This window comes from Pseudomonas sp. LBUM1664, from assembly GCF_059695895.1.
This window is the reverse complement of sequence record NZ_CP166791.1, coordinates 1,143,428-1,199,750: the sequence shown is the minus strand read 5'-3', so window position 1 is coordinate 1,199,750 and position 56,323 is coordinate 1,143,428. Positions and strand designations below refer to the sequence as shown.

General features: G+C 58.2%; 59 protein-coding genes and 1 tRNA gene (2 of these 60 cut by a window edge). 21 read left to right on the top strand and 39 right to left on the bottom strand.

The genetic code is table 11. The features are described 5' to 3' along the window. Positions 1-579 carry the 3' portion of a M24 family metallopeptidase gene (locus tag ACA047_RS05665; protein ID WP_497357430.1) on the top strand. It extends 285 nt beyond the left edge of the window, so the window shows 579 of its 864 coding nt (coding positions 286-864); its start codon lies beyond the left edge, outside the window; its stop codon occupies positions 577-579. A gap of 239 nt (positions 580-818) precedes the next feature. On the opposite strand, the gene guaA is transcribed toward ACA047_RS05665, so the two are convergent. From guaA to ACA047_RS05645, 4 genes are all read right to left on the bottom strand, one after another. After that, entirely contained in the window at positions 819-2,396 is a 1,578-nt protein-coding gene (gene guaA / locus ACA047_RS05660; RefSeq protein ID WP_420764167.1) for a glutamine-hydrolyzing GMP synthase, read from the bottom strand. A gap of 79 nt (positions 2,397-2,475) precedes the next feature. Then, positions 2,476-3,945, bottom strand: coding sequence for an IMP dehydrogenase (gene guaB / locus ACA047_RS05655; protein WP_497357428.1), 1,470 nt, complete (start codon positions 3,943-3,945; stop codon positions 2,476-2,478). 162 nt (positions 3,946-4,107) lie between these two features. Further along, the gene (locus ACA047_RS05650) at positions 4,108-4,656 is read right to left on the bottom strand and encodes a sugar ABC transporter ATPase (RefSeq protein ID WP_497357426.1); all 549 of its coding nucleotides are present in this window, start codon (positions 4,654-4,656) and stop codon (positions 4,108-4,110) included. A 92-nt stretch (positions 4,657-4,748) separates the two neighbouring features. Then, positions 4,749-5,516 (bottom strand): sulfite exporter TauE/SafE family protein, encoded by a 768-nt coding sequence (locus ACA047_RS05645; RefSeq protein WP_497357424.1) that lies wholly within the window; start codon positions 5,514-5,516, stop codon positions 4,749-4,751. 160 nt (positions 5,517-5,676) lie between these two features. Here ACA047_RS05645 and xseA point away from each other — a divergent pair, with 160 nt between their 5' ends. The 3 genes from xseA to leuA all read left to right on the top strand — a co-directional run bounded on the left by xseA (position 5,677) and on the right by leuA (position 9,921). After that, a complete protein-coding gene (gene xseA, locus ACA047_RS05640; RefSeq protein ID WP_497360236.1) occupies positions 5,677-7,056 on the top strand; it encodes an exodeoxyribonuclease VII large subunit in 1,380 nt (459 codons plus the stop codon). Between the two features lie 3 nt (positions 7,057-7,059). Next, the gene (locus ACA047_RS05635; RefSeq protein ID WP_497357422.1) at positions 7,060-7,881 is read left to right on the top strand and encodes a peptidoglycan DD-metalloendopeptidase family protein; all 822 of its coding nucleotides are present in this window, start codon (positions 7,060-7,062) and stop codon (positions 7,879-7,881) included. A 360-nt stretch (positions 7,882-8,241) separates the two neighbouring features. Then, positions 8,242-9,921 carry a 2-isopropylmalate synthase gene (leuA, locus tag ACA047_RS05630; protein WP_497357420.1) on the top strand — a complete coding sequence of 560 codons (1,680 nt, stop codon included), beginning with the start codon at positions 8,242-8,244 and terminating at the stop codon, positions 9,919-9,921. 166 nt (positions 9,922-10,087) lie between these two features. Here leuA and ACA047_RS05625 read toward each other — a convergent pair whose 3' ends face one another. From ACA047_RS05625 to trmJ, 22 genes are all read right to left on the bottom strand, one after another. Then, a complete protein-coding gene (locus ACA047_RS05625) occupies positions 10,088-10,519 on the bottom strand; it encodes a hypothetical protein (protein WP_497357418.1) in 432 nt (143 codons plus the stop codon). A 68-nt stretch (positions 10,520-10,587) separates the two neighbouring features. Next, positions 10,588-11,379 carry an amidohydrolase gene (locus ACA047_RS05620; RefSeq protein WP_497357416.1) on the bottom strand — a complete coding sequence of 264 codons (792 nt, stop codon included), beginning with the start codon at positions 11,377-11,379 and terminating at the stop codon, positions 10,588-10,590. Further along, positions 11,367-12,515 carry a pyridoxal phosphate-dependent aminotransferase gene (locus ACA047_RS05615; protein ID WP_497357414.1) on the bottom strand — a complete coding sequence of 383 codons (1,149 nt, stop codon included), beginning with the start codon at positions 12,513-12,515 and terminating at the stop codon, positions 11,367-11,369. Before ACA047_RS05615 ends, ACA047_RS05620 begins: the two co-directional genes overlap by 13 nt. 172 nt (positions 12,516-12,687) lie before the next feature. Continuing rightward, on the bottom strand, positions 12,688-14,160 hold the full coding sequence (gene der, locus ACA047_RS05610; RefSeq protein WP_497357412.1) for a ribosome biogenesis GTPase Der: 1,473 nt from the start codon (positions 14,158-14,160) through the stop codon (positions 12,688-12,690). 133 nt (positions 14,161-14,293) lie between these two features. Next, complete coding sequence (gene bamB, locus ACA047_RS05605; protein WP_497357410.1) at positions 14,294-15,445, bottom strand: outer membrane protein assembly factor BamB; 1,152 nt, start codon at positions 15,443-15,445, stop codon at positions 14,294-14,296. Then, complete coding sequence (locus ACA047_RS05600) at positions 15,438-16,079, bottom strand: YfgM family protein (RefSeq protein ID WP_497357408.1); 642 nt, start codon at positions 16,077-16,079, stop codon at positions 15,438-15,440. Before ACA047_RS05600 ends, bamB begins: the two co-directional genes overlap by 8 nt. A 40-nt stretch (positions 16,080-16,119) precedes the next feature. Beyond that, positions 16,120-17,409: a histidine--tRNA ligase gene (gene hisS / locus ACA047_RS05595; RefSeq protein ID WP_497357406.1), complete on the bottom strand. Its 1,290-nt coding sequence runs from the start codon at positions 17,407-17,409 to the stop codon at positions 16,120-16,122. 25 nt (positions 17,410-17,434) lie between these two features. Continuing rightward, positions 17,435-18,544, bottom strand: a complete 1,110-nt coding sequence (gene ispG, locus ACA047_RS05590; protein ID WP_003185136.1) for a flavodoxin-dependent (E)-4-hydroxy-3-methylbut-2-enyl-diphosphate synthase — start codon at positions 18,542-18,544, stop codon at positions 17,435-17,437. A 3-nt stretch (positions 18,545-18,547) separates the two neighbouring features. Further along, positions 18,548-19,543, bottom strand: a complete 996-nt coding sequence (locus ACA047_RS05585) for a RodZ domain-containing protein (protein WP_497357404.1) — start codon at positions 19,541-19,543, stop codon at positions 18,548-18,550. After that, complete coding sequence (gene pilW / locus ACA047_RS05580) at positions 19,543-20,301, bottom strand: type IV pilus biogenesis/stability protein PilW (RefSeq protein WP_497357402.1); 759 nt, start codon at positions 20,299-20,301, stop codon at positions 19,543-19,545. The genes ACA047_RS05585 and pilW overlap by 1 nt, the downstream gene beginning before the upstream one ends. Before the next feature lie 12 nt (positions 20,302-20,313). Further along, on the bottom strand, positions 20,314-21,462 hold the full coding sequence (rlmN, locus tag ACA047_RS05575; RefSeq protein ID WP_497357400.1) for a dual-specificity RNA methyltransferase RlmN: 1,149 nt from the start codon (positions 21,460-21,462) through the stop codon (positions 20,314-20,316). Positions 21,463-21,490: 28 nt separating this feature from the next. Further along, positions 21,491-21,916 carry a nucleoside-diphosphate kinase gene (ndk, locus tag ACA047_RS05570; protein WP_497357398.1) on the bottom strand — a complete coding sequence of 142 codons (426 nt, stop codon included), beginning with the start codon at positions 21,914-21,916 and terminating at the stop codon, positions 21,491-21,493. A gap of 92 nt (positions 21,917-22,008) precedes the next feature. Further along, on the bottom strand, positions 22,009-22,209 hold the full coding sequence (gene iscX / locus ACA047_RS05565) for a Fe-S cluster assembly protein IscX (protein WP_008147746.1): 201 nt from the start codon (positions 22,207-22,209) through the stop codon (positions 22,009-22,011). Between the two features lie 14 nt (positions 22,210-22,223). Continuing rightward, complete coding sequence (fdx, locus tag ACA047_RS05560; protein WP_497357396.1) at positions 22,224-22,565, bottom strand: ISC system 2Fe-2S type ferredoxin; 342 nt, start codon at positions 22,563-22,565, stop codon at positions 22,224-22,226. Positions 22,566-22,568: 3 nt separating this feature from the next. Further along, entirely contained in the window at positions 22,569-24,431 is a 1,863-nt protein-coding gene (gene hscA / locus ACA047_RS05555; protein ID WP_497357394.1) for a Fe-S protein assembly chaperone HscA, read from the bottom strand. A 50-nt stretch (positions 24,432-24,481) separates the two neighbouring features. Next, on the bottom strand, positions 24,482-25,003 hold the full coding sequence (gene hscB, locus ACA047_RS05550) for a co-chaperone HscB (protein ID WP_497357392.1): 522 nt from the start codon (positions 25,001-25,003) through the stop codon (positions 24,482-24,484). An 8-nt stretch (positions 25,004-25,011) separates the two neighbouring features. After that, positions 25,012-25,335 carry an iron-sulfur cluster assembly protein IscA gene (iscA, locus tag ACA047_RS05545; protein ID WP_497357390.1) on the bottom strand — a complete coding sequence of 108 codons (324 nt, stop codon included), beginning with the start codon at positions 25,333-25,335 and terminating at the stop codon, positions 25,012-25,014. A 24-nt stretch (positions 25,336-25,359) separates the two neighbouring features. After that, positions 25,360-25,746, bottom strand: coding sequence for a Fe-S cluster assembly scaffold IscU (gene iscU, locus ACA047_RS05540; protein ID WP_497357388.1), 387 nt, complete (start codon positions 25,744-25,746; stop codon positions 25,360-25,362). A 43-nt stretch (positions 25,747-25,789) separates the two neighbouring features. Next, on the bottom strand, positions 25,790-27,004 hold the full coding sequence (locus ACA047_RS05535) for an IscS subfamily cysteine desulfurase (protein WP_497357386.1): 1,215 nt from the start codon (positions 27,002-27,004) through the stop codon (positions 25,790-25,792). A 50-nt stretch (positions 27,005-27,054) separates the two neighbouring features. Beyond that, positions 27,055-27,546, bottom strand: a complete 492-nt coding sequence (iscR, locus tag ACA047_RS05530) for a Fe-S cluster assembly transcriptional regulator IscR (protein WP_497357384.1) — start codon at positions 27,544-27,546, stop codon at positions 27,055-27,057. Between the two features lie 263 nt (positions 27,547-27,809). After that, a complete protein-coding gene (gene cysE / locus ACA047_RS05525; RefSeq protein WP_003185162.1) occupies positions 27,810-28,586 on the bottom strand; it encodes a serine O-acetyltransferase in 777 nt (258 codons plus the stop codon). A gap of 1 nt (position 28,587) precedes the next feature. Next, positions 28,588-29,358 (bottom strand): tRNA (cytosine(32)/uridine(32)-2'-O)-methyltransferase TrmJ, encoded by a 771-nt coding sequence (trmJ, locus tag ACA047_RS05520; protein ID WP_497357381.1) that lies wholly within the window; start codon positions 29,356-29,358, stop codon positions 28,588-28,590. A 144-nt stretch (positions 29,359-29,502) separates the two neighbouring features. On the opposite strand from trmJ, the gene suhB reads away from it, so the two are divergent. Continuing rightward, entirely contained in the window at positions 29,503-30,321 is an 819-nt protein-coding gene (gene suhB / locus ACA047_RS05515; RefSeq protein ID WP_003185165.1) for a type III secretion system regulator SuhB, read from the top strand. A gap of 236 nt (positions 30,322-30,557) precedes the next feature. Here suhB and ACA047_RS05510 read toward each other — a convergent pair whose 3' ends face one another. The 6 genes from ACA047_RS05510 to queA form a co-directional block, all read right to left on the bottom strand. Then, entirely contained in the window at positions 30,558-31,106 is a 549-nt protein-coding gene (locus ACA047_RS05510) for a glycine zipper 2TM domain-containing protein (RefSeq protein ID WP_497357379.1), read from the bottom strand. Between the two features lie 117 nt (positions 31,107-31,223). Beyond that, positions 31,224-32,138, bottom strand: coding sequence for a protein translocase subunit SecF (gene secF / locus ACA047_RS05505; RefSeq protein WP_497357377.1), 915 nt, complete (start codon positions 32,136-32,138; stop codon positions 31,224-31,226). A 9-nt stretch (positions 32,139-32,147) separates the two neighbouring features. Beyond that, positions 32,148-34,016, bottom strand: coding sequence for a protein translocase subunit SecD (secD, locus tag ACA047_RS05500; protein WP_497357375.1), 1,869 nt, complete (start codon positions 34,014-34,016; stop codon positions 32,148-32,150). 64 nt (positions 34,017-34,080) lie between these two features. Then, positions 34,081-34,416: a preprotein translocase subunit YajC gene (yajC, locus tag ACA047_RS05495; protein WP_053214538.1), complete on the bottom strand. Its 336-nt coding sequence runs from the start codon at positions 34,414-34,416 to the stop codon at positions 34,081-34,083. Between the two features lie 43 nt (positions 34,417-34,459). Beyond that, the gene (gene tgt, locus ACA047_RS05490; protein ID WP_497360234.1) at positions 34,460-35,575 is read right to left on the bottom strand and encodes a tRNA guanosine(34) transglycosylase Tgt; all 1,116 of its coding nucleotides are present in this window, start codon (positions 35,573-35,575) and stop codon (positions 34,460-34,462) included. A 14-nt stretch (positions 35,576-35,589) separates the two neighbouring features. After that, positions 35,590-36,639 (bottom strand): tRNA preQ1(34) S-adenosylmethionine ribosyltransferase-isomerase QueA, encoded by a 1,050-nt coding sequence (gene queA / locus ACA047_RS05485; protein WP_497357373.1) that lies wholly within the window; start codon positions 36,637-36,639, stop codon positions 35,590-35,592. Positions 36,640-36,747: 108 nt separating this feature from the next. On the opposite strand from queA, the gene ACA047_RS05480 reads away from it, so the two are divergent. Further along, positions 36,748-36,832, top strand: a tRNA-Leu gene (locus tag ACA047_RS05480). Between the two features lie 195 nt (positions 36,833-37,027). Next, complete coding sequence (locus ACA047_RS05475) at positions 37,028-37,357, top strand: hypothetical protein (RefSeq protein WP_497357371.1); 330 nt, start codon at positions 37,028-37,030, stop codon at positions 37,355-37,357. A 205-nt stretch (positions 37,358-37,562) separates the two neighbouring features. On the opposite strand, the gene ACA047_RS05470 is transcribed toward ACA047_RS05475, so the two are convergent. The 3 genes from ACA047_RS05470 to ACA047_RS05460 all read right to left on the bottom strand — a co-directional run bounded on the left by ACA047_RS05470 (position 37,563) and on the right by ACA047_RS05460 (position 39,247). Then, complete coding sequence (locus tag ACA047_RS05470; RefSeq protein WP_497357369.1) at positions 37,563-38,174, bottom strand: histidine phosphatase family protein; 612 nt, start codon at positions 38,172-38,174, stop codon at positions 37,563-37,565. Between the two features lie 101 nt (positions 38,175-38,275). Further along, on the bottom strand, positions 38,276-38,557 hold the full coding sequence (locus ACA047_RS05465) for a GNAT family N-acetyltransferase (protein ID WP_497360232.1): 282 nt from the start codon (positions 38,555-38,557) through the stop codon (positions 38,276-38,278). A gap of 330 nt (positions 38,558-38,887) precedes the next feature. Beyond that, entirely contained in the window at positions 38,888-39,247 is a 360-nt protein-coding gene (locus ACA047_RS05460; protein ID WP_497357367.1) for a DUF6124 family protein, read from the bottom strand. A gap of 389 nt (positions 39,248-39,636) precedes the next feature. Between ACA047_RS05460 and ACA047_RS05455 the strand changes: the two genes are divergently transcribed. The 7 genes from ACA047_RS05455 (at position 39,637) to ACA047_RS05425 (ending at position 48,313) form a co-directional block, all read left to right on the top strand. Next, positions 39,637-40,041 (top strand): DUF488 domain-containing protein, encoded by a 405-nt coding sequence (locus ACA047_RS05455; RefSeq protein WP_497357365.1) that lies wholly within the window; start codon positions 39,637-39,639, stop codon positions 40,039-40,041. An 856-nt stretch (positions 40,042-40,897) separates the two neighbouring features. After that, the gene (locus tag ACA047_RS05450; RefSeq protein ID WP_497357363.1) at positions 40,898-42,517 is read left to right on the top strand and encodes a methyl-accepting chemotaxis protein; all 1,620 of its coding nucleotides are present in this window, start codon (positions 40,898-40,900) and stop codon (positions 42,515-42,517) included. Positions 42,518-42,562: 45 nt separating this feature from the next. Beyond that, entirely contained in the window at positions 42,563-43,624 is a 1,062-nt protein-coding gene (locus ACA047_RS05445; protein WP_497357361.1) for a porin, read from the top strand. A gap of 13 nt (positions 43,625-43,637) precedes the next feature. After that, positions 43,638-44,042 (top strand): phosphate ABC transporter substrate-binding protein, encoded by a 405-nt coding sequence (locus ACA047_RS05440; RefSeq protein WP_497357359.1) that lies wholly within the window; start codon positions 43,638-43,640, stop codon positions 44,040-44,042. Positions 44,043-44,378: 336 nt separating this feature from the next. Beyond that, positions 44,379-45,998, top strand: a complete 1,620-nt coding sequence (locus ACA047_RS05435; RefSeq protein ID WP_497357357.1) for a methyl-accepting chemotaxis protein — start codon at positions 44,379-44,381, stop codon at positions 45,996-45,998. Positions 45,999-46,155: 157 nt separating this feature from the next. Continuing rightward, a complete protein-coding gene (locus ACA047_RS05430; protein WP_497357355.1) occupies positions 46,156-46,560 on the top strand; it encodes a phosphate ABC transporter substrate-binding protein in 405 nt (134 codons plus the stop codon). 244 nt (positions 46,561-46,804) lie between these two features. After that, positions 46,805-48,313: a hypothetical protein gene (locus tag ACA047_RS05425; protein ID WP_497357353.1), complete on the top strand. Its 1,509-nt coding sequence runs from the start codon at positions 46,805-46,807 to the stop codon at positions 48,311-48,313. 183 nt (positions 48,314-48,496) lie between these two features. On the opposite strand, the gene ACA047_RS05420 is transcribed toward ACA047_RS05425, so the two are convergent. After that, positions 48,497-48,631 carry a hypothetical protein gene (locus ACA047_RS05420; protein ID WP_497357351.1) on the bottom strand — a complete coding sequence of 45 codons (135 nt, stop codon included), beginning with the start codon at positions 48,629-48,631 and terminating at the stop codon, positions 48,497-48,499. A gap of 122 nt (positions 48,632-48,753) precedes the next feature. Further along, positions 48,754-50,763, bottom strand: coding sequence for a hypothetical protein (locus tag ACA047_RS05415; RefSeq protein ID WP_497357349.1), 2,010 nt, complete (start codon positions 50,761-50,763; stop codon positions 48,754-48,756). Positions 50,764-51,282: 519 nt separating this feature from the next. Here ACA047_RS05415 and ACA047_RS05410 point away from each other — a divergent pair. The 3 genes from ACA047_RS05410 to ACA047_RS05400 all read left to right on the top strand — a co-directional run bounded on the left by ACA047_RS05410 (position 51,283) and on the right by ACA047_RS05400 (position 53,981). Beyond that, positions 51,283-52,278: a hypothetical protein gene (locus tag ACA047_RS05410; RefSeq protein ID WP_497357347.1), complete on the top strand. Its 996-nt coding sequence runs from the start codon at positions 51,283-51,285 to the stop codon at positions 52,276-52,278. 414 nt (positions 52,279-52,692) lie between these two features. Next, on the top strand, positions 52,693-53,745 hold the full coding sequence (locus tag ACA047_RS05405; RefSeq protein ID WP_497360230.1) for a colicin E3/pyocin S6 family cytotoxin: 1,053 nt from the start codon (positions 52,693-52,695) through the stop codon (positions 53,743-53,745). After that, complete coding sequence (locus ACA047_RS05400) at positions 53,742-53,981, top strand: DUF7683 domain-containing protein (RefSeq protein ID WP_497357345.1); 240 nt, start codon at positions 53,742-53,744, stop codon at positions 53,979-53,981. Before ACA047_RS05405 ends, ACA047_RS05400 begins: the two co-directional genes overlap by 4 nt. Before the next feature lie 146 nt (positions 53,982-54,127). Here ACA047_RS05400 and ACA047_RS05395 read toward each other — a convergent pair whose 3' ends face one another. Then, a complete protein-coding gene (locus ACA047_RS05395) occupies positions 54,128-54,373 on the bottom strand; it encodes a hypothetical protein (RefSeq protein WP_497357343.1) in 246 nt (81 codons plus the stop codon). Positions 54,374-54,453: 80 nt separating this feature from the next. On the opposite strand from ACA047_RS05395, the gene ACA047_RS05390 reads away from it, so the two are divergent. From ACA047_RS05390 to ACA047_RS05375, 4 genes are read left to right on the top strand one after another with little or no spacing between them, the layout of a single operon-like run. Then, positions 54,454-54,831, top strand: coding sequence for a hypothetical protein (locus ACA047_RS05390; protein WP_497357341.1), 378 nt, complete (start codon positions 54,454-54,456; stop codon positions 54,829-54,831). Beyond that, positions 54,828-55,190 carry a hypothetical protein gene (locus tag ACA047_RS05385; protein ID WP_497357339.1) on the top strand — a complete coding sequence of 121 codons (363 nt, stop codon included), beginning with the start codon at positions 54,828-54,830 and terminating at the stop codon, positions 55,188-55,190. The genes ACA047_RS05390 and ACA047_RS05385 overlap by 4 nt, the downstream gene beginning before the upstream one ends. Continuing rightward, positions 55,184-55,525, top strand: coding sequence for a hypothetical protein (locus ACA047_RS05380; protein ID WP_497357337.1), 342 nt, complete (start codon positions 55,184-55,186; stop codon positions 55,523-55,525). The genes ACA047_RS05385 and ACA047_RS05380 overlap by 7 nt, the downstream gene beginning before the upstream one ends. A gap of 9 nt (positions 55,526-55,534) precedes the next feature. Continuing rightward, positions 55,535-55,690 carry a hypothetical protein gene (locus ACA047_RS05375; RefSeq protein ID WP_497357335.1) on the top strand — a complete coding sequence of 52 codons (156 nt, stop codon included), beginning with the start codon at positions 55,535-55,537 and terminating at the stop codon, positions 55,688-55,690. 158 nt (positions 55,691-55,848) lie between these two features. Here ACA047_RS05375 and ACA047_RS05370 read toward each other — a convergent pair whose 3' ends face one another. Further along, positions 55,849-56,323, bottom strand: partial view of a winged helix-turn-helix transcriptional regulator gene (locus ACA047_RS05370; RefSeq protein ID WP_497357333.1) — the 3' portion only. Its footprint extends 17 nt past the window's final position; 475 of the gene's 492 nt are visible here — the last part of the coding sequence; its start codon lies beyond the right edge, outside the window; the stop codon is at positions 55,849-55,851.

Genomic DNA, 56,323 nt, shown 5'->3' with positions numbered 1-56,323 from the left:
AAGGGATACCCAGAGGCGGTGTCGGTTTCGGTAAATAATCAAGTGGGAAATGCCCCACCTACTGACGCGCCGTTTCCGGATGCTGCACTTGTCAAAGTGGAGTTGGTAGCCGCATCGCCACAGGCCCATGTAGCCCAGGCATGGACATTCGCGACCCCCAATGCAACTGAACAACAGCAGCAACTATTGATGACAACTCGACGCGCGCTGCGAAAAGGTATCACCCAGATTCGGGCTGGCGAGCGGTTATCTAACGTGGGCACTGCCATTCAGCAGGAGCTTGATGCCGACCAAGTGGTGGCCGTGCATGAGCTAGTGGGATACTCCATGGGCCAGATGCGGATTCAGAAACCTCAAGTGCTCGGTTATAAGAGCCCCGTCAATGATGAAACTCTGATGAAATCCGGTCAGGTGTTAAACGTCTATGTGGTGGCGAAGTCAGGCACCTTCGGCGTGCGGTTCCAACCACCGGAGTTCTGGACCGTCCTTACCCAGGACGGCGCGGATAGCGTGATGCTTTCGGCGATGGTCGAGGTGACTCATGATGGGCACCGATTGCTGAGCAGGTTGATCGACTGAGTATCACGGGCTGATGATGAGATTTGATACCATGCCCTTCCCTACTAAGGTGACATGGTATCGAGCGCCAAGCATGGCATTTGGCTCAGTCAATACCCCGTACCATGCCACATAAACACGGTGCTTGGCGATGCACAAAGCTGCCAGAATTTGCCAGACCCAAAAAGCCAAAAGCCCGCAATTACGCGGGCTCCAGGGCATTTTTTGCTAGATCGTGCCGGACAATGCCGGACGTCCAATCATTCCCACTCAATGGTCGCTGGCGGCTTGCTCGACACGTCGTAGGTGACGCGGGAGATGCCTTCGATTTCATTGATGATGCGCCCGGAAACGGTTTCCAGCAGCTCGTATGGCAGGTGCGCCCAGCGAGCGGTCATGAAGTCGATGGTTTCCACGGCACGCAGGGCCACGACCCAGGCGTAACGACGGCCATCGCCCACCACGCCAACCGATTTCACGGGTTGGAACACCACGAACGCCTGGCTGACCTTGTGGTACCAGTCGGCCTTGCGCAGCTCTTCGATGAAGATATGGTCGGCGCGACGCAGCAGGTCGGCGTATTCCTTCTTCACTTCACCGAGGATCCGCACGCCCAGGCCCGGGCCCGGGAACGGGTGACGGTAGACCATGTCGTACGGCAGGCCCAGCTCCAGGCCCAAGCGACGCACTTCATCCTTGAACAGTTCGCGCAGCGGCTCGACCAGCTTGAGGTTCATTTCTTCCGGCAGGCCACCGACGTTGTGGTGGGACTTGATCACGTGGGCCTTGCCGCTCTTGGCGCCGGCCGACTCGATCACGTCGGGGTAGATGGTGCCCTGGGCCAGGTACTTGATGTTGTCCAGCTTGCAGGATTCGGCATCGAACACATCGATGAAGGTACGGCCGATGATCTTGCGCTTCTTCTCCGGGTCGGACTCGCCGGCCAGGTTGTTCAGGAACTGCTCTTCGGCGTTGGCGCGGATCACCTTGACGCCCATGTTCTCGGCGAACATGGCCATCACTTGCTCGCCTTCGTGCAGGCGCAGCAGGCCGTTGTCGACGAAGACGCAGGTCAGCTGATCGCCGATGGCCTTGTGCAGCAACGCGGCAACCACCGAGGAGTCCACACCACCGGAAAGGCCCAGCAGCACGTTGTCGGTACCGACCTGGGCGCGCACCTGGGCGATGGCGTCTTCAGCGATTTTCGACGGGGTCCACAGTGCTTCGCACTCGCAGATGTCGAGAATGAAGCGCGACAGGATGCGACCGCCCTGCTTGGTGTGGGTCACTTCCGGGTGGAACTGCACGCCGTAGTAGCGACGCTCATCGCTGAACATGCCGGCAATCGGGCAGCTCGGGGTGCTGGCCAGGATATGGAAGTCTTCTGGCATCTTGGTGACCTTGTCACCGTGACTCATCCACACGTCCAGGCCGAACAGGCCGTCGGCGTCGATATGGTCTTCGATGCCGTCCAGCAGGCGGCTCTTGCCGACGACATCAACGCGGGCATAACCGAACTCACGCAGGTCGGAGCCTTCTACCTTGCCGCCCAGTTGCTCGGCCATGGTCTGCATGCCGTAGCAGATACCGAAGACCGGCACGCCTAGATCGAACACGGCTTGCGGGCAGCGCGGGCTGTTGGCTTCGTGCACGGACTCGGGGCCGCCGGCGAGGATGACGCCTTTAGGAGCGAACTCGCGGATCGCTTCGTCATCCATGTCGAACGGATGCAATTCGCAGTACACGCCGATTTCACGCACGCGGCGGGCGATCAGCTGGGTGTACTGGGAACCGAAGTCGAGGATCAGGATGCGGTGAGCGTGAATGTCGAGGGCCATGACTCATTCTCATGTAGTGAATCAGAAACAACTCGGGGCTGAATGAACAGCCCCGGTGATTAACGTTTTGCGCAAGGCCTTAACCTACACGGTAGTTCGGCGCTTCCTTGGTGATCTGCACGTCGTGGACATGGGACTCGGCCATGCCAGCGCCGGTGATGCGTACGAATTCCGGCTTGGTGCGCATTTCTTCGATATCGGCGCTGCCGGTGTAGCCCATGGAAGAACGCAGGCCGCCCATCAATTGATGGATGATAGCGCTCAGGGTGCCTTTGTACGGCACACGACCTTCGATGCCTTCCGGTACCAGCTTCTCGGCACCCGCGGAGGAGTCCTGGAAGTAACGGTCGGAAGAGCCCTGGGCCTGGGACATGGCGCCCAGCGAACCCATGCCGCGATAAGCCTTGTAGCTGCGGCCCTGGAACAGCTCGATCTCGCCCGGTGCTTCTTCAGTACCGGCGAACATCGAACCCATCATCACGCAGGAGGCACCGGCGACGATGGCCTTGGACAGGTCACCGGAGAAACGGATGCCACCGTCGGCGATCAACGGCACACCTGTGCCTTCGAGGGCAGCGGCGACGTTGGCGATGGCGCTGATTTGCGGCACGCCGACACCGGCGACGATGCGGGTGGTGCAGATCGAGCCAGGGCCGATACCGACCTTGACTGCGTCGGCGCCGGCTTCGGCCAGGGCCTTGGCGGCAGCGCCGGTGGCGATGTTGCCGCCGATCACCTGCACTTCAGGGAAGTTCTGCTTGACCCAGCGAACGCGGTCGATCACGCCTTTGGAATGGCCGTGGGCAGTATCGACCACCACCACGTCCACGCCGGCATTGACCAGAGCGGCTACACGGTCACCGGTGTCCTTGCCGGTGCCTACCGCAGCGCCGACGCGCAGACGACCTTGGTCGTCCTTGCTGGCCAGCGGGTAGGCCTTGGCTTTTTCGATGTCGTTGACGGTCATCATGCCTTTGAGGGCGAAGTTGTCGTCGACGATCAGCACGCGCTCGATGCGGTGCTTGTGCAGCAATTCGCGGACGTCGTCCTTGTTGGTGCCTTCCTTGACCGTGACCAGACGCTCTTTAGGCGTCATCACTTGACGAACGGTGGCATCCAGGCGGTTCTCGAAACGCACGTCGCGGGAGGTGACGATGCCGACCAGGTCGCCATCGTGCAGCACCGGAACGCCGGAGATGTTGTGCATGCGGGTCAGTTCGAACAGATCGCGAACCGTGGCGTCAGCCTCGATGGTGATCGGGTCCTTGACCACGCCAGCCTCGAACCGCTTGACCTTGCGCACTTCGGCGGCCTGCTGTTCGATGGTCATGTTTTTGTGGATGATACCGATACCGCCTTCCTGGGCCATGGCAATGGCCAGACGGGCTTCGGTCACGGTGTCCATGGCGGCGGAAACCAGCGGAATATTCAGTTCGATGCCACGGGTGAGACGGGTTTTGAGACTGACTTCGTTAGGCAGTACCTCGGAATAACCGGGCACTAGGAGAATGTCGTCGAAGGTCAGAGCTTCTTGGCTGATACGCAGCATCGCGGGGGCTCCCGAGCGGGAAAATGGAAGCGCGCCATTATACTCATGGACCCCGTCTGGCTCAATGTAAAACTCTGTCTATTATTGCCCAACTGATTGATGGACCAAACCTATGCTCCCAGCCCAACACAGGGAAGGGGCTGCGTCTGAGGCTGGCGAGCCCTACAACTCCACCTTCACCCAACTCACCGGTTGATCCAGCCAGTCGGCGAATTCATCGACAAACGCCTGCTTGAACCCCGCCTCGAGCCAGTTGTTGAAGATAAACCCCAGGTTCGAGAAACCGCAGGGTTGCAGGAACAGGAACCCGTTGATGTCATCTTCGTGCCCGCACTCGGGGCAGGTGAAGTTGTCGGTGCGCGCGGGCATCCAGTCCTCCAGGCTTTCGAACAACGCCTCACCGACTTCTTTACGACACTCGGCGCAGCCGGCTTCTTCGAGAAAACCCTTGGCCGGGGTATAGATACAGCGCTTGGTGATGATCTCCAGGCCGTTCACCGATTCTCCGAACGGCAAGGCTTCGGGGTGCATGACGACATCGCGGGCGCCGTGCGCGATGGCGTGGGCCATGCGATTGCCAGTGCGCCCGCAGGTGGTCAGTTGTTCTTCGACAATATTCTTGCGTACCAGCCAGCGCACGATCGCCCGGGCCCGAGGCTCGGGAACCGGCAGGGTGGAGATTTTCGGGACGATGATGCTTTGCGAATTCATGGCGAGGCCTGGACGTTCTGCGTGTAGGAGCAAGCTCAGCTCCCACAAGACACTGTTTAAAGGCCGGCAGCTTAATGCCTGGTCAAACCAGGTCAAGCACTCAGGTAACGCCCGATCAACGCGATGCCGCTGGCTAGCACCAGCCAGGTCACCAGGCGCACGAACGCCTCGCGAGACATCCGCATGGTCAGACGACGACCCACCCACAGCCCCAGCGCCATGGCCGGCAACAAACACAGCGCCAGTACCAACAAGGGTAGCTCGGCATACACACCCGCGACGGCGAACAGACTCAACCGCACCACAGTGCTGCAACTGATCAGCGCGCTTTGGGTGGCGCGAGCCGGGTCTTTGGGCAAGCGGCTGTTCAGGTAGATGGCGTATAAAAAGCCGCCACTGCCGAACAACGCCCCGAACATTCCGCCCACCGTGCCCATTGGAATCGCCCACGCCGCCGACAACTGCGCCGGCCGCGTCTTTACCCACAGGCTGTAGATCGCATAGCTGCTGATGAACACTCCCATCAACAGCAGTAACAGATCGGACTTGAGGTTGAGCAGGAAAATCACCCCCAAGGTGCAGCCCAGCGCCATGCACGGCAACAACCGCAACAGCTCTGGCCGGGAAACGTCCCGACGCGACGGCAGCAGATTGCCGAACGCCGCGACAAAATCGAGCAGCACCAGCAGCGGCACGATTTTCGACAGCGGCATGAACAGCAGCAGAATCGGCCCGGCCACCAGCGCCGTGCCAAACCCGGCAATACCAAACACGATATAAGCCATGGCGATGGCCAGCCCGATCACCAACCATTCCATTGGCGCAAATGCCCATTGGCCCAACCATGACAGAAGATCCATTGCCCACTTCCTTGATGATGGAGCGGCGACTTTAGCCAGATCCTAGGGTACACATCCAGTATTTGTGGTGACTGATCCATCGCAGTCGCGAGCAGGCGACTCGGTCTGAATTGTTTGCACACATGGAGATTCAGCCACGAATGCCCTTATCATGCCGCCCATGATTAAAGATCCCTTTGCCCGACTGGGCCTGGACCGTGAGGTCCTGACTGTCAGCCAGCTCAACGGCCGTGCGCGGGTGTTGCTCGAAGACGTGTTCAGCAATATCTGGGTCGAGGGCGAAATTTCCAACCTTGCCCGACCGGCCTCCGGCCATGTGTATTTCACCCTCAAGGACAGCGGCGCCCAGGTGCGTTGTGCATTGTTCCGGCAGAACGCCGCGCGGGTGCGCCAGGCCTTGAAAGACGGGCTGGCGGTAAAGGTGCGGGGCAAGGTCTCGCTGTTCGAGGGCCGTGGCGACTATCAACTGATTCTCGACACCGTGGAACCGGCCGGCGATGGCGCCCTGCGCCTGGCCTTCGATGCCCTGAAAGAAAAACTCAGCGCCGAAGGCCTGTTCAGTGCCGAGCGCAAGGTGCCGCTGCCGGCCCATCCGCAACGCATCGGCATCATCAGCTCGCCCACTGGCGCGGTGATCCGCGACATCATCAGCGTATTCCGTCGCCGCGCGCCGCAGATTTCCCTGACGCTGATCCCCACCGCCGTGCAGGGCCGCGAAGCCACCGCGCAAATCGTCCGCGCCCTGAAACTGGCGGACGCCCGGGGGTTCGACGCGCTGATCCTGGCCCGGGGCGGCGGTTCGCTGGAAGACTTGTGGTGCTTTAACGAAGAAGCCGTGGCCCGGGCGGTAGACGCCTGCGTCACGCCGATCGTCAGCGCCGTCGGCCATGAGACCGACGTCTCCATCAGCGATTTCGTCGCCGACGTACGCGCCCCTACCCCATCTGCCGCGGCCGAGTTGCTAGCGCCGGATGCGAGTGACCTGGTGCGCCGGGTCGAGAGCCTGCATCGCCGGCTGGTGATGCGCATGCGCGACCGCCTGATGCGCGATCAATTGCGGCTCGAAGGCCTGACTCGCCGCCTGCGCCATCCCGGCGAACGCCTGCGCCAGCAAGCCCAGCGCCTCGATGACTTGGACATGCGCATGCGCCGGGCCTTCGAGCGCAGCCTCAATACCCGCCGCGAACGCCTGATCCGCCTGGAGACCCGCCTGGCCGGGCAACATCCGGGCCGGCAATTGGCGATGCTGCGCCAGCGCCTGGACAGCCTGGCCGAACGCCTGCCCCGCGCCATGCGCGAAGGCCTGAAGGCGCGACGCGTGCAATTGCACAACCAGATGCAAACCCTGCACATCGTCAGCCCCCTGGCGACCCTCGGCCGGGGCTACAGCATTTTGCTGGACGAGCGCGGCCATGCGATCCGCAGCGCCGGGCAGACTCAAACCGGCCAGCGTCTGACCGCCAGGCTCGGTGAAGGCGAACTGCTGGTGCGGGTCGAAGACAATCACCTGACACCGGTCACCCTTTCTTTACTGGATTGATTCATGCCGCGATATCTCGCCTCATTGCTGTTGCTGTGCCTGACCTTCAACGCCCATGCCGACAGCTACATCAGCCGCCTGCTGAACAAACCGGTGCCCGGCGGCGTGGCCGTGGTGGACCTGGGCAGCGCGGCCCAGGCACCGAAAGCCAGTTACCAGGGCAAACCGGTACTGGTGGTCAAGGAACAAGGCAACTGGCTGGCGATTGTCGGCATCCCGCTGACGGTCAAACCGGGCACCCAACAGATCAGCAGTGGTGGCAGTACCCAGCCGTTTGTGGTCGGCTACAAAAAATACCCCGAGCAGCACATCACCCTGACGAATAAACGCCAGGTCAACCCGAACCCGGCAGACCTTGCGCGCATCGACGGCGAACTGGCCGTGCAACTGAAGGCCTACCGCAGCTTCAGCCCGAACATCCCCAGCAACCTGCTGCTGGACAAGCCGGTCAACGGCCCGCTGTCGAGCAAGTTCGGCGTACGTCGTTTCTTCAACGGCGAAGAACGCAACCCCCACGCCGGCCTGGACTTCGCAGTGCCCGCCGGCACCCCCATCAAGACCCCGGCAGCCGGCAAGGTGATCCTCACCGGCAATTACTTCTTCAATGGCAATACCGTGTTCGTCGACCATGGCCAAGGTTTCATTAGCATGTTCTGCCACCTGTCGAAGATAGACGTGAAGGTCGGCCAGCAACTGGCACGAGGCACCGTAGTGGGCAAAGTCGGCTCCACAGGCCGGGCAACCGGACCGCACATGCACTGGAACATCAGCCTGAACGATGCGCGGGTGGATCCGGCGATTTTTATCGGCGAGTTTCAGCCCTGAGCTTTTTGCGATGGGGTCAGTTGCATCAACCGCTCATCATGGATTGCCAAGCTCCAAACATCGACGCAATAAAACTACAAATATCGCCTGAGCACGCGATTAAATCTCGCAAAAGCGCCGCAAAACAAAACTTCTCTCAATTTTTCCCGACTGCTTGCGATCCTCCCCACACGCGGTTAGGGTTGAGGGCATGAAAACCTCTCACACCCTCATTCAGCTTCGTCAGCACCGCAGCCTGTGCCTCGTCAGCGCACGACTGCCGGGCTGAATCGCGGCACCTCGCTCCGGCTGTGAAGCCACCCCCCGTTCGAACCACCGGCAGGCCGCCTTTTTCCGGCCACGACAATAAGGATTCCCCCGATGAGCATGCTCAAAGACCCGTCTTCCAAGTACCGCGCCTTCCCGACCATCAACCTGCCGGATCGCACCTGGCCGTCGAAGACCATCACCGCCGCGCCGATCTGGTGCAGTTCCGACCTGCGTGACGGCAACCAGTCGCTGATCGAGCCGATGGACGCCGTCAAGAAGCTGCGCTTCTGGAAAACCCTGGTGGCCGTGGGCGTGAAGGAAATCGAAGCCTCGTTCCCCGCCGCTTCGCAGACCGATTTCGATTTCGTGCGTACGCTCATCGAAGAAGGCCACATCCCGGACGACACCACCATTCAGGTGCTGACCCAGGCGCGTGAAGACCTGATCGCCCGCACCTTCGAATCCCTGCGCGGCGCGAAAAAAGCCATCGTCCACCTGTACAACGCCACCAGCCCGTCGTTCCGCCGCATCGTGTTCAACCAGGACAAGGAAGGCGTGAAGGAAATCGCGGTGAATGCGGCCAAGCTGTTCGTCAAATACGCGGCGCAGCAGCCAGAAACCCAATGGCAGTTCGAGTACTCGCCGGAAACCTTCAGCGCCACTGAGCTGGAGTTCGCCAAGGAAGTCTGCGACGCGGTGATCGAAGTCTGGAACCCGACGCCCGAGCGCAAGGTGATCCTCAACCTGCCGGCCACCGTGGAAGTCGCCACCCCGAACATCTACGCCGACCAGATCGAATGGTTCGGCCGCAACATCACCCGTCGCGACAGCGTGCTCATCAGCCTGCACACCCACAACGACCGCGGCACCGGCGTAGCCGCCACCGAGCTGGGCCTGATGGCCGGCGCCGACCGTGTCGAAGGCTGCCTGTTCGGTAACGGCGAGCGCACCGGTAACGTCGACCTGGTGACCGTGGCGCTGAACCTCTACACCCAGGGCATCAACCCTGAGCTGGATTTCTCCGACATCGACGGCGTGCGCAAAGTGGTCGAAGAGTGCAACCAGATCCCGGTGCACCCGCGTCACCCGTACGTTGGCGACCTGGTTCACACTGCATTCTCCGGTTCGCACCAGGATGCGATCCGCAAGGGCTTCGCCCAGCAGAAGCCGGACACGCTGTGGGAAGTGCCGTACCTGCCGATCGACCCGGCCGACATCGGCCGCAGCTACGAGGCGGTGATTCGGGTGAACAGCCAGTCGGGCAAGGGTGGCATCGCCTACCTGCTGGAGCAGGAATACGGCATCAGCCTGCCCCGCCGCATGCAGATCGAGTTCAGCCAGGTGGTGCAGCGCGAAACCGATCGCCTGGGCCTGGAAATGACCGCCCAGCAGATCCACGCCCTGCTCCACAGCGAATACCTGCAAGCCAACACCCCGTACGCGCTGGTCAGCCATCGCCTGCAGGAAGAAAACGGCAACAGCGCCGTGGAAGTCGAAGTGGCCAGCAAGGGCCAGGGCGAGACCAACCTGCACTGGCGCGGCAAGGGCAACGGCGCGCTGGAAGCGCTGGTGGCCGGCCTGCCTCTTCCGGTGGAGATCATGGACTACAACGAACACGCCATCGGCGCCGGCACCAACGCCAAGGCCGCGGCGTACATCGAACTGCGGGTCAACGGTGAGCGTGCGGTGCACGGCGTGGGCATCGATGAAAACATCACCACCGCCAGCTTCAAGGCCTTGTTCAGCGCGCTGAACCGCTCGCTGAGCCAGCCAGAAGCCAAAGCGGCCTGATCCAAGGCGCACATGCAAAAAGGCCCCGGGGTGTGAACCCCGGGGCCTTTTTGTTTGGCTGATGGTTTTGTATCGCCCGACAGATCGCTATCGCGAGCAGGCTCGCTCCCACAATGGTTGGCGTTATACCAAATCCTGTGTAAGCCCCTGTCAAGCAACCAACAGGTCAGGCATGGGTATCAACAGAGCCTGCCGTAGCCTGCAGCAACGACGCCTCCAGGGTTTGCAAAGTCGACTGGGTGCCCATGATCTCGGTCTGGATGGCCATGACCTGCTGGGACTTCTGCTCCTCGCTGGCCTGGCTCTTCTGGGTCCGGGCCAATTGGGCTTGTTGCTCGGCCAGCAGCTTCTCGGCCTGTTTGATCTGCTTCTCCAGCTGTTCGGCGGTGGTGTCGCTGGTGCTGCTGCTTCCCCCGCCTCCACCGGCGGCACTGGTGCCGCCCATGTTGACACGCAGTGTGCCGTCCTTGTCTTTGTCGGCGCTGGCGTCAGTCGATGCCGCAGGACTGACTGCTTGCTCTTCGCTCGCCCCTTTGATCGAGACTTTAGGGGTCGAAACCGGGTACGGGTTGACAGTGGTTGCGCTGATACTGGTCATGGGCATTCTCCTTGGCTGACTGGATATCGGCACGCTGCACCGTTTCTTTAGGGCTGAATCGATTAAAATCAGATGAATTCGAAATGATCGGCATCCAGGTTCGCCGGAAACCGCGTGCGATACGCCGCCAGGTCCTCTGCGTCCAAACACACCGTGAATACCCCGTCCGCCTCGCCAGCGCTGAGCAAGGTCTCGCCCTGGAAGTCCAACACCTGGCTGTCCCCGGTATAGGCGAAGCCCTTGCCGTCGGTGCCGATGCGATTCACCGCCGCCACGTAGCACAGGTTCTCGATTGCCCGGGCCGGCAGCAGCCGGTTCCAATGCTGACGCCGCGCACCCGGCCAGTTGGCGGTATAGAGCAACAGGTCGGTGTCTTCGGCGTCGCGGCTCCAGACCGGGAAGCGCAGGTCGTAGCAAATCAGCGGCCGAATCCGCCAGCCTTTGAGCTCGAACAACACCTGGCACTCGCCCGGCGTGTAATGCTTATGCTCCCCTGCCATGCGGAACAAATGACGCTTGTCGTAATGCAGCACTTCGCCGTCCGGTCGCGCCCAGAGCAGACGATTGCGATGACTGCCATCGGCGACCTGGACAATCAAGCTGCCGGTGACCACCGCGCCCAGCTTCGCCGACTGCTCCTTGAGCCATCGCTGCGTAGGGCCGCCCTGCTGTTCCGCCAGACTCTCGGACTCCATGGAAAAACCCGTGGTGAACATTTCCGGCAGTATGATCAGATCTGCCCCGCGCGCCTGCTCCAGCAGACCTTCGAAATGCTCCAGGTTGGCTTGGCGGTCATGCCAGGCCAGGGTGGTCTGGATCAGGGCGATGTTGAGGTTGGGCAACGCACTCAGATCACGCATAGTTTTTCCGCCGCTTCGCGCAGCGTCTCCTCGCGTTTGGCAAAGCACAGGCGCACCAGGCGCTGGCCTTGCGGTGGGTTCTGGTAGAACACCGAGACCGGAATCGTCGCCACCCCATGCTCACGGGTCATCCAGACCGCCATGTCGACGTCATTCAGGTCCGGGCGGATTTGAGAATAATCCACCAACTGGAAATAGGTGCCGGCCACCCGCTTGAAGCTGAACCGCGACGGGGCCAGCAGATCGCAGAACAAGTCGCGCTTGGCCTGGTAGAAGTCCGGCAACTCTTCGATGTGCTCCGGATGGTCGGCCATGTAGTCGGCCAGGGCGTACTGCAACGGCGTCACACCGCAGAAGCTGACGTATTGATGCACCTTGCGCAGCTCCGCCGTCAGGGCTGGCGGCGCCACGACGTAGCCGGTTTTCCAGCCAGTGACGTGGTAGGTCTTGCCGAACGAACTGACCACAAAGGCCCGCTGGTACAGCTCTTCGTGGGCCAGCACGCTGGCATGGGGCACACCGTCGAACACCAGGTGTTCATAGACTTCATCGCTGATCAGGTAAATGTCTCGGTCGCGAATCAACGCAGCCAACTGGTCCAGTTCGGCGCGACTGATCAGCGCTCCGCTGGGGTTGTGCGGCGAGTTGAGGATGATCATGCGGGTACGCGGGCTCAGGGCTTCGCCGAGCTTCTGGAAGTCGATGGCGAAGTCATCCAGGCCCAACTGAACGTGCACGCAGCGCCCGCCGGCCAGTTCGACGGCGGGCTCGTAGCTGTCGTAGCAAGGGTCGAACACGATCACTTCGTCGCCGCTATGAACCACCGCCGCGATGGCACAGAAAATCGCCTGGGTCGCACCGGGCGTCACGGTGACTTCCTGATCGGCATCGACAGTGGCGCCATAACTGCGAGCGATCTTCGCCGCGATCTGCTGACGCAGGGCCGGCAGGCCGGTCATGGGCGAGTATTGGTTATGGCCTTGGGCAATATGCCGGCCGACCGCATCGCGCAGAGCCTGCGGGCCATCGAAATCGGGAAATCCCTGGGACAGATTGAGCGCGCCGGTCTGCGCTGCGAGCTGGGACATCTGGGTGAAAATAGTGATGCCGACATTCGGCAGCTTGCTGGTGATCATCGGGGGTTCTCTGCTCTGCACCCGGCTCTGGTGCGGCGCGGGAGAGGTCGAGGATAGCCCAATCGCCAGGCATGAAAAAGGGTGCCACTGTGGGCACCCTTCTTATGTCGCCGAACAACCGTGGCGAGGGAGCTTGCTCCCTCGCCACAAAAGCTCGTGAACCGTAGGCTAATCAGCGTTTGTCGCGACGCTTCTTGTCGGCCTTCTTGTGGTGCGACATCAAGCGACGCTTCTTGTTGACCTGGCGGTCGGTCAGCGTGTTCTTGTTGCCTTCGTACGGGTTCTCGCCGCCCTTGAACTCGATACGAATCGGCGTGCCCACCAGCTTCAGGACGCGGCGATAGGTGTTCTCAAGGTAACGGACGTACGACTTGGGCACCTTCTCGATCTGATTACCGTGAATCACGATGATCGGCGGGTTGGCACCACCCAAGTGGGCATAACGCAGCTTGATCCGGCGGTTGTTGACCATTGGCGGCGCGTGCTCACCGACGGCGTCTTCCAGGATCTGGGTCAGGCGGTTGGTCGGCCAGCGGGTCACCGCCGACTTGAACGAGTTCTGCACTGAAGCGTAGAGGTTGCCCACGCCCGTGCCGTGCAAGGCCGAGATGAAGTGGATGTCGGCGAAGTCGACGAAGAACAGGCGGCGCTGCAATTCGACCTTCACGTAATCGCGCTCGCTCGGCGTCATGCCGTCCCACTTGTTGATCGCGATGACCAGTGCACGACCGGCTTCCAAGGCAAAGCCCAGCAGGTTCAGGTCGTGATCGACCACGCCTTCGCGGGCGTCCATCACGAAGATCACCACGTTGGCGTCTTTGATGGCCTGCAGGGTTTTGACCACGGAGAATTTTTCGACTTCTTCGTGGATCTTGCCGCGCTTGCGCACACCGGCGGTGTCGATCAGCGTGTACTTCTCTTCGTTACGCTCGAACGGGATGTAGATACTGTCGCGGGTGGTGCCAGGCTGGTCGTACACGATGACCCGGTCTTCGCCGAGCATGCGGTTGACCAGCGTCGACTTGCCTACGTTCGGGCGGCCGATGATGGCGATCTTGATCCCGTCTTTTTCGCTCGGGCCCGGAATGCGCTTGGCTTCCTCGCCTTCGGCAACGATCTCTTCTTCGCCGTCTTCGGGTTCGTCTTCGTCGTCTTTCGGGAAATCAGCCAGGGCGATTTCCAGCATCTGGGTGATGCCGCGACCGTGGGCACCGGCAATAGGAATCGCCTGGCCCATGCCCAATGGAGCGAATTCGGCGCGGGCCATGTCTGGGTCGATGTTGTCGACCTTGTTGGCAACCACGTAGGAACGCTTGTTACGTTTGCGCAAATGCTCGGCGATCATCTGGTCGGCGGCGGTAAAACCGGCCTTGGCGTCTACCAGGAACAGCACCACATCAGCTTCTTCGATGGCGAGCAGCGACTGCTCGGCCATTTTTTCGTCCATGCCGTGTTCATCACCGGAGATGCCGCCGGTGTCGACCAGAATGTAGGTACGCCCTTGCCACTTGGCCTCACCGTATTGGCGATCACGGGTCAGACCGGACAAGTCGCCGACAATGGCGTCGCGAGTCCTGGTCAGGCGGTTGAACAAGGTGGACTTGCCGACGTTCGGTCGGCCCACCAGGGCGATTACGGGAACCATGCGGCTCTCCACTTCGTTATTTCAGAAAATACAAAAGCCGCTGCGAGGCAGCGGCTGGTGCTCGGGGCAGCCCATAAAAGCGCTGCGAGCCCCGGGATGGGGCCGCCTGGGGAAGTTATCCCCAAGCATAGTCTTACTTGATGGTCAGGGCTTCCAGTTTGCCGCTGTTGCCATACACATAAATCATGTTGCCCGCTACCAGCGGACGGGCACGCAGCCCGTCGCTGTCGATGCGCTCACGACCGACAAAGCGGCCGTCCACCTGGCTGAGCAGGTGCAGGTAACCTTCCAGGTCACCGACAGCAACGTAGCTGGAGAACACTTCCGGGGCCGACAGTTGACGACGAGCCAGCGAATCGTTGCTCCACAACGCGGTAGTGGAACGCTCGTCGACGCCTTCAACCGTGCCCGAGGACAGGCTCACGTAGACGCTGCCAAAACCCTGGGCGACACCGGCGTAGCTGGATGCATCGCGCTGCCACAGCGGACGACCGCTTTCCAGGTCCAGCGCCGCAACGCGACCCTGGTAGCTGGCGACGTAGAGCGTACCGCCGGACAGCAGCAGACCGCCATCGATGTCGACCACGCGCTCCAGTTCCGAACGACCCTGCGGAATGGCTACCCGCTGCTCCCAGACCGGCACGCCGTTGGAAACATCCAGGGCAACCACTTTACCAGTCGACAACCCGGCCACCGCGAGGTGGTTGGTCACGATCGGCGCACTGGTGCCGCGCAGGGTTAATACCGCCGGGGTGCTATCGTACAACCAGCGCTGGTTGCCGGTGGCGGCATCCAGACCGATCAGACGGTCATCCTGGGTCTGGACCACGACCACGTCACCATTGGTAGCCGGCGGTGCGAGAACTTCACTGGTCACGCGAGCGCGCCATTTTTCTTCACCGTTGCTCGCGTCCAGGGCAACGATCTCCCCCTTGAGCGTGCCAATCATGACCAGCCCGTAACCCACGCCAACGGCGCCGGAAACTGGCAGTTCGAGATCTTTCTTCCATTTGACGTCGCCGTTCAGGCGATCCATTGCCATCACCACGCCAGTGACGTCGCCAGCATAGATAGTGTCGCCATCGATGGCCGGCACCAGCATGTTGTAGGTTTCACCCTGACCATCACCGATGGAACGGCTCCATTGCTTCTGCAGCACGACTTCTTCTTTGAAGTCGGTCAGCTCGGCCGGAGGCAGTTCTTTCTTACTGTTGCTGCTGCAACCCGTGGCCAGAATGGCCAGAGCCAGCAATGCTGCATGTTTCCAATGGATCACGTCACGCATCCCCTTTGGCCAGGTCGTCCAGCTTGATTTGAAGGCCACCGACCGCAGCTTCATCCGACAGCGCAGCCTTGGCTTTTTGATAAGCCGCATTTGCCTCATCAGCACGGCCCAGCTGTACCAGCAGGTCGCCCTTGAGCTCTTCGCGGGTCGCCAGGAACGCCTTGTCGGCATCACCGTCGAGCAGTTTCAACGCGTCTTCGGCCTTGTTCTGCGCCGCCAACACCTGTGCCAGGCGCTGACGCGCCACTTCGCCCAGGGTCGGGTTGGCCGGCTTGTCGACGATGCCTTTGAGCTCGATGGCCGCGTCGTCCAGCTTGCCGCTGTCTACTGCAACCTTGGCCACGAAGAGGCGACCATATTGCGCATAGGCAGTGCCGCCGAACTCGCTGTTGAGCTTGCCGGCCAAGTCCGCCACACGGGCGGCATCAGGCTTGCCGTCCGGGGTCAGCGTGGTTTCCAGCAGTTGCTGATAGAGCACCGAGGCGCCTTGCGACTGGCTGCTCTGGTATTTCTGGTAGGCCTGCCAGCCGAACACGATGACCAGCGCCAACAAGCCGCCAGTGACCAGCGGCTTACCGTTGCGCGTCCACCAGTCCTTCAAATCCGCCAGCTGTTCATCTTCGGTACTCGACACCCCAATACTCCTCAATCGCTAAATCGGCTGTTTAACAGCTTCAACCCTGCACGACGCAGGTGGCCAGGTGTGCAGCAAGCGCATCCCAGGCAATGCTTTGTTGCTCGCCCTGGCCACGCAGGGGTTTGAAACCTACCACTTGCTGGGCCAGTTCGTCGTCGCCGAGGATCAGAGCATACAGTGCACCGCTCTTGTCGGCCTTCTTGAATTGGCTCTTGAAGCTGCCGGCACCGGCGTTGATCTGCAGGCGCAGGTTGGGCAACTGGTCGCGGACCCGTTCGCTCAAGGACAGGGCCGCCACTTCGGCAGCTTCGCCGAACGCACACAGGTAAACGTCGACCTGGCGGGCAAGTTCCTCTGGAACCTTGTCCAGCGCCTCGAGCATCAGCACCAGGCGCTCGATACCCATGGCAAAACCCACGCCCGGGGTCGGCTTGCCGCCCATTTGCTCCACCAGCCCGTCGTAACGGCCACCGGCACATACGGTGCCCTGGGCGCCGAGCTTGTCGGTGACCCATTCGAATACGGTCTTGCTGTAGTAATCCAGGCCACGGACCAATTTCGGGTTGATCACGAAAGGAATGCCGGCGGCATCCAGGCGGGCCTTGAGACCCTCGAAGTGCACGCGGGACTCTTCGTCGAGGTAGTCGGCCAGTTTCGGCGCGTCCACCAGCACCGCTTGGGTGTCAGGGTTCTTGGTGTCCAGCACGCGCAGCGGGTTGGTCTTCAGCCGGCGCTGGCTGTCTTCGTCCAGATGCTCGAGGCGGGCTGAGAGGAACTCCACCAGCGCGTCACGATAACGGGCGCGGGCTTCGGCGGTGCCGAGGCTGTTGAGTTCAAGCTTGACCGCGTCACGAATGCCCAACTCACCCCACAGACGCCAGGTCAGTACGATCAGTTCGGCGTCGATGTCCGGACCGTCGAGGTTGAACACTTCGCAGCCGATCTGATGGAACTGGCGATACCGACCTTTTTGCGGCCGTTCATGACGGAACATCGGGCCGATGTACCAGAGTTTCTGTACCTGCCCGCCGCCGGTGATGCCGTGCTCCAGCACCGCACGCACACACGCGGCCGTGCCTTCTGGACGCAGGGTCAGCGAATCGCCGTTGCGGTCCTCGAAGGTGTACATCTCTTTTTCGACGATGTCGGTCACTTCACCGATAGAGCGCTTGAACAGCTCGGTGAATTCGACGATAGGCATGCGGATCTGTCGATAACCGTAGTTATCCAGCAACCGCGCCACGGTACCCTCGAAATAGCGCCACAGGGGCGTCTGTTCGGGCAGGATGTCGTTCATGCCACGAATGGCTTGCAGAGACTTGCTCACAGGTAATCCTTAAAAATTCGTTCGATCAGCCGCGTGCGATGACCGCTGCGTCGGCTTCGACCTTTTCGGCCGCTTTCTGGCGGATCAGCCTTTCCAGCTCATCCACCAGATTGTCATTCGTCAATTTCTGCGACGGCTTGCCGTCGATGTAAATCAGGTTCGGCGTACCGCCGGTGAGGCCGATATGGGCCTCCTTGGCTTCGCCCGGCCCGTTGACCACGCAGCCAATCACCGCGACATCCAGCGGTACCAGCAGGTCTTCGAGTCGCCCTTCGAGCTCGTTCATGGTCTTGACCACATCGAAGTTCTGCCGCGAACAGCTCGGGCAGGCGATGAAGTTGATGCCACGGGAACGCAGGTGCAGGGATTTTAGAATGTCGTAGCCGACTTTCACTTCCTCGACCGGATCAGCCGCCAACGAGATGCGAATGGTATCGCCAATTCCTTCGGCGAGCAGCATACCGAGGCCGACGGCGGATTTCACCGTGCCCGAACGCAACCCACCGGCTTCGGTGATGCCCAGGTGCAGCGGCTGGACGATTTCCTTGGCCAGCAGGCGGTAGGCTTCGACGGCCATGAACACGTCGGAAGCCTTCACGCTGACCTTGAAGTCCTGGAAATTCAGGCGTTCAAGGTGTTCGACATGGCGCAGGGCCGACTCTACCAACGCGGCTGGAGTCGGTTCGCCGTATTTTTTTTGCAGGTCTTTTTCCAGGGAGCCGGCGTTGACGCCGATACGGATGGGAATGCCGCGGTCGCGGGCGGCATCCACCACCGCGCGCACGCGGTCTTCGCGACCGATGTTGCCCGGGTTGATGCGCAGGCAGTCAACACCCAGCTCGGCCACGCGCAAGGCGATCCGATAGTCGAAATGGATATCGGCCACCAGCGGCACCTTGACCAATTGCTTGATCTTGCCGAAAGCCTCGGCGGCGTCCATGTCTGGCACGGAAACCCGCACGATGTCGACACCGGCGGCTTCCAGGCGGTTGATCTGCGCGACCGTGGCGGCCACGTCGTTGGTATCGCTGTTAGTCATGCTCTGCACAGCGATAGGCGCGTCGCCGCCCACGGGCACGTTACCGACCCAGATCTTTCGGGATTCGCGACGCTTGATTGGAGATTCGCCGTGCATGACTTATTGACCCAACTTCAGGCGAGCTGTCTCGCCACTGGTAAACGGAGCCACATCGACCGGCTGGCCGTTGTAGCTGACCTGCGCGCCACGGGCATACCCCAGACGCACGGTAAATGGCGGCTTACCGTTGATGGAGGTGCTGTCACCCTTGCGCTTGAGGCCGCTGAACAGCACCTTGCCGTTGCCGTCGGTGATCTGCGTCCAGCAGTCGGAGACAAATTGAATCTGTACCTGGCCTTCGCCGGCCGCCGGCGCCACTGGCGTTGCCGGGGCGGCTGGAGCCGCTGAAGCCGCCGGTGCAGCAACGGTCGGCGCTGGCGTGCTCGGTACGGCCGCAGCTGCGGCAACTGGCGCGCTGGTGGTCGGAGCCGCCGGTGCAACAGGCACACTCGGTTCGGCACCTGCTTCGGCATCGGCGCCGTCCTGACTTTGAGGCAGCGCCAGGGCGGTTTCGCCTTCGGTCTGGCCTTCCATGACGGCCTGGTCTTCCGGCTCGTCCAGCGGGTGGATCTGGGTGGTGCCGTCGGCGCCTTCGACTTCAACATGCTCCGGGTTCATGGCGACCGGTTCCTTGTTGCGCAAAGAAGCCTGGTCCTGCCACCAGACGAAACCACCACCAATCACCGCGATCAGCAACAACAGGCTGACGATTCGCAAAATGGTGTGGGAAACGCGAACCGGCTCTTCGATGCGACCCAGGCTGTGCACGCTACTGCCCTGGGCGTTGGAACCGGTGCACTGATCGAATTGCTGGACCAGCACGGTCTGGTCCATACCAAGCAATTTGGCATACGCACGGATGTAGCCCCGGGCGAAGGTATGTCCTGGCAGTTTGTCGAATGCGCCCGCTTCCAGATTGCTCAGGGAAGTCACGGTGAGATTGAGCTTGAGGGCCACTTCGGCCAGCGACCAACCATTGCTTTCGCGGGCTTGACGCAGGGTCTCACCAGGATTTACGCCAGTCGCTGCTACAACTTCGGGATGCGCCGCTTTCATCATTGCTCCGACAGGTATTGCTGATATTCCGGCGTACCGGGATAGAGTCTTTTAAGTTGCAGGCCCAAACTTGCGGCCTTGTCGCGATCTTCAAACACATGTGCCAGCCGAACGCCGAGCAATAGACTACGTGCATTTTGCTCGCTCAGCAGGCTAAAACGTTCGTAATAGTCGCGCGCGGGCACATATTGCCTGTCTTCGTAAGACAACTCAGCCATTTCCAGCAATGCACGCGGTTGCTGGCGGTTGAGTCGCAGCGCTTTTTCAAGCTGCTGGCGGGCCAGGTCACGCTGGCCGAGTTTCGATGCCGTCATGCCGAGGTTTTCGAAAACCCGCGAACGCTCGGGATAAAGGGTATCGGCGGCGGCCTGCTCGAATCGCTCGTAGGCCTCCTTGTAACTTTTTTGCTCGTAAAGAAAGCTGCCGTAATTGTTCAGGATCCGGGCATCCTGCGGCCGGGCGGACAGCGCTTTGCGAAAGTGCTTGTCGGCCAGGTCCGGCTCCATCTCGGCCTGGAATACCAGGGCCAGGGCCGCGTTGGCATCGGCGTCGGAATCGTCCAGTTCCAAGGCTTTCTTGAGCGGGACCTTGGCCCTTTCGGTCATGCCCTGCTGCAAGTAGCCGATGCCCAATTGCACATAGGCCACACGCGCCTCGTCGCGCCCCTTGCTGGTTTTCATCGGGTTGTAGTGACCCGACAGAACACAACCGGTGCTAAGACCGGCCAACAGCAAAATGAGCGCAAAGCGCAGGGACATAGAGTTCCTCTCTTAGTGACTGTTCGCGGCGTTTTGCGCCACATCGTCGGCAGCGTTCAGCTCGCGCACGGCAATGTAACGCTCGCTGCGACGGGTGCGATCCAGCACCTGCCCTACCAATTGGCCACACGCAGCATCGATGTCTTCGCCGCGGGTGGTGCGCACGGTGACGTTGAAGCCAGCGTGGTGAAGCTGATCCTGGAAGCGACGAATCGCGTTGTTGCTCGGACGCTCGTAGCCAGAGTGCGGGAACGGGTTGAACGGGATCAGGTTGATCTTGCACGGGATGTTCTTGAGCAGCTCAATCATCTCGACCGCGTGTTCAACCTTGTCGTTCACGTCTTTGAGCAACGTGTACTCAATGGTCAGTACGCGCTTCTCGCCCAGGGACGACATGTAGCGCTGGCACGACTCCAGCAGCATCTTAAGCGGATACTTCTTGTTGATTGGCACCAATTGGTTACGCAATGCGTCATTGGGTGCGTGCAGCGACAACGCCAGGGAGACGTCGATGTGCTTGGCCAGCTCATCGATCATCGGCACCACGCCGGAGGTGGACAGGGTCACCCGGCGCTTGGAAATGCCATAGCCCAGATCATCCATCATCAGGTGCATGGCAGCGATGACGTTGTCGAAGTTCAGCAGCGGCTCACCCATGCCCATCATCACCACGTTGGTGATGGCACGGTCGACGGTTGCCGGGACGCTGCCAAAGGATTTGTTGGCAATCCACACCTGGCCGATCACTTCGGCGGCGGTGAGGTTACTGTTGAAACCTTGCTTGCCGGTGGAGCAGAAACTGCAATCCAGGGCACAGCCAGCCTGGGACGAAACGCACAAGGTGCCGCGTTTGCCCTGAGGGATGTAAACGGTCTCGACGCAGCTGCCGGACGCCACGCGCACCACCCACTTACGGGTGCCGTCGCTGGAGATGTCCTGGCTCACCACTTCGGGGCCGCGAATCTCGGCAACCGCCTTGAGCTTTTCGCGCAAGACCTTGCCGACATTCGTCATGGCGTCGAAATCGTCGACGCCAAAGTGGTGAATCCATTTCATCACCTGGCCGGCACGGAAACGCTTCTCCCCGATCGAGTCGAAGAATTTCTCCATTTCCGGCTGGGTCAGGCCCAACAGGTTGGTTTTGCCGTTTGATGTCGTCATGGATTCACCTTCACTCAAAAGCCTGGGCTTAGCGAGTGGTTACTTCAGTAGCGGAGAAAAAGTAAGCGATTTCGCGAGCAGCAGCGGCTTCGGAGTCCGAACCGTGAACGGCGTTGGCGTCGATGGACTCAGCGAAGTCAGCGCGGATGGTGCCGGCAGCAGCTTCTTTAGGGTTGGTGGCGCCCATCAGCTCACGGTTGCGAGCGATGGCATTTTCGCCTTCCAGCACCTGAACGACAACCGGACCGGAGGTCATGAACGCAACCAGCTCACCGAAGAAACCGCGCTCGCTGTGCTCAGCGTAGAAGCCTTCGGCTTCGGCTTTGGACAGTTGCTTCATTTTCGAAGCTACAACGCGCAGGCCAGCGTCTTCGAAGCGGGAAACGATCTTGCCGATCACGTTTTTAGCAACGGCGTCAGGCTTGATGATGGAGAAAGTACGTTGAACAGCCATGGTGTAACTCCAGAAACGGTAATTTGCGAAAAATTAAACCCGCGAATTATACGCGGGTTCTTGGGTATTGCCTAACTGCGTACGGTGCAGACTCAGTCTGCTTCTTCGATCCAGGCGGCCTGAATGGCTTCAAGCACCTTCTCGCCACCACGGGTCGGATCATCGCTGAACTCCGGCAATGCCAGCACCCATTTGTGCAGATCGACGAAGTTCACGTAACGGGGGTCTACATCCGGCTTGGATTCAGCCAACTGGATCGCGATTTCCAGCACATCAACCCATTTCAGACTCATTGTAGTTTCCTGAATCAGTGCGGCGCTTCGGCGGCGTGGTTGAGCGAATACCTCGGGATCTCGACGGTCAGGTCTTGCGTACCGACGATCGCCTGGCAAGCCAGACGCGATTGCGCTTCCAGGCCCCAGGCCCGGTCGAGGAAGTCTTCTTCCAGCTCGTCAGCTTCTTCCAGCGAATCGAAGCCCTCACGAACAATGCAATGGCAGGTCGTGCATGCGCAGACGCCGCCACAGGCGCTTTCCATCTCGATATGGTGCTCATGGGCCAGTTCGAGAATGGATATGCCGGGCTCAGCCTCTACAACCATGCCCTCCGGGCAGAACTTCTCGTGAGGCAAAAAAATCACCTGCGGCATCAGTTACTCCTCGATTTCATTCAGGTTGCGCCCCGCCAGGGCGGCTTTGACCGTCGAGTCCAGGCGGCGGGCAGCAAAGGCGTCGGTGACTTGCGACAGACGCTTGGTCTGCTGCTCGATGGCGTAACCATCGGTGCCTTTGATCAATTCGGACAGTTCCTGCATTTGCAGCTCGATGACCATGCGCTCTTCGGCGTCCAGCAAGCGCTCGCCGTCGGCGTCAAGGGCCGCCTGCACGGCTTCGATCAGGCGCTGGGCATCGACCTGTTGCTCGCGCAGCACGCGGGCCACCTTGTCGTCGCTGGCGTGCTGGAACGAGTCCTTGAGCATCTTGGCAATTTCGCCGTCGGTCAGGCCGTAGGACGGTTTGACCTGGATGCTCGCCTCGACGCCCGAACCCAGCTCGCGCGCGGAGACATTGAGCAAGCCGTCGGCGTCGACCTGGAAAGTCACACGAATCTTCGCCGCCCCAGCGACCATGGCCGGGATGCCGCGCAATTCGAAACGCGCCAGGGAACGACAGTCGCTGATGAGTTCACGCTCGCCTTGCAGCACGTGGATCATCATGGCCGACTGGCCATCTTTATAAGTGGTGAAGTCCTGGGCGCGAGCAACGGGGATGGTGGTGTTGCGCGGAATCACCTTCTCCATCAGGCCGCCCATGGTTTCCAGGCCCAGGGACAACGGAATCACGTCGAGCAACAGCAGTTCGCCACCCTCACGCTTGTTGCCCGCCAGAGTATCGGCCTGGATCGCGGCGCCAATGGCAACCACCTGGTCCGGGTCGATTTCAGTCAGCGGCTGACGGCCAAAGGCCTGGGCGACAGCTTCGCGAACCCGAGGCACACGGGTCGAACCGCCGACCATGACCACGGCCTTGACGTCTTCGAGCTCAACGCCAGAATCACGCACGGCGCGGCGGCAAGCCTTGAGGCTGCGGGCAACCATGGGCTCGATCAGCGCATCGAAGGCTTCGCGGCTCAGCGAAGCTGTCCAATCGCCGTAGGCCACGTCGACACGCACGGCATCGGTCAGGGCTTCCTTGGCCGCACAGGCAGTTTGCAGCAGATGGCGCTGCGCACCGGGATCGAGGTCGGCGGACAGGCCCGCTTGCTCAATGATCCAGCCGGCAATGGCGTGGTCGAAGTCATCGCCGCCCAAGGCGCTGTCGCCGCCAGTGGCCAGGACTTCGAAGACGCCGCCCGTCAGGCGCAGGATCGAGATATCGAAGGTACCGCCGCCCAGATCGTAGATGGCTACCAGGCCTTCGGCGTGCTGGTCCAGACCGTACGCCACAGCAGCGGCGGTGGGCTCGTTGAGCAGGCGCAGCACGTTCAGCCCGGCCAACTTGGCCGCATCCTTGGTGGCTTGACGCTGGGCGTCGTCGAAATAGGCCGGGACGGTGATAACCGCGCCTACCAACTCACCGCCCAATGCCGCCTCGGCGCGCTGGCGCAGCACCTTGAGGATGTCGGCCGAAACTTCCACAGGGCTTTTCGGGCCCTGCACGGTTTCGATGAACGGCATGTGCGACTCGCCGCCGACGAAGCGGTACGGCAGTTGATCGCCCAGTTGCTTGACGTCGGACAGACCACGACCCATCAAGCGCTTGACCGACACAATGGTGTTCAACGGATCGGTCGCCGCAGCCAACCGGGCCGACTCGCCCACTTCGACGCGATCGGCGTGATAGCGAACGGCAGACGGCAGGATCACCCGGCCCTGCTCATCGGCCAGCGGTTCGGAAAGACCGCTGCGCAGGGCAGCGACCAGCGAATTGGTAGTACCCAAGTCGATTCCCACAGCCAGACGACGCTGGTGCGGTTGTGGACTTTGGCCGGGTTCGGCGATCTGCAGTAGGGCCATCGTAATCAGGACTTATCTGTAATCAGGCGTGCGACCGGAGCGGCACTGGGTTAATCGTCGAGGCGCTCTTCTAACTGGCGCACTTCGTAGGTGAGCTTGTCGAGGAACTGCATGCGCCGCATCAGGCGTTCGGCCTGTTCGCGTTGCGCGGCATCGTTCCAACAAGCTGCGAAGCTTTCGTTCAAGGTTTGCTGGGCGTCTTTCAAGCGGCGCTTGAATACCGCGACGCCAGCCAGGTCGGCGCTGTCCTGCAGGTCCTCGAGCTCTTCGCGCCACTGCATCTGCTGCAGAAGAAACTCGGGATCGTGCACGGTGACTTCCAAGGGCAACTCATGACCGCTGATGGCGAGCAGGTAACGCGCGCGCTTGGCAGGGTGCTTGAGCGTCTGGTACGCCTCGTTGAGGTTCGCGGACTGCTCTAGCGCCCGCCGCTGCTCAGCCTCGGAAGCGTCAGCAAAGCGATCCGGATGGACGCCACGGGCCAGTTCCAGGTAACGCGCGGACAGCTGGTCGAGATCCAGGGAAAACCCCGGCTGCAACTCAAACAAAGCAAAATGACAAGGAGTACCCACAAGCCGCCTCAGATGTTGAAGCTTTCGCCGCAGCCACATTCACCGCGCACGTTGGGGTTGTTGAACTTGAAGCCTTCGTTCAACCCTTCCTTGACGAAATCCAGTTCAGTGCCGTCCAGGTACGTCAGGCTTTTCGGGTCGATGATCACTTTCTGACCATGACTCTCGAACACCTGATCGTCGTCGCCCACTTCGTCGACGAATTCCAGCACATAGGCAAGGCCAGAACAGCCTGTGGTGCGAACACCCAGGCGGATACCCTCGCCCTTGCCGCGCCCTGCAAGAGAACGCTGCACATGCTTAGCTGCCGCTTCTGTCATCTGGATAGCCATGAAAACTCCTTACCTGTGCACAGATCAGATCAAGCCTTTCTTCTGCTTGTAATCGCGAACAGCGGCCTTGATGGCGTCTTCGGCGAGTACCGAGCAGTGGATCTTCACGGGCGGCAGGGCCAATTCTTCGGCCAGCTGAGTGTTCTTGATGGTTTCGGCTTCATCAAGGGTCTTGCCCTTCATCCACTCGGTGGCCAGGGAGCTGGACGCAATCGCCGAGCCGCAGCCGTAGGTCTTGAACTTGGCATCTTCGATGATGCCGTGCTCGTTGACCTTGATTTGCAGGCGCATTACGTCGCCGCAAGCCGGCGCCCCAACCATGCCGGTGCCGACATCAGGATCCTGCGCGTCCATCTTGCCGACGTTGCGCGGGTTCTCGTAGTGGTCGATGACCTTTTCGCTATATGCCATTTGCTTCAATCCTCATCAGTGAGTCGCTCTGGTGGCGACTTCTTCAGTGCGCCGCCCACTCGATTTTCGAAATGTCGACGCCATCTTTGTACATGTCCCACAGCGGCGACAGCGCGCGCAGCTTGGTGACGGCCTCGCAGACTTTCTGCGCGGCGTAATCGATTTCTTCTTCGGTGGTGAAGCGGCCGAAGGTGAAGCGGATCGAGCTGTGGGCCAGCTCGTCGTTGCGGCCCAGGGCGCGCAGTACATACGAAGGCTCAAGGGATGCCGAGGTGCACGCCGAACCGGACGACACGGCCAGATCCTTGAGCGCCATGATCAGCGACTCACCTTCAACATAGTTGAAGCTCAGGTTCAGGTTGTGCGGAACGCGGGCGATCATGCTGCCGTTGACGTACAGTTCTTCGAGGTGCTCGACCTGCTTGTAGAAGCGGTCGCTCAAGGCCTTGATGCGTACGTTCTCGGCCGCCATGTCTTCCTTGGCCACGCGGAAGGCTTCGCCCATGCCGACGATCTGGTGGGTCGCCAGGGTGCCGGAACGCATGCCACGCTCGTGACCGCCGCCGTGCATGGTCGCCTCGAGGCGAACACGCGGCTTGCGGCTCACGTACAGCGCGCCGATGCCTTTAGGGCCGTAGGTTTTGTGGGCCGAGAACGACATCAGGTCGACTTTGAGCTTCGACAGGTCGATGTCGACCTTGCCAGTGGACTGGGCCGCATCGACGTGGAACAGGATGCCCTTGGAGCGGGTCAGTTCGCCGATGGCTTCGATGTCGTTGATGGTGCCGATTTCGTTGTTCACGTGCATGATCGAGACCAGGATGGTGTCGTCGCGCAGCGCGGCTTCAACCATGGCCGGGGTGATCAGGCCGTCTTCACCCGGCTCGATGTAGGTGACTTCGAAACCTTCACGCTCCAGTTGGCGCATGGTGTCCAGGACAGCCTTGTGCTCAACCTTGGAGGTGATCAGGTGCTTGCCCTTGGTGTGATAGAAGTGCGCGACACCCTTGATTGCCAGGTTGTCGGACTCGGTGGCACCGGATGTCCAGACGATTTCACGCGGGTCGGCGTTGACCAGGTCAGCGACCTGGCGGCGGGCGTTTTCGACCGACTCTTCAGCCTTCCAGCCAAACACGTGGGACCGGGATGCCGGGTTACCGAAGTTTCCGTCGACCAGCAGGCATTCACTCATCTTTTGCGCGACACGCGGATCAACCGGGGTGGTCGCAGAGTAATCAAGGTAAATCGGCAATTTCATGGACTATCTCCTAAATCAGGCTGGCTGGCGTTCCGCTTGCTCTGCGGCGGTCATTCGACGGCGGACGCTTCAATCTTGTCCAGGTGCGGCGCCTTGCTATTGCAGCGGCGCTGGTCCTGTCGCTGGGCTACTTCCTGTACCTCACGGCGAGTTACAAGGTCAGCCAAGCTGATACCGCTTAGAAATTCGTGGATCTGCAAGCTGAGGTCGCACCACAAATGGTGGGTCAGGCAAGTATCGCCGCCATGACAGTCGCCCAGCCCCTGGCATTTGGTCGCATCGACCGATTCGTTCACGGCATCGATCACTTGGGCGACCTGGATGCCATGCATGTCGCGCGACAGCTGATAGCCGCCGCCGGGGCCACGCACGCTGGACACCAGGTTGCTGCGGCGCAGCTTGGCGAACAGTTGTTCAAGGTAAGACAGGGAGATGCCCTGGCGCTCGGAGATATCGGCCAGGGACACCGGCCCGTGCTGCGCGTGCAATGCCAGATCCAGCATCGCGGTCACGGCGTATCGGCCTTTTGTAGTCAGTCGCATGGACAATTACCACGGAGTTCGGAATGAGGGCGAGTATGCAATTCCCGAGTATTTAAGTCAAGTATAAGACCTAGTGCTTTACTCAGGTTTACCCGCGAAAGAGCGCGCGCATCATAGCAAAGGCTGGCCAGTGGCGACCAGCGATACCGCGTTATCGTTCATAGCGAACAGGCTTTGCTCCCACAGGGCTCCTGTGAAACAGGATTCCTGTGGGACAAGGTTTTTGTGGGAGCAAGGCTTGCCCGCGATGCAGGCGCCTCGGTTCAACTAGCCTGGCTTTCGTCCTTATCCTTCACACACGCAAAATCCTCCTCGCGCAGCTCAGGAAGGTCCTTGGCACAGTAATTACTGCCCAGGTCCTTCAGGGCGCCGCACATACCCTCCAGGCGTCCATCGACGGCCTGCAGGTGATCGAGCAACTGGTTGATGGCGCGGGCCACCGGGTCTGGCATGTCTTCGCCGACACCGTAGGCATCGAAGCCGATTTTCTCGGCCATGGCTTTGCGCCGGGCATCCTGCTCGTCATCGGACTTGACGATGATCCGCCCCGGAATGCCCACCACGGTCGCGCCGGGCGGCACAGCCTTGGTGACCACGGCATTGGAGCCGACTTTCGCCCCCGCACCCACCGTGAACGGCCCGAGCACCTTGGCGCCAGCCCCCACCACCACGCCGTCTTCCAACGTCGGGTGGCGCTTGCCCTTGTTCCAACTGGTGCCGCCCAGGGTCACGCCTTGGTACAGCGTCACGTCATCGCCAATCTCGGCGGTTTCACCGATGACGATGCCCATTCCGTGGTCGATGAAGAACCGACGACCGACCTTGGCCCCCGGGTGGATCTCGATCCCGGTCAGCCAGCGCCCGAAGTTCGAGACCAGCCGCGCCAGCCACTTCCAGCCCATATTCCACAAGGCGCCGGACAGGCGATGGATCCAGATCGCGTGCATGCCCGGGTAGCAGGTCAGCACTTCAAAGGCATTGCGCGCCGCTGGGTCCCGATGGAAAACGCTTTGGATATCTTCACGCAAACGTTCAAACATTTTATTTCTTCCGCTTAATCAGCTCGCCACGGGCCGCTTTCTGGGTTTCCGTGAGGATGCCGCGCAATATATTCATCTCCGCCCGGCTCACCGAGCTTCGTCCGTACAACCGACGCAGGCGCGCCATCAAGTGCCGCGGCTTGTCCGGGTCGAGGAACTCGATGTCCACCAGGGTCTGCTCCAGGTGCTCATAGAATCGCTCCAGCTCGTCCATGGTCGCCAGTGTCTCACTGCGCGGCGACGTGACTTCGGTTTTTTCGACCTTGCTTGGCTTGCCTTCGGCGGCCAGCCAGGCCATGCGCACTTCATAACTCAACACCTGCACCGCCGCCCCGAGGTTCAAGGAGCTGAACTGCGGGTCGGAAGGGATATGCACGTGAAAGTGACATCGCTGCAGCTCGTCGTTGGTCAGGCCGGAATCTTCACGACCGAACACCAAGGCTATTTCAAAACCTTGCGCGGCTTCCTCGACCACTTTGGTGCCGCATTCGCGAGGGTCGAGCAGCGGCCAGGGGATGCGGCGATCGCGAGCGCTGGTGCCGAGCACCAGGTTGCAACCCACCAGAGCGTCTTCCAGGGTGGCGACCACCTGGGCGTTGGCCAGGATGTCACCGGCGCCGGACGCCCGGGCATCGGCTTCGTGATGGGGAAACAAGCGAGGCTCGACCAGCACCAGCCGCGACAGGCCCATGTTCTTCATGGCCCGCGCAGCCCCGCCGATGTTACCCGGATGGCTGGTATTGACCAGGACGACACGAATGTTCTGCAACAAGGGAGGCGCTCTCGAACACGATAAAGGGAGCAAATCTTACATAAGCACCTACCGTTAAGCTATGAAAGCGAACACCAACCTTCTCCTGAGAAAACTTTCTGATAGAATGCGCGGCTTTCTTTAACAACCTTAGGTGACACATCCATGCAGCCCATGCTGAATATCGCGCTGCGCGCCGCCCGCAGCGCCAGTGAACTGATCTTCCGCTCCATCGAGCGCCTGGATACCATCAAGGTCGATGAAAAAGACGCCAAGGACTACGTGTCCGAGGTTGATCGCGCCGCCGAGCAAAAAATAGTCGACGCACTGCGCAAGGCTTACCCGAACCACTCGATCCTGGGTGAAGAGACCGGCATGCACGCCGGCACCGGCATCGAAGGCGAAGAATACCTGTGGATCATCGATCCGCTGGACGGCACCACCAACTTCCTGCGCGGCATCCCTCATTTCGCTGTCAGCATCGCCTGCAAATACCGTGGCCGCCTGGAGCACGCCGTTGTGCTGGACCCGGTTCGCCAGGAAGAATTCACCGCCAGCCGTGGCCGTGGCGCCCAACTGAACGGTCGCCGCCTGCGCGTCAGCGGCCGCACCAGCCTGGACGGTGCCCTGCTGGGTACCGGTTTCCCGTTCCGTGATGACCAGATGGACAACCTGGACAACTACCTGGGCATGTTCCGCGCCCTGGTTGGCCAGACCGCCGGTATCCGCCGCGCCGGCGCTGCCAGCCTGGATCTGGCTTATGTTGCCGCTGGCCGTTTCGATGCGTTCTGGGAGTCGGGCCTGTCCGAATGGGACATGGCCGCAGGCGCCCTGCTGATCCAGGAAGCAGGCGGTTTGGTGAGCGACTTCACCGGCGGCCACGACTTCCTTGAAAAAGGCCACATCGTTGCTGGCAACACCAAATGCTTCAAGGCAGTACTCACCGCCATCCAGCCACACCTGCCGGCCTCGCTGAAACGCTAAGCACCCAGCTACAGAAAAAGCACCTTTCGGGGTGCTTTTTTTATGCCTGGATTTTATGACCCGCCATCAATCCCCTTGTGGGAGCGAGCCTGCTCGCGATGCGGTAGCACATTCAACATTAATGCAAGCTGACCCGACGCTATCGCGAGCAGACTCGCTCCCACAGAGGATTTGGGTGGGCCATAAAATGCGGGCGCAAAAAAGCACCCCGAAGGGTGCTTCTCATAACAACTGAATCACTGAGCCGGTTCGTTCTGCCCCAGGACCAGTTGGCCTTCCTTGTTCACCGGAATCTGGTTGCCCGGGTCGCGGTCCATGCGGACTTTGCCTTCCTTGCCGTCGAGCGTGTAGCGAACGTCGTAGCCTACAACCTTGTCGCTGATGTCATTGACGGTGTTGCAGCGAGTTTGGGTGGTGGTGTAGGTGTCGCGCTCCTGCATGCCTTCCTGAATCTTGTTACCGGCATAACCGCCGCCGGCAGCGCCCGCCACGGTGGCGATTTTCTTGCCGGTGCCGCCGCCAACCTGGTTACCCAACAGGCCACCCGCCAGGGCGCCGATCACAGTACCGGCGATCTGGTGTTGATCCTGAACCGGTTTCTGCCGGGTCACGGTGACATCCTTGCACACTTCACGCGGGGTTTTGATCTGTGTTTTGACCGGCTCCACGGCCAACACTTGCGCATACTCAGGACCACTTTTTACCAAGCTGTAGGTGGCTACCGCACCACCGGCAGTCACACCGACAGCACCCAACACCGCACCAACCAGCATCGATTTGTTCACTTGAACCTCCTGACCATCACAAGCGGGATTAACCCGCGCTTCTCCCAGCCTTGGAGCATAAAAAAAGGCGCGAGTTCAACTCGCGCCTTTTGAGCGGTGACGGACGGAAACGAGGCCTTACGGGCGGTCGTCGACTTCCGTTTCGGTGGCCGCTGGAGGAATCAGATCCTCGGTGCTCAGGTTCAGCCAGATCAGCACCACGTTAGCGATGTAGATCGACGAGTAAGTACCCGCCAACACACCGATAAACAGCGCGATGGAGAAACCGAACAGGTTATCGCCACCAAAGAACAGCAGCGCCGCAATCGCCAGCAAGGTGGAGATCGACGTCGCCATGGTCCGCAGCAGGGTCTGGGTGGTCGAGATGTTGATGTTCTCGATCAGGGACGCCTTGCGCAGCACGCGGAAGTTCTCACGCACCCGGTCGAACACCACGATGGTGTCGTTGAGCGAGTAACCGATGATCGCCAGCACCGCCGCCAGCACCGTCAAATCGAAGGTGATCTGGAAGAACGACAGGATGCCCACGGTCACGATCACGTCGTGGATCAGCGAAACAATGGCGCCCACCGCAAACTTCCACTGAAAGCGAAAGGCCAGGTAGATCAGGATGCCGCCCAGCGCCATCAGCATGCCGAGGCCGCCCTGGTCGCGCAGTTCTTCACCCACTTGCGGGCCGACGAACTCGACGCGCTTGACCTTCGCCGGGTTGTCACCGCCCGCCTTCTGCAAGGCTTCGGCTACCTGATGGCCCAACTGCGGGTCTTCACCCGGCATGCGCACCAACAGGTCGGTGGTCGCACCAAAGCTCTGCACGATGGCATCGCTATAGCCCGAAGTCGCCAGTTGCTCACGCACCTTGGTGACGTCGGCCGGACGCTCGTAGGTCAGCTCGATGAGCGTACCGCCGGTGAAGTCCAGGCCGTAGTTCAGGCCCTTGGTGCCCCAGCTGAACAACGCCAGAAGGGTAAGGAACAATGTGACGCCGAACGCAATGTTGCGAACGCCCATGAAGTTGATAGTACGTAACATGGCAGCCCCTTAAATCCACAACTTCTTGAAGTCACGACCACCAAAAATCAGGTTGACCATTGCGCGGGTCACCATGATGGCTGTGAACATCGAGGTAAAGATCCCGAGGGACATGGTCACTGCGAAGCCCTTGACCGGGCCGGTGCCCATGGCGAAGAGAATCCCGCCCACCAGCAACGTGGTCAGGTTGGCGTCGAGAATCGCGGTGAATGCCCGGCCGAAGCCTTCGTTGATTGCACGTTGAATCGTCATGCCCGCGGCAATCTCTTCACGAATCCGCGAGAAGATCAGCACGTTGGCGTCCACCGCCATACCCATGGTCAACACGATACCGGCGATACCCGGCAGAGTCAGGGTTGCACCCAGCAACGACATCAGGGCCAGCAGCAGCACCATGTTCACCGCCAGCGCGACCGTGGCAATGATGCCGAAGAAGCGATAGATGGCCATGATGAACAGCGAGACAAACAGCATGCCCCACAGCGATGCATTGATACCCTTGGTGATGTTGTCGGCACCCAGGCTCGGGCCAATGGTGCGCTCTTCAGCGAAGTACATCGGCGCGGCCAGACCACCGGCACGCAGCAACAGGGCCAGCTCCGAGGCCTCACCCTGACCGTTCAGGCCGGTGATGCGGAATTGGCTGCCCAGCGGCGACTGGATAGTCGCCAGGCTGATGATCTTTTTCTCTTCCTTGAAGGCCTGCACCGCGACGTCTTTCTCGACACCGTTAACCACTTGCTTGGTGTAAGTGGTGATCGGCTTCTGCTCAATGAAGATCACCGCCATGCTGCGACCGACGTTGCTGCGCGTGGCGCGGCTCATCAGCTCGCCACCGTGGCCGTCGAGGTGGATATTGACCTGTGGACGACCCTGCTCGTCGAAGCCCGCCTTGGCGTCGGTCACCTGGTCACCGGTGATGATCAGGCCACGTTCGATCTGCGCTGCCGGACGATTGCCCTCACGGAACTCGAAGCTCTCGGAAGTGGCCTTGGAAGCGCCCGGCTCAGCGCCGAGGCGGAATTCCAGGTTGGCGGTCTTACCAAGGATACGCTTGGCTTCGGCGGTGTCTTGCACGCCTGGCAGCTCAACCACGATGCGGTTGGCGCCCTGGCGCTGCACGATCGGCTCAGCCACACCCAGCTCGTTGACCCGGTTACGTACCGTGGTCAAGTTCTGCTTGATGGAGTATTCGCGGATTTCCGCCAGCTTGGCTGGGGTCATCGCCAGACGCAGCACCGCCTGACCATTGAGGTCGGCCGGCACAACGTCGAAATCGTTGAAGTTCTTACGGATCAGCGCACGGGCCTGCTCGCGGGTATCTTCATCACTGAAGCCCAGCTGAATGGCACCGTCGAGTGGCGGCAGGCTGCGATAGCGAACGCGCTCTTTGCGCAACAGGCTCTTGACGTCGCCTTCGTAGACTTTCATCCGCGCGTCGAGGGCTTTATCCATGTCCACTTCCAGCAGGAAGTGCACACCACCGGACAAGTCCAGACCCAGCTTCATCGGGTGCGCGCCGAGTTTTCGCAACCATTGCGGGGTGGTCTGGGCCAGGTTCAGGGCTACAACGTAATCGTCGCCCAACGCCTTGCGCACCACGTCCTTGGCCGGCAGCTGATCTTCAGCCTTGGTCAGACGCAACAGGCCGCCCTTGCCGTGTTCGGCGACGGACGAAGCCTTGACGTCAATCCCGGAGGCCTTGAGCGCAGCGTTCGCACGGTCCAGATCCGCCTGAGTGACCTGCAAGGCAGTGCTTGCGCCACTGACTTGAATGGCCGGGTCATCCGGATAGAGATTGGGAGCGGAATAAATCAGACCGACCGCCAGCACCGCCAGGATCAGTACATATTTCCACAGAGGGTATTTGTTCAGCATCACGCCGCCCGCTTATGACGCGGGGCGCCTTGCGCGCCCCGTCGATTGAATAGAAGTTGAAACTTTAGATCGCTTTCAGCGTGCCTTTTGGCAGCGTGGCCGCGATAGCGCCCTTCTGGAACTTCATTTCAACAGTGTCGGACACTTCCAGTACCACGAAGTCATCGGCCACTTTGGTGATCTTGCCAGCGATACCGCCGGTGGTGACCACTTCGTCGCCCTTCTGCAAGCTGCCGAGCAGGTTTTTCTGCTCTTTGGCGCGCTTGGCCTGTGGACGCCAGATCATCAGGTAGAAGATCACCAGGAAGCCGACCAGGAAAATCCACTCGAAACCGCCGCCCATAGGGCCGGCAGCCGGTGCAGCCGCGTCAGCCATGGCATTAGAGATAAAAAAGCTCATTTAGCACTCCAGTTGCAAGTATTGAATCTTAGGATCGGAAAAGTCAGTCCAAGGGCGGTACAGGCAACCCGCGCTTGGCATAGAAGGCCTCGACGAAGGCGGCCAATGTACCTTGTTGAATAGCCTCGCGCAAACCAGCCATAAGCACCTGGTAATGGCGCAAATTGTGGATGGTATTCAACATGCTACCCAGCATTTCGCCGCACTTGTCCAAATGATGCAGATAAGCACGGGAGAAGTTCTGGCACGTGTAGCAATCGCAGGTCGGATCCAGCGGCGATTCATCATGGCGATGGAACGCGTTACGGATCTTCAGCACGCCCGTGTCGATGAACAGATGCCCATTGCGGGCATTACGGGTTGGCATCACGCAATCGAACATGTCCACCCCGCGGCGCACACCCTCAACCAGATCTTCCGGTTTGCCAACGCCCATAAGGTAACGAGGTTTGTCAGCAGGCATCTGCCCCGGCAGGTAATCGAGCACCTTAATCATTTCGTGCTTGGGCTCGCCCACCGACAGACCGCCGATGGCCAGGCCGTCGAAACCGATCGTGTCGAGGCCTTCGAGCGAGCGCATGCGCAGGTCCTGGTGCATGCCGCCCTGGACGATCCCGAACAGCGCCGCCGTGTTCTCGCCATGGGCGTTCTTGGAGCGCTGGGCCCAGCGCAACGACAGCTCCATGGACACCCGCGCCACGTCTTCATCGGCCGGGTACGGGGTGCATTCGTCGAAGATCATCACGATGTCCGAGCCCAGGTCGCGCTGGACCTGCATCGACTCTTCCGGCCCCATGAACACCTTGGCGCCATCGACCGGCGAGGCGAAGGTCACGCCCTCCTCCTTGATCTTGCGCATGGCGCCCAGGCTGAACACCTGGAAACCGCCGGAGTCGGTCAGAATCGGGCCTTTCCACTGCATGAAATCGTGCAAGTCACCGTGGGCCTTGATCACCTCGGTGCCCGGGCGCAGCCACAGGTGGAAGGTGTTGCCCAGGATGATCTCCGCGCCCGTGGCGACGATGTCCCGTGGCAGCATGCCCTTGACCGTGCCGTAGGTGCCCACCGGCATGAACGCGGGGGTTTCCACGGTACCGCGGGGGAAGGTCAGACGACCGCGACGAGCCTTGCCATCGGTGGCGAGCAACTCGAAGGACATGCGACAGGTGCGACTCATACTGTTTCCTCGGGTCCGCGGGGCGCGGGGTTACGGGTGATGAACATCGCATCACCGTAGCTGAAAAAGCGGTATCCATGCTCGACGGCGGCCTGATAGGCGGCCATGGCTTCGGGATAACCGGCGAACGCCGAAACCAGCATCAACAGCGTGGATTCGGGCAAATGAAAATTGGTGACCAGGGCATCGACCACATGAAACGGCCGACCCGGGTAGATAAAAATGTCGGTGTCGCCACTGAACGGCTTGAGCACGCCGTCACGCGCGGCACTTTCCAGGGAACGCACGCTGGTGGTCCCCACCGCCACCACCCGACCACCGCGCGCGCGACAAGCCGCCACCGCGTCGACCACTTCCTGGCTCACTTCCAGCCATTCGTTGTGCATGTGGTGGTCTTCGATGCGCTCCACCCGCACCGGCTGAAACGTGCCGGCGCCGACGTGCAACGTCACGAACGCGGTTTCCACGCCCTTGGCGGCAATCGCCTCCAACAACGGCTGATCAAAATGCAGCCCCGCCGTCGGCGCCGCCACCGCCCCCAGGCGCTCGGCGTACACGGTCTGATAACGCTCGCGGTCCGAGCCTTCGTCCGGGCGGTCTATATAAGGAGGCAACGGCATGTGCCCAACACGGTCGAGCAGCGGCAACACCTCTTCAGCAAACGCCAGTTCGAACAACGCATCATGCCGCGCCACCATCCGCGCCTCACCCCCGCCATCGATCAGAATCGACGAACCGGGCTTGGGCGACTTGCTGGAGCGCACATGGGCCAGCACACGATGACTGTCCAGCACCCGCTCCACCAGAATCTCCAGCTTGCCGCCGGAGGCCTTCTGGCCAAACAAACGCGCCGGAATGACCCGGGTATTGTTGAACACCATCAAATCGCCCGGGCGCAAATGCTCAAGCAAATCAGTGAATTGACGGTGAGCCATGGCACCGCTGACCCCGTCCAGGGTCAACAGTCGACTGGCGCGACGCTCCGCCAGAGGGTGGCGAGCGATCAGCGAATCAGGGAGTTCGAAGGTAAAGTCAGCAACACGCATGATGGGGTTCGTCTAGCAGGGCCGGAAAGTCTAGCGGAAATATCAAAAATTGACCATGAAACGTGATTGACCAACGGTAGTCACCTCTCTATACTTCGCCGCCATTGAGCCCTGATGGCGGAATTGGTAGACGCGGCGGATTCAAAATCCGTTTTCGAAAGGAGTGGGAGTTCGAGTCTCCCTCGGGGCACCAACATTAAAAAAGACCTTGAAATTCAAGGTCTTTTTTTTCGTCTGTAGGAAAGTGGTTTGCCGTGATTTCGCTGATCGTTTCCAAGCTCCGCGTGGGAATGCATCCCGCGACGCTCCGCGTTGCAACCTTCAAAGGACCAACCAACTGATCTTGTGTCACCACGCCCCCTCACCGAGTCACGAAGGATTTCACCCCATGGAATTGCTGCTGGAAACCGTCGCCCTTTACTGCCTCAAACTGGCTTATGAGGCGGAAGATCACAGCCCGATTCTGCGGGATGATCCGTTGATGGCGGATTATGAGCGGGAGGTTTTTGGGTTGTTGGTGCGTAAGGCGGATGTTGCAGGGATTCAGGTCAAGGTGGGGCGGTGCCTGGACTTGGCGCTGGAGGCGGTTGGGGGTGTTGATACGGTTTTGGGGCGGGAGCTGGATCGTTTGGCGGCGGATTTCAGCGCGGAGCGGACGATGGAGCAGCTTGAGGCTCCGCTCATTGCGCTTAGGGGTTATCTGAAAGACATTCAATGAACAAGTTAACTTGTGCAGTGAAAATAGCAGATAAACCCCCTTTCTCAGCGTCAACGGCAATCCAGGCGCGTTTGCGAAAACACCTACTACCTACATCACTCAACAGATATATTTTTACCATCTCTAACTACAAAACAGTCCGTCGCACCGGCATTAGAGAAATCTGGGGGAAATCACGAAACCGGACATTAACCCCATATACAAACTACACCTTTAAGTTAAGCTGCGTCAGCGTGACATTTTTGAACAAATCGTCTTCTATTAACTCGGACACACCGCCTGGCGACATTTTAAACGAAACAAATGACATACTATCGACAGGAACTCGCTGCAAAGCGCTAATCAGAAAGCTGGCGGCAAAACCATGCGTTACGATCACGTTACACTCAACATCTTTTTTCAAGCTTAAGATGAAGTCGGAAAGGCGGCATGCGAAATGCCGTCGAGTTTCAGCCCCTTGGCATATAGCATGATCCATTCGATCGCCGGGTTCTTCAGCTGATGGCTTCATAATTCTATTGTGCAGAGTTTGGTCCATACCTTCATGCTTGCCGAAAGACATCTCTCGCAACCTTTCGTCAACGCTAACCTTAAGACGCATTGCATCTGCAAGTATTTCTGCTGTCTCCCTAGAACGCAACAGATCAGAGGAGTATATTGCGGCGCATTCTGAGATGCCTTTTGATGAAAAAAATCTCGCTAAGTCATGGGCTTGCTTAATTCCTTTAGGTGTCAGTTTCGAATCAAACCAACCTCCTACAACGTGATCAACATGATGCTGTGCCTCTCCGTGCGTAACAATATAATATCGTTTCATAGGCTACTCACTTTCTCATCGATCATGTTTAATGTCTTATCTAGATTCCCAAATGAATAACCAACTCGCAGCAGGGTATGTCTTTAACTTAAAAGTCTTGATTACCTCATTTCGCGCCGATAACGCACAAACCCGCGTTTGGTATCGCCTGCATACCCAGCTCGGAGAAATGTGCGGTGGGCATCAGTACGATGTACTGAACTCAAGAGCATTATCTTGGAACAGTCTGCCGCCAGGCAGAACTGATCAATGGCTGCGAGCATCGCCGCACCTACACCTCGCCTACGGTATGGAGCATCAACTACCAAGTTCTCCACAACGGCAAAAGTTTGCATTCCATACATCACGTCTGCGCATAGATGCACCATAACCGTACCCGCCACCACTTGATCAACCTCGCAGAGCAATAATGCTTGGCGATCGTCCCTCAGCGCTTCTATACCTTCAGCAGTAACTCGGATTGCGGAGTCGATAATCAACTGTCCGTAAAGGGCTTGAATCTCAGATGCATCAGAAGGAAGCGCATGGCGTATCAACACGATTGCACCTATTGGGTCAATGGACCTCGGATGTTACTTCGCAGGCGTTACTACAATATGAAGCTACGTGGCCTGAGCCCTGTGGAATTCAGGACCCAAGCACGGCGAGCATAATTGACAGAGCGGACCAAAATTTAAGTGTGCAGCATCGCCTCAAGCGACGACGTCGGAAGGTTACCTCACCTCAACAATATCCAAAGCCCGATTCGCCAACAATTCACTCAACTCAATCACCTGCTGAATCCCCAACGCAACATGCCGTCGCGACCCATCAAGGTCGAACGCCAAATCACTGATCATGGCATTAGCCGAAGCCAAACTCTCACTGAGATTAGCAAGCAGACACTCAGAATCAACATCAGGATCAATACGAAAAATGGTGTTGGGATTGTCAGACGCTTCTTTCTCGGGAGTGGGCTTCAGGTAGAAATCCAAAGCGCGGGTGGCAGCGTCGTCGAGCTTCTTGGCCCTGGCCGATTGGACGCGGGATACTGGTTCATCTGTAGCAGGAGGATTCGGAGTAACTTTTACCATCGTCTTGCTTCCTGTAATTGGAGCCATCCCCCACTCGCTGCTAAACGAAGGGAGGCAGCTGTACGCAGGTTAGCAGACCGGGGAAACAAGAAGCCGGCGCGTCCGAGGACGCCCTGCGCACAGCCACCATCAAGTGCAGGATGGAGAATCCTGACTGGATGACGCCTTGCACAACCTGTTTCACCACGAGCTGCTAAACCCGATCACCGATGAGCAGTGACAGGACTCAAACTACCGACGCAGTCCAGGGCGCACAAGCCGGCGGATTCTGGCGTAGTTGTAGGCAAAGGCGCAAGGCGATGTCGGTTGACCGCTTTGGACGTAGGATCTGGTCGCCCCGCAGGCGTAGGCCTATGCTGAGGCTGTCCCTCTTCCACAGGCATGCACCCATGATCCAATGCAAACGAGCCTATGAAGCGGCGAGCACTGAGGATGGCGTGCGGGTTTTGGTGGACCGTCTATGGCCGCGCAATTGTCGCAAAGACGAACTCCCCATTGCTGAGTGGCTGCCGGAGGTTGCGCCTTCTCATGCGCTGCGCAAGGCGTTCAAGGCGGGGGCTGTTTCTTTTGCGCAGTTCAAAGTGGCCTATCGCAAGGAGTTGGGCGCACGGCCGCAATATTGGTGGCGGCTGGTGGATGTGGCGCGGGGTGGGCATCTCACGCTGGTTTATGCCGCCAAGTCCACCGTCGAGAACAATGCCGTGGTGTTGGCTGAATGGCTGGAGGATGAGGTGGAGAAGCGGGCCGAGGCGAGTTCGCCTGTGTGCTATTTATCCGAGTTTTCGGAGCACTGATTGGGGACGGCTGCCACGGGCATGGTTGGTTATTTTCAACAACCGCCGGCGGTGATAATTACCAAGTAGCCAACACCCTCACAAACACTGATCCTACTAACGTTGTTCATATCATTTTGACGCGACCAAGGCGAGTCGCTAACGCTCATCAACTGCTACTGACTTGGATCCAATAAACTCAAGATCCAGCCATTTAATTTTTTGAGAGCCTCGAGTTCTAAAAGAGCCCCATGGAAACACCGCCGTGACATCAATAGACAATAGAGTGTCTTTCGCCGAGTTAGAGGGCGTACGTTATTAAGAACACCCTGAGACACACTTAACGTTGAGTCGCGAGTATTAACCCGGCCACAGCAAGGATATTCTCATCATCGCTCCATTTAGCTACGCTTGGGCAAACTGGATTTGTTAATTTCCCCAATGAAATCAAATGATAGTAGATCAGATAGACGAATTAGCAAGCGATGATTCGTCATTTTTTAATGCGCAGGCCACGAAAACACACAAGCATTCTCATCTGGAAATTTAATTCCAAAATATCTTTCCTTCATTTTACCAGGACGGCAACGAGTTTTCAGCAGTCGTCTACAATGCCCATTATAGTCCGCCATGTCCCATCTGGACTTACCTCATCCTTAACAGCGTCAGGACTTAGCTACCCCATTTGCAACCAGCAATACCTCGTCTAATCTAACAAAGGCTCACAGGGTACAAACCATCCGTCGCCTTTTTACTCAAGTTTATGCTACTGGAGACGATACATGGGCTAACGTCGATGGACTAGTTAGGTTCGTCAGCGCAGTTATATTGCCATTATTCGTTCTGCAACTCCCCTAGCTTAGTTTTGAGGCTTATAATGTTAAAAAATCTGCCGCTGACATTTAAACTATTCCTCGCTCCGGTTGTTGCAATACTGGGCCTTATCCTGTTCGTGGGCTACACATCGTTCCAGCTCTCAACGACCGACTTGCGGCTGCATGCCATCGAAACCCTCCGCTATCCGGTACTGGAAAAGGCCGACGCGGCCATCTTTCAGTTTTCGCGCGTCCCTGCCCTGCTCAACGGCGCGGTCGCCGCCAGTGAAAAAGACCTGCTGACCGAAGCTGACGGGGTGATGAAAGGCGTCATGGCCCAACAGCGGGAACTGGAAAAACTCGTAGAGGTCCCTAGTCGCCGCCAGCAACTGGATGAATGGCGCCTCGCGGTAGAGCGCTACGCCGACAATGCGTTATCCGCGTCCGGCAAATTAGTCAGCGCCAGCGCTTCATTCGATGATCTGCGTCCAAGTCTGGACCGCATGGCCGTTGATTTGATGCAAGCCCAGAAGCTTGCCTCCGAGTTCCGTAGCGCCGCTTACGGCGACTTCGTGCATACATTGGCCGAAACACGTGATGTCAACACAACCACAACTCGCCTGGGGATTATTCTCAGCCTGGCGTTGTTGGTACTCGTCATCCTCTGCGCCTGGGTTGTCACCCGCAACATTATGGCTAACGTGCGGGGGGTCATCACGTCGCTGAAGGGCATTGCCGAGGGCGACGGCGACCTGACTCGCCGCGTCGACATCCAATCAAATGACGAAATCGGCTCGATGATTCGCCTGTTCAACGGCTTACTCGACAAGCTGCAGGCAACCATTCGCCAGATCATTGAAACTGCCAGCCCAATCGGCGATTGCTCCGCGGAGCTGTATCGCTTGACCCAAGGTGCCGAGGAAAACGCCAGATCGCAACAGCATCACACCGATTCCATAAGCCGTGATATTCACACCATGACCGACAGCATCCATGAGGTCGCACAGCGTTCGCGTCAGGCCTCCGACGAAGCCGGCCTCGCCTCCCGACAGGCCGCAACGGCTCGGGACAATATCGGAGACCTCTCGACCGGCATCAGCGATCTTGGCAAGAGCGTGATGAGCGCCGTTAGCGCGATGCAGCAACTTGAAGAAGAGACCCAGGAAGTCGGTTCGGTATTGACGGTCATCCGCAGTATTGCCGAACAAACCAACCTGCTGGCCTTGAATGCCGCTATCGAGGCCGCTCGTGCTGGCGAGCAAGGACGCGGCTTCGCCGTAGTGGCGGATGAAGTACGCAATTTGGCGCAGAAAACAGCGGCTTCCACCACTGAGATCCAGCACATCATCCAGCGTTTACAGACCAGTGCCAATACGGTTCTAAGCGTAATGACAGCAAACGAAGACAAATCCAGAGACAGCGTCAAGCACTCCATCGAAGCCACTAAGTTACTTGAAGCCATCGCGCAGACGATCAGTCAGATGGACGCGCTCAACGCGGGGATCGCCAAACACACCCAAGAGCAGATTGGTTTGTCGGAATCGATTCAAAATGAAACGGAAGTGTTGCAGCAGGACGCACTAACGACGGCAAACGGGGCGGAGGCTACAACCCGGCTCGGCGAACAGTTGGTGCGCACAGGAGATCATTTACGCCAAGCGACCGCCCAATTCCGTGTGTGACGCTTAATTCTGGATATTAGAACAATGAAAATGGAGATTACCACTATGAATAAAATCAAGCTTCTCGGCGTAACCATTTGCATGGCCAGCAATTACGCCATGGCCTTAGATCAGGGGGAGTATCTTTTCAACGGGTTTGGAACAGCTGCCGTGAGTAGGATTGGCGGTGTAGGGGACGCTAAAAGTTATGGCTTTGAGGGTCGTACAACCGACTCCTGGCGCGGTGATCAACTCTCGCGTCTGGGCGGGCAATTTTCCTACGGCTTGACCGATAAACTCAGCGCGACCGTCCAGACCGTCGCAAAAACCGAACAGGATACCTGGAAGCTGAAGCTGGAATCGGCGTACCTGGCTTATGAGATAAATAATCAACTAACGGTCCGTGCTGGTCGGCTGCGCCCAGGTGCTTACATGTTCTCCGAAACGCTGGACGTAGGTTATTCCTACCCATGGCTGCGCCTTCCGGACGAGGTGTACAGCCAGTTCCCGGTGTCGAGCTTTGAAGGCGCGGACGTCCTCTACAAGATTCCTACTCCCCTCGGTTCTCTGGATCTCCAAGCCCAGTATGGTCAGGCAACCGACCGAAAGGTGTATATCGGACAGATGGACGGCCAGTTGGACCTGGATTTGACGGAAATGGTTACCGCCAACATCGCGTTGAATACCGATTCCTTCGGTACCTTCCGCTACGGGTATTCGGAAGCTAGTGTGAGCGTTGACGGTGGCTCGCCGGCCAAGGGCAAGTTCACCTCGATTGGTCACCGTTACGATAACGGCACGGTGGTGACGAATGCTGAAGCCATCAAACGTCGTGCCTCAGGCACTACCACAGCCACGGAAGCATTTTTTGTAATGGCAGGCTACCGTGTGGGCGATTTCCTCCCCCATGTGACCTACGCGCAGTTGGACATAACCGACGCCGGACGCCAATCTTCCTGGGCCTATGGCCTGAATTACAGTCTGACCCCTTCCGTAACGCTTAAAGGTGAATACAAGCGTGTCGACTCCACTAAAGGTCAAGCTGGTGTATTCACCCCTGACTACACCGCGGCCAGGTCCACTTTCGATGGCGACGTAATCAGTGTTGGCTTTGACTTTATATTCTAAGGAAGGAAATCACATGATTCGTTCAATCCGTAACGTATCTGCGCTCGCACTATTGGGCTTCGGCGTTCTGGCCCATGCTGAGGTCGCCGTTATCGTGAATGCTGGGGCTAGCGCCACGCCCTCTAAATCAGACGTAGCCAACATTTTTCTGGGTAAGGACAAATCCCTCAAAGGCATTGACCAGAAAAACTGGAGCCCTACCAAGGAAAAGTTTTACGCAGACGTCACGAGCAAAAACGAAGCCCAACTGAGATCCTACTGGTCAGGTTTGGTCTTCTCTGGCAAGGGCCAGGCCCTTCCGAGTGAAGCCAGCGATGCGGCCGTTGTGACCAAAGTTGCCGCTGAGGCTGACGCCATCGGTTACGTCGATAGCGCCGCGGTCAATGATTCCGTCAAAGTAATACTTCGGCTGCCTTAGACCACACGGGGATGCCAAGCCGTACCAAAGGAAAGAGGGACAGATTTATTTGTCTTGATTCATAAATAAATCTGTCCCCTTTAACTATAAATCTGTCCCCTTTAACTGTTTTAACTGCGTAAATTTTAGCTACCCCGTTCCGAACCAGAAATACTTCCTCCAACCTGGTAAAGGTTTATGGGATACGACACTTTCGTCGTCTTTCTTCACCATTGCTCAAGTTCTTGTTACTGGGGACGATATATGGATAACGCCAATGGACTATTGCGCTGACGAGAGAAGCCATATTGCCATTATTCGTTTTGCCACGCTCCTAGCTTAGCGCTGAGGCATATAATGTTAAAAAACTTGCCGCTGACAATTAAACTATTCCTCGCACCGCTTGTTGCAATACTGGGTCTTATTCTGTTCGTGGGCTACACATCGTTCCAACTCTCAAAGACCGACGTGCGGCTGCATGCCATCGAAACCCTTCACTATCCGGTGCTGGAAAAAGCCGACGCAGCCATCTTTCAGTTTTCGCGCGTCCCTGGCCTGCTCAACGGCGCGGTCGCCGCCAGTGAAAAAGACCTGCTGACCGAAGCTGACGGGGTGATGAAAGGCGTCATGGCCCAACAGCGGGAACTGGAAAAACTCGTAATCGTCCCTAGTCGCCGCCAGCAACTGGATGAATGGCGCCTCGCGGTAGAGCGCTACGCCGACAATGCTTTATCCGCGTCCAACAAATTAGTCAGCGCCAGCGCTTCATTCGATGATCTGCGTCCAAGTCTGGACCGCATGGCCGTTGATTTGATGCAAGCCCAGAAGCTTGCCTCCGAGTTCCGTAGCGCCGCTTACGGCGACTTCGTGCATACATTGGCCGAAACACGTGATGTCAACGCAACCACCACTCGCCTGGGGATTATTCTCAGCCTGGCGCTGTTGGTACTCGTCATCCTCTGCGCCTGGGTTGTCACCCGCAACATTATGGCTAACGTGCGGGGGGTCATCACGTCGCTGAAGGGCATTGCCGAGGGCGACGGCGACCTGACTCGCCGCGTCGACATCCAATCAAATGACGAAATCGGCTCGATGATTCGCCTGTTCAACGGCTTACTCGACAAGCTGCAGGCAACCATTCGCCAGATCATTGAAACTGCCAGCCCAATCGGCGATTGCTCCGCGGAGCTGTATCGCTTGACCCAAGGTGCCGAGGAAAACGCCAGATCGCAACAGCATCACACCGATTCCATAAGCCGTGATATTCACACCATGACCGACAGCATCCATGAGGTCGCACAGCGTTCGCGTCAGGCCTCCGACGAAGCCGGCCTCGCCTCCCGACAGGCCGCAACGGCTCGGGACAATATCGGAAACCTCTCGACCGGCATCAGCGACCTTGGCAAGAGCGTGATGAGCGCCGTTAGCGCGATGCAGCAACTTGAAGAAGAGACCCAGGAAGTCGGGTCGGTATTGACGGTCATCCGCAGTATTGCCGAACAAACCAACCTGCTGGCCTTGAATGCCGCTATCGAGGCCGCTCGCGCTGGCGAGCAAGGACGCGGCTTCGCCGTAGTGGCGGATGAAGTACGCAATTTGGCACAGAAAACGGCGACTTCTACCACTGAGATCCAGCACATCATCCAGCGTTTACAGACCAGTGCCAATACGGTTCTAAGCGTAATGACAGCAAACGAAAACAAATCCATAGACAGCGTCAAGCACTCAATCGAAGCCACTAAGTTACTTGAGGGCATCGCGCAGACGATCAGTCAGATCGACGCGCTCAACGCTGGGATCGCCCAACACACCCAAGAGCAGATTGGTTTGTCGGAATCGATTCAAAATGAAACGGAAGTATTGCAGCAGGACGCACTAACGACGGCAAACGGGGCGGAGGCTACAACCCGGCTCGGCGAGCAGTTGGTGCGCACAGGAGATCATTTACGCCAAGCGACCGCCCAATTCCGTGTGTAACCCTTAATTCTGAGGATTAGAACGATGAATAAATCAAGTTTCTCGGTGTAACAACTTGCCAGTCTGGCGTGCTCACCCCTGACTACACCGCGACCAGGTCCACTTTCGATGGCGACATAATCAGTGTTGGCTTGACTTTATATTCAAGGAGAATCAAATGATTCGTTCAATCCGTAACGTATCTGCGTTCGCACTATTGGGCTTCGGAGTTCTGGCCCATGCCGAGGTCGCCGTTATCATGAATGCTGGGACTGGCACCACGCCCTCTAAATCAGACGTGACCAACATTTTTCTGGGTAAGGACAAATCCCTCAAAGGCATCGACCAGAAAAACTGGGACCCTACCAAGGAAAAGTTTTACGCAGACGTCACGAGCAAAAACGAAGCCCAGCTTAGATCCTACTGGTCAGGTCTGGTATTCAGTGGCAAGGGCCAAGCCCTTCCGGGCGAAGCCAGCGACGCGGCCATTGTGGCCAAAGTTGCCGCTGAGCCTGACGCCATCGGTTACGTCGATAGCGCCGCGGTCAATGATTCCGTCAAAGTAATACTTCGGCTGCCTTAGACCTCACGGGGATGCCAAGCCGTCTCAAAGAGGCGGCATGCCTCGCCAACCTCTGATCTCGGCTGTTACGATTATGGGACTCTGACGCTGTCTCCTCTTCGGCAGGCTGCCGGAGGCTGTGCACGGTGTTCTGCTGCCCAGCCCAGCGGGAGCAAGCTCCCTCGCCACGGGTTTGGTGGTTATCCTTTGGTTTGGCCTGCGGCTAAGATGGCGCAGAGACAAAATCACAAGGAAGGCAGGCTTGATGGCACCTCGTTTTGATCCGTTGGTTCATATCGATTGGAAAACGCCTGGCGGCGAGCTGCTTGCGCTGTTACAGCATTACTATCCTGACATCAGCGTGTTTTGCGGCGCACAATTCGAGGCGCTGCTGGATGAACTCGCCAACGAAATGCCCGAGGTTTGCTTCGAGACGCTAGCGCCTGTCCTGGCGCGCCAAGGCTACGACTTGTGGAATCTGGACGCCGGTGGCGATGATTATCGACCGGTCATTTTCCCAGCCGATCAGCGCCAGGTTTTTGCACAGCACTGGCAAGACCAACGCGCAGAGCCAAGGCTCACGCCGACGTTGATCGAGCCGCAAAAGCCTGTTGCCACTGGACGCAAACCAAGCAAGCCCAAACGCAGCAAGTTGAACTGGCTGCAGGAAGTTCATGACTATCCCGGGCCCACTTATGTTCATGAATACAACTACCGCAATGGTTGGGCCGCCGTTACCGAGCAGGACGAGGAGCAGTGGCTGTGCTTTCTGATTGATTACAACCCGTGGCCGCCCGCCGAGCAGGACATGCTCGAACACCGAACCGATGGGGTCGACGGCGCTGACCTGCAGCTCATCGATGCCAATGCCCAATGCAGCCTGTGGAAACGTCGGGTTAAAAACGGCGATTACAGCTCGGATGACCGGTACCAATACGAAATTCGCCAAGGCGATGACATTCAGGGTTTCGGACCTGCCGAGATGCAATGGCCAGCGTTTGAAGAGCCCTGCGTGGTGGTCGATGCTGAGGTGTTCGAACGTCAGCGTATTTACCAGCCCGAGCATTTGACGCGAATCTGGCGGATCACTGCGCACACCAGCGAGGTCATTTTCGAGTACCCGGATGAACTGACGATACTGCCCATCGGCCCCCGCCGCTTGCTGTTCATGCAGCACAACGGCCCGCGGTGCTGGGTCTGGAATCAAGATCCTGCGTATCAGGCCATCGCCGCCCGGCCGATGCCCGCTGACGCCTATAAACTCCGGGCGTCCACCGCGTACCTGGGTGGCGACGAGGTCCTGCTGTTCAGCGAAGGCGCACGGCAGAACCTTGAGCACGCGGGCTACCAGGAGACCGTGCTACTGGCGTGGCGCTTCAACTTCGTGACCGGCGCCACGACGAAGGCGGTGTTGGACGGCTTTGGCAGTGAGTTGCGCCAGGACACGCGCCTACTCGTCACGCAGCCCAAGCAGGTCATCACGTTGCGCACGTTTCACGGGCAGATTCACGTTGCCCGGGGGCATGGCGATTGGTGGGTGTGGAACTACCGCACTAATACGTTTGGCATGCAGACCTTAGCCTGGTTTTGGAATCAGGGCAGTCATGAGGTGGTGAAGCTGTCTTCCAAGGATATTGCGCGGGTCAGGCCGGAGATTCGTTATCTGCCGGCGCAGGATCGGTATCTGGCGTTTGAGATGGAGTTTGTGGCGCGGTTGCCGGTGTTTGCCGAGATGGTTGAGGCCAAGGGTCGGGATGTTTTGGTTTTTGAGTGAGGCAGCTTTGCTCCCTAAAGGTTCGTATGAGCCATTGTGGCGAGGGAGCTTGCTCCCGCTCGGCTGCGCAGCAGGAAAATCGAATACGCGAAGGTACACCCGCAGCCGGTGTATCTTTTCAAACGCCGCGTAGATTGAAAGTTAATCGGCCTGCTTACGCCACAAATAAGTCTAACCCTGACTTTAAAGATCTCTTATTTTTGCGAGTCTGAACATCTGATCCCCATGACAGGCTGGGGAAATGAAAATATTGGTACCCTCTGCGATGTTACCCCCTGCCACATCCATCGTGTCACGAGGGGTGATTTTTTCTTGCATGATAGCTCTCCTTAATATCGCGTAATGGGAGCGTGGTGCTCGCTGGATGAACACTATTGCGACGTGGTGCCGCGCAAGGGGTGTGATGTTTTGACTTTCCAGTGAGGCGCCTTCCGGCGGCATCACCCCAGAACTTTGGACAGATCCACCTCAAAATAATCATAAAACACCGGCTCCAGCCCATTGATTATCCCGCTGTAGCACGCCTGATGTTCACCCAATGCATCCGCATAACGCTGGAGTTGTGGGGGGCTCATCAAATACGTTTCGAGATAAACCTCCGCGCCTCGGACGTCGCGGTATAAAACGTGCTCATCCGCAGACTCCACGCCGCTCGCTTTTGTCACGACGAGATTGCGCCGTAGCACGCCTCTTACGAAAGTCGCCAGTATGTTGATATCCACGATAGGCATGCCTTCGTAGGGAATGCCGCAGTGGGATTGCCCGTTCAGCAAAACGACCGGCTGAACTTTGAAATCCTCAGGCAGCCAGAAGTTACGTCTGGCGCACTCCTCGCGGAACTGTCGTCTGTATTTTTCGACGTAGGCCATCTTGCGTTTAAGTTGACCTTGCGCCTCGATTACCTTCTCTCGATGCTTGAACACCTCGTCTGGATCAACCGGCTGCAGGAAGCATTTTGCCTCGCCAATTAGCACGGTATTGCCGATACGTATGACGATATCGATGTCTTCGTACGGACGCGCTTCCTCTGCTCCGCTGGGTAAGTTGAATTTCAAGGAATGAGGCATCAGGGCGATGTCGCGCTGTATCGGGGACAGGCCGATGTTATGAGCGAGCACATCCCGCAGGTACTGCTCGAATGGCAGCCCACGCACATCAAGTTTCGCCCCCAATTGGCGTAGCCAGATATCCACGTTGCGTTGCGTCGTCCCATGGGAGCAAGGGGTGTACAACAGCAACAGCTCTTTCTCGTTCAACGCGATGATGGGCTGAGTCCACAGCTCATTTTCTTCATGCTTGTGCGCAGATGAAGGTGAGTAGGTCAAAAAATCCAGCAACTTGTTGCCGATGTCAGCGGATACACCCAGGGAGTCAGCGATAACTTCGATCAACGCCCGCCGTTCGATCCTAGGCGCGGTGAGTTCAGCCAAAACTTGCGCGGAGGCTTGCTTGACGTCCTGCAGATGGGCGCCCTTTTCCAGCAGGATTACCAGGCTTTGGAGCACGGCCCAGCATTTGATGACCGCAATGATCGTGCCTCCGCCCAGCCTCGGGCTTTGGAACTTAGCGAGCTGCGCATAATAGGGTCCCAGTGCCTCCTGCATAAGCACGTAGATTTCACTGGAGCGCTGACTGACCTGTTCATCCGCTGCCAAAATAAATCGCATCGCGCCGTCGGTTGTTTCAATCGCCACGATGGGCCTGGGTATGCCAAGGCTGGCGTGGGTGGCTTGACGATACGATTGCTCGAACAGTGAATGACGATAGATCGTGCTGGACTGATGAACTGCACTGCGGCGGCTCAGGGTGATCCATTTCCACTTGGCGTCTCTGGGATTGCTCGGTGAAAGTTTGGCCCCTTCGCTCGACGCAGTGAGGACGTAGTTATTCCAGAGGCATTCTTCCCACAGATTCTCGACGATTTTGTAGAAGCTGCCGATGAGATAGTCCGATGCAATATTGCCCGAAGGTGCCGCACTCGATAACGCCGGTTGCTCGCCCCGTGGCGGCTTCTGGCTGAGTATCATTCGAAGGGGGAGCTGGAGCCCGTCGATATCGGATTGCGCAATCTGATCCAAAGAATGCGCCGTGCCCTCGCTGTCATAGACTTTCGGCAGGATATAGCTCGCGCTTTGCGCTGCGGGGCTCTCCAATCTTGAGCCGTGGACAAGGTCTTTAATCGATAGCTGATAGCCGATTGCGTTCAAGTTTGCGTGGCGGACAAAAGCGAACAGCTTCGCCTCCCTGCTGATTTTTTTGTCAGCCGCGAAGCTCAACTGCGCTCTGATGGTTGCGAATGCCTGGGCAAACCAGACACCGGCCTCATACAAATCCCTGGACTCCTGATCGGACCCGTCGCGCTCGAAAGCCGCCTTCCATTCATCCAGGCTAAAACTTCTCTGGTTTGGACGAGTGACGGTGTTATCCCTGACACGCTTTGCGAAAGTCATCAAAAACTCATTGTTCAATTAAGGTCTTCGATCCTTTTTATCACACGCCCGGGCAAGACATCGGTGCACGCTCGACCGACAGATGGACCTCTCCTCCCTTGAGTCCGCTCGTTGGGCAAGAGCTGGCACACGCCTCGGTTCACGTCGTTCCCAAACGGGCGAAAGAGGGTATAGACCACGTTTACAGCTCTACCTGGCGTGAACGCTGATTCCGGATCTACCCACAAAGCCTCTGCTCACTCGACGCTTCAACGCCGGGTCAAATATGGACGACATCATTTCCTAATGAAGGTGGGTCTGAAGCTTATTCCTTGTCGGCACACAGGCCAGACAGATAGCATTGGGCTATCAATCACAAGGAAATCTAAACGTGCATGGATCGCCAACCCAATTTGTACCTCTCGCCGAAGCTCTTGTTGCGCGCGCTCGTCCACGGCTCATTGAGATAGCACGCCGTGCTCCTCTACAAACCGCAAGACAAGCCTTCCGTGAAAACGAAATCACACCAAAGATAAAACCATGAACGCTCTCGACTCTGGCGCTATTGAGAAGCTGTCTATATTTTCTATAGTAACTTTATTCTGTCTTTTCATCCTTGCCATCACAAAATTCTTAAACAAAGCAGATGAAAATACAAATACACCCCCTCAGACATTCATGTATGGCACCATCACCGCCTCCTTTGTAATCATTATGTCTGCGACACTTATTTGGGATAGCAACAATTTTCCTGCGTGGCTTCAAGGCATTGGTAGCATCTACGCGATAGTGGTTGCCATCCTGGTTTCCAGGCATGAAAGCAGAAGCTCCGAAGAGAGAAGCAGACAAGAAAGAGCTGAAGATCACAAACGTGAAACCCAAAAAGCAGCTGACGATCACAGCCGTGAAACTCAAAGAGTCGCCGAAGAAAAAACAGAGACGACCAGGGCGATATACCAAATAGTGCTTCGTGCGTTTATGTGTTTTAGCTACGTACGTGAAAATGCCTATGACAAAAGCCTTACAGGGAAGGATATTGGTCCACGCAACGGAGAACCGGACCTAAAAATCAAAGCTGGCAAAAAGTGGATCTCTCTGGGTTTCAAGGCGTCCGATATCCGGGTACAACTCCGACAGCTTGAGGCATTCGTAGAGCAACTGGAAAAAATATCGCCCTTTGAGCACAAGGACGCTGTTTTAGCGCTACACACATCTGATTTCTGTGCGTCAGTTAAAGTTTTTCTTGCTGATTTAAAAACAGGTTGGAATATTACGAGCAAGCAACCGATGTTCGCGACCAACGCCCATACGACGATCAACTATCCTCCTGGCCAAAAAAACCCCACCTACACAGAAACCGAAAAGCTGATTGGCCTCAGTGAATATCTCGCCCACGGGATATTTCACATGTACTTAGATCAGCCAGAATGCAATCGTATCGAAGAGGCTTTTCTTAATTGGATGGAAAGGGCAGATAAAATCTTTTCAAGCAGTGTGCCTCAGCAACCATCCGGCATGGAGCATGGCATTCATTAGGTTCAGTCGGCCGATTTCGGTGGGCAGTAGTAGCACCGGTTTATTGCGGTTTTGAAGCTGCACCAGCCCTCCCCCCCTTCCAACATCCAGCCAACAATCCGGACATATGCCGCAAAAGTCCTTTCGTTGCTGGCCGTAGTACCTCTCACCAGAATAGCCCGCCTGACTTAACCGCAAAGGATCGCAATGCGCTTGATAAGGAGTGCAAACAAGGGCCTCGAACAGACCGAATCTCCTCTTACTGCTGCCCGAATGGTGAATGATGCGTTGATGCGCGGTCGGCACACCATCGACGGGCTGGATCAGATTGGAAGCCGGTCGCGAATCACCAGTGACAGCGAAATTGTCGAGGCCGTTAGAAGGGGCGACTTGTTATTGGTGAAGCAACGCCCCGCCAGTTCAAGCGGCGGCTTGATGCCCCGCCCGACGCCGGCGCCTGAACCGGTCCGCATCGCCCAGGATCACTGGCCATTATCCAAGCCCCGCGATGACCTGGTGTTTGCCAAATCCTGCATCGCTGAAAACTGGTGCCGAACGGACGCCGGTACGACCACCGAGCCTGCTTCGAACTTCGGTCGGGTGATGGTGGCGGGCGCTATGCTTTTTCCATCGGCCAGCACCGCTATTGCGACGGCGCTCGGCGCCGATTTGGCATTGGGGCGCATGGCCGGCGGCGGCATTCTGCAGCAGCGCTTCAATTGGGTAATACGCGGCACGGGCGGCCCGGCCAGCGTTTTCATCCTGGGGATGCTACCCGCCAAAATGGCCGACGGCACCCTTCACACTGATGACCAGTTGCGCCGCATGAGCCACGCACCGACACGGGTGCGCTTTCAGTTTCGCCGTGATGCCGAGGGCGTGCTTCAGGTCTACGGCATTCATAGCGGCGCGTCGGGCGACGACTCGGTGCGCACGGTACAGGTTACGTGGAACGCCGATAAAACCGCGATGGAGGCTGAGCTCAATGGCGTCACCATTTTGTGGACGCCTCAGCATGGGCCGCTTGGATCGATTCCGCCGCTGATTTATCCCGGCGATATTGGCGAGCGGCTGGGTACCATCCTCGTGCATCCGATAGCGAAGGATGTCGACAGCCAGATTGATGGGTTGCCGGGTGAGGACATCACGGCTGACGACTGTATTTTGGTGTTTCCGGCGGATACGGGGCTGAAGTCGCTTTATGTGGTGTTTTCGAAACCCGCTCCGGGTGACCATAAATACTATCCCCCGCCGAAAGGGCTTATTGCATTTCCTGATGCCAAGATTGCCCCTCGTAAAACCCCGATAAAAGGAGGAGGAGGCTTACGGAAGCGATGGAAAACAAAGGACGGGACTATTTTCGAATGGGACAGCCTGCACGGGGCAGTTGAAAAGTACAACAAACGTGGAAAACACCTAGGGGAGTTCGATCCCGAAACAGGTGAACAGACCAAAGATGCGGACGATACCCGCGAGGTAGAACCTTGAAGTACATCATTGAAGCTTTCGACAAAGAAACCGAGTTTTTGGCTTTTGAGGTTGAGCTGCCTGAAGGTTGCGATTCACAGCTGGCGCAGATCATGGGGTGGCCGATGCTCCAGCGTGGCGATGAGGGTTATGACCTGAGCCCCAGCCAGGCAGCAGCTATTGAGGTACTAGCCGGTAGGCAGTTTTACGATAACGACCACATATTCCAGCTCACCTGCAACATTGACGTCGCGTAGTGAACTCCCATCAACCTCAACCGCGTACAACAGCACGCTTGGTATTGGGGCCGCTTCGCAGCCCAGCGCGAGCAAGCTCCCTTGCCACAGGTTGTGTCTGGCTGAGTTATTGGTTCCCGCCTCTGGGAAATCCGCATCACCAATGTTCACGGAGCAATATCAAGAATTTTGAACGCTATCATAACCTCTGATACCGTGCTGAAATCGTGATATGGAAGAATGACCATGACTGCTACCAACGACGCTTGAAACCCTGGGACAACGTCAAAATCCTTCCGTATGCGTTGCGTGAGCGATACGAATTTTTCGTCACGGAAATCTTCAGGGTCGAGTGCCTCATCCTTAAGGAACGTCCACAGCGCGAAGCCAGTGTTGCGGATGTCGCCAAGCATATGCAGGCCATCCACAACCTGCAGGCGTCCAATTCATCGTGCCGGGAAACCAGCTTTTTCTTCCTGCGTTTGGAATGGATTTGCGTGAGTACTACAGGCAGCGCCTGGAAAAACCTCAGGTTCTGAGCCCTGCCACCCAGGCCATGCTGATTCAATTCTTGATCAAAAGATGGCAACACCAGCTTCTGACCACCCGTTCGACCTTCGAGAAATCCTTCACCTACGCGAAAATGACCATCACCAGAGCCATCAAAGAACTGACTGACTTGGACATTGTTCAGCCTGGGAAGGAAATGGGCGAAGCGGCGATCTTTTTCAACTTGCCCCCCAAGGAAACTTGGGAAATGGCGAAAGAGTCCATGCGCACGCCGGTCAAAAAAACGCTTTGGCTCAATGCAGTTCCTGAGGCGTTTGACACCCCCATGCTGTTGGCGGGGGAAGCGCCCTGGCAGAGATGAGCCTTCTTGCCAGCCCCAAGGTTCCTTGTTTCGCAATGACGACTGCGCAGTTCGACCACATTCGAGAGCTCGCGTCTGATCATCGCGGAAAAATGAATGAGGCCTATGGAGGAGAGTTCGGCACTTGGGGCTCAATTTCAAAAACGGCCAAATCGAAACTCCAGAGCACATCACCCTATCTTGAAGTGCCGCAAAACCATGCCGCCTACGGCATCCAGTTTTGGAGTTATGAGCCCCTGCACAGCAACATTGCCAATGGAACTGTAGATCCATTTTCTCTCTATCTAAGTCTCAAGGATGACCATGATGACCGTGTGCAAATGTGTTTGGATGAAATGATGGAAAGTGTGAAATGGTAGTGGGTATCGATCGGTTTCGAGAGTATTTCAAAGACTACCAGGGCCGTTACGTTCTGATTGGCGGGGTAGCAGCCTCGATGACCATGGAGGCGCTGGGCGAGACATTTCGAGCCACCAAGGATCTGGATGTTGTACTGGTCGTTGAGGCCCTCAATCGTGAGTTCGTAGGGCAGTTCTGGACGTTCATCAAGTACGGCAGATATGCCATTCGCCAAAATGGCGACAGCGAAGGGGACTCCCCTGTCTTCTATCGTTTCCAGAATCCTGAAGACAAATCCTTTCCCGTTCAGATCGAGCTTTTTTCTCGTATCCCAGATGGACTGGAGCACGAATAAGCGGCCCGCATGACTGAGATTCCCGTAGAAGAGCAAGCCGCAAGCCTGTCTGCGATCATCCTCGATGATGAGTATTACAAGTTTCTTCTGGGCGGCGTCGATCATACCCATGCGATCAGTCACATTCGCGCTGACCGGCTCGTTCCGCTCAAAGCCCACGCCTAGCTTAACAAGAAGGCGCAGATCTAGAACGGCATACAAGTGGACCGTCGCGATATCAATAAGCACTTCAGAGATGTGATCTTGCTTTCTGTCGGTCTTACCGAAGGAATGACCACGTTTCCTGAACGACTGGCGCTCGATTTGAAGTCATTTCTCAAAGCTCAATCCGGATCAACCATTGCCCCCAGTCGCTGACGCATGCCCGCACTGGCGGCTGGTCCGGCCTGTACGCTGCACTGGTCCAAGGGTACTAGATGGCCATCGGCGATATCCGCCATCGCTGGCTGCACCGGCCGGCCACTCTCCCGCTCGACGATCTGCACGCTTTCCCCTTCTGGCGCGTAATGGCGATTGCCCCAGGCCACAAAAGCCAGGAGCACCACGCGGAAATCTTCACCCTTGGCAGTCGGCACGTATTGGTAGCGCAGCGGGCGCTGACTGTAAGGCTGACGCTCGAGCAGCCCCGCCTCCACCAGCGAGTTCAAGCGTCTGGTAAGCATGTTCGGGGCGATATCCAGGCTGCGGGAAAATTCCTCAAAACGTCTCAGGCCGTGCAAGGCATCGCGCATGATCAAAATGCTCCACCACTCGCCAACCCTTTCCAGGCTGCGGGCGATTGGGCATTCGGTATGAAGG

Bases quoted from the DNA above. Each gene is read 5' to 3' on its own strand.
- guaA (WP_420764167.1), bottom strand. From the start codon at position 2,396: ATGGCCCTCGACATTCACGCTCACCGCATCCTGATCCTCGACTTCGGT.
- guaB (WP_497357428.1), bottom strand. From the start codon at position 3,945: ATGCTGCGTATCAGCCAAGAAGCTCTGACCTTCGACGACATTCTCCTA.
- ACA047_RS05650 (WP_497357426.1), bottom strand. From the start codon at position 4,656: ATGAATTCGCAAAGCATCATCGTCCCGAAAATCTCCACCCTGCCGGTT.
- ACA047_RS05645 (WP_497357424.1), bottom strand. From the start codon at position 5,516: ATGGATCTTCTGTCATGGTTGGGCCAATGGGCATTTGCGCCAATGGAA.
- xseA (WP_497360236.1), top strand. From the start codon at position 5,677: ATGATTAAAGATCCCTTTGCCCGACTGGGCCTGGACCGTGAGGTCCTG.
- ACA047_RS05635 (WP_497357422.1), top strand. From the start codon at position 7,060: ATGCCGCGATATCTCGCCTCATTGCTGTTGCTGTGCCTGACCTTCAAC.
- leuA (WP_497357420.1), top strand. From the start codon at position 8,242: ATGAGCATGCTCAAAGACCCGTCTTCCAAGTACCGCGCCTTCCCGACC.
- ACA047_RS05625 (WP_497357418.1), bottom strand. From the start codon at position 10,519: ATGACCAGTATCAGCGCAACCACTGTCAACCCGTACCCGGTTTCGACC.
- ACA047_RS05620 (WP_497357416.1), bottom strand. From the start codon at position 11,379: ATGCGTGATCTGAGTGCGTTGCCCAACCTCAACATCGCCCTGATCCAG.
- ACA047_RS05615 (WP_497357414.1), bottom strand. From the start codon at position 12,515: ATGATCACCAGCAAGCTGCCGAATGTCGGCATCACTATTTTCACCCAG.
- der (WP_497357412.1), bottom strand. From the start codon at position 14,160: ATGGTTCCCGTAATCGCCCTGGTGGGCCGACCGAACGTCGGCAAGTCC.
- bamB (WP_497357410.1), bottom strand. From the start codon at position 15,445: ATGCGTGACGTGATCCATTGGAAACATGCAGCATTGCTGGCTCTGGCC.
- ispG (WP_003185136.1), bottom strand. From the start codon at position 18,544: ATGCACGGCGAATCTCCAATCAAGCGTCGCGAATCCCGAAAGATCTGG.
- ACA047_RS05585 (WP_497357404.1), bottom strand. From the start codon at position 19,543: ATGAAAGCGGCGCATCCCGAAGTTGTAGCAGCGACTGGCGTAAATCCT.
- pilW (WP_497357402.1), bottom strand. From the start codon at position 20,301: ATGTCCCTGCGCTTTGCGCTCATTTTGCTGTTGGCCGGTCTTAGCACC.
- rlmN (WP_497357400.1), bottom strand. From the start codon at position 21,462: ATGACGACATCAAACGGCAAAACCAACCTGTTGGGCCTGACCCAGCCG.
- ndk (WP_497357398.1), bottom strand. From the start codon at position 21,916: ATGGCTGTTCAACGTACTTTCTCCATCATCAAGCCTGACGCCGTTGCT.
- iscX (WP_008147746.1), bottom strand. From the start codon at position 22,209: ATGAGTCTGAAATGGGTTGATGTGCTGGAAATCGCGATCCAGTTGGCT.
- fdx (WP_497357396.1), bottom strand. From the start codon at position 22,565: ATGCCGCAGGTGATTTTTTTGCCTCACGAGAAGTTCTGCCCGGAGGGC.
- hscA (WP_497357394.1), bottom strand. From the start codon at position 24,431: ATGGCCCTACTGCAGATCGCCGAACCCGGCCAAAGTCCACAACCGCAC.
- iscA (WP_497357390.1), bottom strand. From the start codon at position 25,335: ATGGCTATCCAGATGACAGAAGCGGCAGCTAAGCATGTGCAGCGTTCT.
- iscU (WP_497357388.1), bottom strand. From the start codon at position 25,746: ATGGCATATAGCGAAAAGGTCATCGACCACTACGAGAACCCGCGCAAC.
- ACA047_RS05535 (WP_497357386.1), bottom strand. From the start codon at position 27,004: ATGAAATTGCCGATTTACCTTGATTACTCTGCGACCACCCCGGTTGAT.
- iscR (WP_497357384.1), bottom strand. From the start codon at position 27,546: ATGCGACTGACTACAAAAGGCCGATACGCCGTGACCGCGATGCTGGAT.
- cysE (WP_003185162.1), bottom strand. From the start codon at position 28,586: ATGTTTGAACGTTTGCGTGAAGATATCCAAAGCGTTTTCCATCGGGAC.
- suhB (WP_003185165.1), top strand. From the start codon at position 29,503: ATGCAGCCCATGCTGAATATCGCGCTGCGCGCCGCCCGCAGCGCCAGT.
- secF (WP_497357377.1), bottom strand. From the start codon at position 32,138: ATGTTACGTACTATCAACTTCATGGGCGTTCGCAACATTGCGTTCGGC.
- secD (WP_497357375.1), bottom strand. From the start codon at position 34,016: ATGCTGAACAAATACCCTCTGTGGAAATATGTACTGATCCTGGCGGTG.
- yajC (WP_053214538.1), bottom strand. From the start codon at position 34,416: ATGAGCTTTTTTATCTCTAATGCCATGGCTGACGCGGCTGCACCGGCT.
- tgt (WP_497360234.1), bottom strand. From the start codon at position 35,575: ATGTCCTTCGAGTTGCTCGCCACCGATGGCAAGGCTCGTCGCGGTCGT.
- queA (WP_497357373.1), bottom strand. From the start codon at position 36,639: ATGCGTGTTGCTGACTTTACCTTCGAACTCCCTGATTCGCTGATCGCT.
- ACA047_RS05475 (WP_497357371.1), top strand. From the start codon at position 37,028: ATGGAATTGCTGCTGGAAACCGTCGCCCTTTACTGCCTCAAACTGGCT.
- ACA047_RS05470 (WP_497357369.1), bottom strand. From the start codon at position 38,174: ATGAAACGATATTATATTGTTACGCACGGAGAGGCACAGCATCATGTT.
- ACA047_RS05460 (WP_497357367.1), bottom strand. From the start codon at position 39,247: ATGGTAAAAGTTACTCCGAATCCTCCTGCTACAGATGAACCAGTATCC.
- ACA047_RS05455 (WP_497357365.1), top strand. From the start codon at position 39,637: ATGATCCAATGCAAACGAGCCTATGAAGCGGCGAGCACTGAGGATGGC.
- ACA047_RS05450 (WP_497357363.1), top strand. From the start codon at position 40,898: ATGTTAAAAAATCTGCCGCTGACATTTAAACTATTCCTCGCTCCGGTT.
- ACA047_RS05445 (WP_497357361.1), top strand. From the start codon at position 42,563: ATGAATAAAATCAAGCTTCTCGGCGTAACCATTTGCATGGCCAGCAAT.
- ACA047_RS05440 (WP_497357359.1), top strand. From the start codon at position 43,638: ATGATTCGTTCAATCCGTAACGTATCTGCGCTCGCACTATTGGGCTTC.
- ACA047_RS05435 (WP_497357357.1), top strand. From the start codon at position 44,379: ATGTTAAAAAACTTGCCGCTGACAATTAAACTATTCCTCGCACCGCTT.
- ACA047_RS05430 (WP_497357355.1), top strand. From the start codon at position 46,156: ATGATTCGTTCAATCCGTAACGTATCTGCGTTCGCACTATTGGGCTTC.
- ACA047_RS05425 (WP_497357353.1), top strand. From the start codon at position 46,805: ATGGCACCTCGTTTTGATCCGTTGGTTCATATCGATTGGAAAACGCCT.
- ACA047_RS05420 (WP_497357351.1), bottom strand. From the start codon at position 48,631: ATGCAAGAAAAAATCACCCCTCGTGACACGATGGATGTGGCAGGGGGT.
- ACA047_RS05415 (WP_497357349.1), bottom strand. From the start codon at position 50,763: ATGACTTTCGCAAAGCGTGTCAGGGATAACACCGTCACTCGTCCAAAC.
- ACA047_RS05410 (WP_497357347.1), top strand. From the start codon at position 51,283: ATGAACGCTCTCGACTCTGGCGCTATTGAGAAGCTGTCTATATTTTCT.
- ACA047_RS05405 (WP_497360230.1), top strand. From the start codon at position 52,693: ATGCCCCGCCCGACGCCGGCGCCTGAACCGGTCCGCATCGCCCAGGAT.
- ACA047_RS05395 (WP_497357343.1), bottom strand. From the start codon at position 54,373: ATGCTTGGCGACATCCGCAACACTGGCTTCGCGCTGTGGACGTTCCTT.
- ACA047_RS05385 (WP_497357339.1), top strand. From the start codon at position 54,828: ATGAGCCTTCTTGCCAGCCCCAAGGTTCCTTGTTTCGCAATGACGACT.
- ACA047_RS05380 (WP_497357337.1), top strand. From the start codon at position 55,184: ATGGTAGTGGGTATCGATCGGTTTCGAGAGTATTTCAAAGACTACCAG.
- ACA047_RS05375 (WP_497357335.1), top strand. From the start codon at position 55,535: ATGACTGAGATTCCCGTAGAAGAGCAAGCCGCAAGCCTGTCTGCGATC.